Below are 57,671 nucleotides of genomic sequence, written 5' to 3'. Positions count from 1 at the left end.
TCTCAAGAGTGTCCACCGCTTTCTCGTGCATGCTCAGCGCCGAAACCTGCGACGAGCTGGACGAACTGGCGCAGAAGATGAGCCCCATCCTCACGAAGCACGCCAACGACGTGAAGCTCAACAAGCGCCTCTTCGAGCGCATCAAGTACGTATACGAGCATCATCGCGAGCTGACACCGGAGGAGCAGATGCTTCTGGATAACTGCTACGACGGCTTCGTGCGCAGCGGTGCTCTTCTCGACGACGAGGGTAAGGAGAAATTGCGCAAGCTGACGGAGGAGGCAGGTATGCTGTCGCTCCAGTTCTCGCAGAATCTTCTCAAGGAGAACAAGGCTTTCACCCTGCACATCACCGACGAAGCTCAGCTGGACGGACTGCCCGAAACGGCACGCGAGGCGGCTGCGGCAGCTGCGAAGGAAGCCGACAAGACAGGATGGCTGTTCACATTGGACTATCCCTCTTACTCACCGTTCATGACCTACTCCACCCAACGCGAACTGCGCCGCCAGATGTATATGGCACGCAACACGGAGGGCATTCACGACAACAGCGAGAACAATCTCCAGATTTGCAGCCGACTGATAAATCTGCGCCGCGAGATTGCGCAGCTGCTCGGTTATCGCACATACGCCGACTACGTGCTCGTGCATCGCATGGCTACAAACGAACAGAACGTATATAAGCTACTGAACGACCTCATAGACGCTTACAAGCCTACAGCCATTGAGGACGTAAAGGCTGTGGAGGCAGAGGCTAAGGCGAAGGAGGGCGACGACTTTGAGATGGAGCCGTGGGACTTCGGATTTTATTCGCACAAGCTGCAAATGCGCGAGTATAACCTCGACGCAGAGATGCTCCGCCCCTACTTCGAGCTGTCACGCGTAATAGACGGAGTGTTCGGCCTTGCCAACCGTCTGTACGGCATCACCTTCAAGGAGAACAAGGACATCCCCGTGTATCATCCCGACGTAAAGGCGTATGAGGTGTACGACCGCGACGGATCGTATCTCGCCGTGTTCTATGCCGACTTCCATCCGCGCAAGGGCAAGCAGGGAGGAGCATGGATGACAGAATTTCAGGGACAATGGATAGACCGCAAGGGCGTAAACGTACGTCCGCACGTCAGCGTGGTGATGAACTTCACGAAGCCTACACCCGAAAAGCCGGCTCTGCTGACTCTCGGCGAGGTGGAGACATTCCTCCATGAGTTCGGCCATTCGCTGCACGGCATGTTCGCCAACACCCGCTTCGAGAGTCTTTCAGGCACCAACGTATGGTGGGACTTCGTGGAGCTGCCTTCGCAGTTCATGGAGAACTATGCCGTGGAGAAAGAGTTTCTGCGCACCTTCGCCTTCCATTACCAGACGGGCGAGCCGATGCCGGACGAGCTGATAGAGCGCATTGCCAAGAGCCGCAACTTCCTTGCAGCCTACAGTTGCCTCAGACAGGTGAGCTTCGGACTGCTGGACATGGCTTACTATACGAAGGAAGACGCCTTCACAGAGGACATCATCCCCTTCGAGAAGAAGGCTTGGGAGAAGGCTCAGGTGACAAAGCAGCTGACAGATACGTGTATGACCACGCAGTTCTCGCACATCATGGCGGGAGGATACGCTGCCGGATATTACAGCTATAAGTGGGCTGAGGTGCTGGACGCTGACGCATTCAGCGTGTTCAAGAAGAACGGCATCTTCGACCAGAAGACGGCACAGAGTTTCAGAGACAACATCCTGTCAAAGGGAGGTACGGAGCATCCGATGATGCTCTATAAGAGATTCCGCGGACAGGAACCAACCATAGACGCACTACTCGAACGAAATGGAATCAAGCACTAAGAAAGAGGAGAAGCAGCTGTTGCTCGACCTGCGCTACCTGCGCATGGCCCGCATCTGGGCTGAGAACAGCTATTGCCACAGACGCAAGGTGGGCGCACTGGTGGTGAAGGAGAAGATGATAATAAGCGACGGATATAACGGTACGCCGAGCGGATTTGAGAACATCTGCGAGGACGACACCAATACCACGAAGCCCTACGTCCTTCACGCCGAAGCCAACGCCATTACAAAGCTGGCACGAAGCTCTAACAACAGCGACGGCGCCACGCTCTACGTGACGGCGGCGCCCTGCATAGAATGTGCCAAGCTGATTATCCAGGCGGGCATCAAGCGCGTGATTTACGCCGAACAGTACCGACTGATGGACGGCATAGACCTCCTCAAGAGAGCAAACATAGAAGTAACATATCTAAATCCTGACGATTATGAATATGAAGAAGTCTAACCGCTTTATGCCGTTGATAATGGCAGTATGCGTGATTATCGGAATAATGATTGGCTCGTTCTACGCCAACCACTTCTCCGGCAACCGACTCAACATCATCAATTCCGGATCGAACCGACTCAGCAATCTGCTTCACCTTATAGACGACCAGTACGTGGACAAGGTGAACATCGACTCGCTCGTGGACGTAGCCATACCGCAGATTCTCGCCGACCTCGACCCGCACTCCGTATACATCAGCGCAAAGGACGCGCAGGCTGTGGCTGACGACCTGAAGGGATCGTTCTCGGGAGTGGGCATCGAGTTCACCATACGCAAGGACACAATACACGTGCAGAACGTTGTGAAGAACGGTCCGGCTCAGCGTGCTGGCATTCTCGCCGGCGACAAGATTGTAAGCGTGGACGGCAAGCCGTTCGTGGGCAAGATTGTCACTAACGAGGAGGCCATGCGACGCCTGAAAGGTCCGAAGGACACGAAGGTGAAGCTGGGTGTGATGCGCTACGGACAAAAAGCCGTGAAATACTTTACGGTAACGCGTGGCGACATACCGCAGAAGAGCATCACAGCCACGTATATGCTCGACAAGAACACAGGATATATTAAGGTGAAGAGTTTCGGCGAGACCACTTATCCCGAAATGCTCATCGCCCTTGCCAAGCTGTCGCAGGAGGGATTCACCAACCTCGTCATCGACCTTCGTGACAACACGGGAGGCTATATGAACTCTGCCATCCAGATGGCTAACGAGTTTTTGCCCAAGGACAAGCTGATAGTATATACCATCGGACGCAAGTCGCCCAGACAGGACTTCCCGTCGGACGGACACGGATCTTATCAGAAGATTCCGCTCGTGGTGCTCATCAATGAGGGTTCGGCTTCGGCTTCGGAGATTTTCGCCGGCGCCATGCAGGACAACGACCGCGCAACCATCATCGGTCGCCGCTCGTTCGGAAAGGGCCTCGTGCAGCAGCAGCTCTCCTTCCCCGACGGTTCGATGATTCGCCTCACCATCGCCCGCTACTACACACCTTCGGGACGATGCATCCAGAAGCCGTTCACAGCCGGCGACAACAAGGACTATGAGGAAGATCTGCTCACACGTTATCAGCACGGCGAGTTCTTCTCACAGGACAGCATCAAGCATCACGGACCGGCTTACCACACCAGCATCGGACGTACGGTGTATGGAGGTGGCGGCATCACGCCGGACATCTTCGTGGCTGAGGACACGCTCGGCATGACCAGCTACTACAAGCAGGCTGCCATGTCAGGACTGATACTCCAGTATGCGTTCACTTACACGGACAACAACCGTCCGAAGCTCAACACATACAAGGACATGATGAGCCTCTCGAAGTATCTCGTCAGCCAGAACACGGTGGAGCAGTTTGCAGCTTACGCAGACCACAACGGACTGAAACGCCGCAATCTGATGATTCGCAAGTCGCACAAGCTCCTGGAACGCTTCATCAACTCCCGCATCATCTATAATATGCTGGACGACGAGGCATGGACCGAATACATCAATGCCGACGACCCGGCCATAGCAAAGGCGCTGAGCGTGTTCCGCGAAAACGCAGCGTTCCCGAAGAAGCCGACGAAGAAGTGAAATACAGTTGAGAGTTGAGATTAGTTGAAAATTGAGAGTTGGGAGTTGAGAGTTATGATTAGTAATATTATTTGTAATCTGTAATCATAACTCTCAACCCTCAACTCTCAACTTTCAATTCTAAACTCTCAAATAACCATAACTATCAACTAATATATAAGTATGGAAAAACAGGAACTCAGAAAGGAAATAAGAAGCCGTAAACGTCAGTTCACAAGTCAGGAATTGCGCGAACAGTCGTTTCCTGTTGTAATGCGTCTGCTCTCGCATCCGCGCATTAAAACGGCTAAGACCGTGATGCTCTACTATTCTTTGCCGGACGAGGTGGACACGCATACGCTTGTAGACTCGCTCCTTGTAAGCGGCAAGCAGATTCTGCTGCCTCACGTAACGGGCGAAGGAACAATGGAGCTGCGTCGCTATACGGGTCCGGCTGACCTTGCACTGGGAGCCTACAACATCATGGAACCGACAGGCGAACTGTTCGTTGACTATGCGTCCATCGACCTCGCCGTCATCCCAGGTATGGCATTCGACAAGGAAGGCAACCGTATGGGACGCGGCAAGGGCTATTACGACAGACTGCTGCCCAAACTTGGGAGCACATACAAGATTGGCATCTGTCTGCCGTTCCAGCTCGTTGAGCAAATTCCGACGGACGAGCATGACGTTAAGATGGACGAAGTGATAATATAAGAAAGGAGAAAAACAATAATGTTCAGACGCGAAGTGAAATCAATAAACGACTTGCTGAACATGTATCTGCGCCACGAAGGTCTCGAAACGCCATTGCTGCAAAAGCGGGCAATAGACGCATGGGACAATCTAATGGGCGATATGATAACAAGATACACCGGCGAGAAGTTTATAAAGAACCAGACACTATACGTGAAAATCATCAATCCTGCTTTGCGCCAAGATCTTTCGATGATGAAAACACGCATAGTACAGCGCATAAACCAAGCCGTAGGCAGTCAGGTCATAACCGACGTAAAGGTTTATTAAGCATTGTTTCTAACAAAATATTACCCAAAGGTAAGTTACCTTTGGGTAATATTTTGTATATTTGCAAATAAAACCTCTTATATGACAGCTTATCAATCACCCTTCCAATTCGGTACGTTAGCAACAGATGAGAACTTCATCGATCGTGTTGAAGACCGCGCCTTACTCAAACAGCTACTTTCATCGCATATTAATGTGATGCTAATTTCGCCACGCCGTTGGGGTAAGTCGTCGCTTGTGAAAAAGGCAACAACCGAACTTACAAACGAAAATCAAGACATACGTATTTGCTATATAGATGCTTTCAGCATTGGTTCGGAAGCCGAATTCTATCGAACATTTGCAAGCAAAGTCATAGCATGTGCATCATCCAAGTTTGAACGATGGATAACAGATGCCCGCAAATTTCTGTCAGGCGTTGTACCACAGATTGTCGTCAACGATCAAGTGACCGATTTTGTTGCTTTCGACTTGAAGTTTGTCCCGCAAGAGGAAGACAAAATGACAATACTAAACTTGCCGGAGATGCTTGCCAAAGAAAAAAACATAAAGATAATAGTATGCATTGACGAGTTTCAGCAGTTGGCAAACTTGCCGGAATACAAGGAGATGGAAGGTAAGATGCGCTCTGTATGGCAACAGCAGAAATTGTCAACCTACTGTCTTTACGGCAGTAAGCGGAATATGATGCTCAATATCTTCAACAACTCCAATAGTCCGTTCTATCGTTTTGGACAAGTAATCTTTATGGATAAGATATCAAAAGAGCACTGGATACCGTTCATACAATCGTCGTTTGAAAAAACCGACAAAGCCATATCGCATCATTATGCTGAACAAATATGCGACATTGTAGCCTGCCACTCTTGGTATCTTCAGCAGCTCTGCTATTTTGTCTGGAGCTTCACAGAATCTGAAGTTACGGAAGAAACGTTTGCTCTCGGTGTGAAACAGGTGCTGAATATCAACACCCCAATGTTTCAGAACGACACGGAAAACCTAAGCGCTACGCAGATAGAAATGCTTAGGGCAATAGCAAATGGAGAACAACACTTTTCATCACAAGACGTCAAACGCAACTACAATCTGGGCAATCCCAACACGATTGTAAAGAATAAGAAGACATTACAAAATAAAGACATCATAGAATTGCAAAAAGGCAACTTCGATTTTGTTGATCCGATTTACCGTCTTTGGTTCAAGGGGGAGTATTGCTAAACTCCCCTTTCCACCGTTATTCTTTCTCCTTGATATCTCCTCCTTCTACGTCAAACAGCTTGTAGTCGTAACTGACGTTTTGCAGAATCTGGTCGAGATGGTCGCGATTGGTGTCGGTTATGAATATCTGACCGAAACCGTCACCCGACACCAGCTTTACGATACGCTCCACACGGTTGGCGTCCAGCTTGTCGAAGATGTCGTCAAGGAGCAAGAGAGGAGTGGTCTGAGATGACGTTCGTCTGAGAAAATCAAACTGCGCCAGCTTCAATGCCAGCACGAACGTCTTGTTCTGTCCCTGCGATCCCTCACGCTTCATCTGGTAACCTCCAAGCGTCATCTCAAGGTCGTCGCGGTGGATGCCATGCAATGAATAGCCCACGGCACGGTCCTTGAAGCGGTCGCGCTGGATAACGTCAAGCAAAGGTCCACGCTGGGCATGCGACACATAGCTCAATCCGACCGTCTCGCGGTCGTCCGAGATATGGCTGTATATATTCTGGAATACAGGAATAAGCCTCTCCACGAAAGCCGTTCTTGCCTTGAAGATACGCTCGCCGTGAACCGCCATCTCGTTCTCCCAGATATCAAGGAGCATGACGTCAGGCTCTTCCTCCATCTTAAGAAGGGCGTTACGCTGCTGAAGCGCTTTGTTATAACTGTTCAAAGCATCAATGTAAGTATTGTCATACTGCGATATCACCACGTCCATAAGCTTGCGCCTTTCCTCACTTCCGCCGGAGATAAGGTCCTGATCGTAAGGCGACACAAGGATGAGCGGCACCAAACCGATGTGCTGTGACAGACGCTTATATTCCTTCTTGTCGCGCTTGAAGTGCTTCTTCGTGCCGCGTTTCATGCCACAATACACGTTCACGGGCTCGCCGTCTTCGTTCTCATAATTGCCGTCAAGGACAAAGAAACCTTGGTCGTGCGTAATGACCTGTGAGTCGATAGGATTGGAAGAACTGCGACAAAACGACAGATAATATACTGCGTCAAGAAGGTTGGTCTTGCCCTCACCATTGCGTCCGAGGAAGCAATTGAGCTTCGGCGAGAACGAAAGCGACGCCTCACGTATGTTCTTGAAATTGAGTATGGAGATATTCTTGAGTATCATTGATAATATATTCAGTCGTGCAATATAATATAATCAGTCGTGCAAAGTTACCCCATTTATTATTGAAAAAAGAAAAAAAGATAGAATAAATTTCAATATTCAAGATAAAATCAGTAATTTTGCGACGCGTTTGTGTCTATAGGTCACAAGCCACAATAAGTCCTAAGGAAAACAAAAAAACAAACAAATAAATGGCAAACAAAATTGATTTTGGAGCTAACACCCAAGTTGAGCGCTCCAACAGCAGTGAAGCATTCTTCTCAAAGTATCAAAAGCAAATATTAATCGCTGTCGTAGCAGTAGTGCTCGTTATCGCAGGTCTCCTGCTTTACAAGGCTTACGTTCAGGCTCCACGCGAGGATAAGGCAAGCACAGCCATCGCAAAGGGTCAGGACTACTTCAACCAGGAGCAGTTCGACAAGGCGCTTAACGGCGACGGAGCAGGCTACGCAGGTTTCGTGAAGATCGCAAGCGACTACAGCGGCACAGACGCTGCCAACCTCGCTAACCTCTACGCAGGTCTCAGCTATGCCAACCTCGGCAAGTGGAACGATGCTCTCACATACCTCGAGAAGTTCTCTACAAAGAGCGACGCTATGGTAAGCCCCGCTGCTGTTTCAGCTCTCGGCAACGCTTACGCTCAGACTGGCAACGTGGACAAAGCCATCGCCACTCTCAAGAAGGCAGCTGACATGGCAGACAGCAAGGCTGATGACGTTAACAACAGCCTCTCACCCACATTCCTCGTTCAGGCAGGCATCCTGCTCGAAAGCCAGAACAAGAAGGACGAGGCTCTGAAGCTCTATCAGGACATCAAGAAGAAGTATGTCAACTCAACAGTAGTGCAGAGCTCAGAGATTGACAAGTACATCGAGCGTGTTTCTGAGTAAAAACAAAACAGCAAATGGCAACAGCACTTCATAACTTATCTGAATACGACTTCAGTAGCATTCCTGACGCAAGCAACATGTGCTTCGGCATTGTTGTGGCAGAATGGAATCCGGAGATAACCGGAGCTTTGCTTGACGGAGCCGTTAAGACACTGGAGAAGCACGGAGCTTTGCCTGAGAACATCCACGTCAAGACTGTTCCCGGAAGCTTCGAGCTGATTTACGGAGCACACCAGATGGTTCTCCACGGAGGCTATGACGCCGTGATTATCCTCGGTAGCGTGATTCGCGGTGAGACTCCTCACTTCGACTATATCTGCCAGGGTGTTACTTACGGTATCGCTCGTCTCAACACCACAAGCGAGATACCCATCATCTACGGCTTGCTCACCACCAACGACCGCCAGCAGGCTCTCGACCGTTGCGGCGGCAAGTATGGCAACAAGGGCGATGAATGCGCCATTGACGCCATAAAGATGGCGAAGTTCTAAAGCAAAACCAATTAACTCATATAAAAATCCCATAGTTCCAATAAAGGACTATGGGATTTTTTTGTATTTATACATTATATTAAAGGCGTCGTCAGCTATATTAAAGGCGTCATCAGCTAAATGAAAGCAATTATCAAAAGCTATGATCTGCCTTTCTCTATTCGCTCTCTACATTGCTCCATCAGCCATTTCGGGGTGCTGGTGGCTCCGCAAATGCCTACTGTGCGTACGTCTGGCGCAAACCATGACATATCTATTTCTTCCGGACTCTCTATCTGATAGCTGCGAGGATTGACGCTACTGCATTCCTTGAAGAGCACTTTACCGTTGCTCGACTTGCGTCCTGAGACGAAGAGAACGAGGTCGTGACGGGAGGCGAAGGCGGCTATGTTGGGCATACGGTTGGCTACTTGACGGCAGATGGTGTCGAAACTCTTGAATGTAGCGCCCTCATGCATGTGACGCTGGATGTAGTCAATGATCTGATGGAAGCCGTCAAGCGACTTCGTTGTCTGCGAATAAAGATAGATGTCGCGCGAGAAATCGAGTCGTTCTGCGTCCTCCACCTTTTCCACAACGATGGCATGACTGTCCGTCTGACCCACCAAGCCAAGCACTTCTGCATGTCCACGCTTGCCGAAGATTACTATCTGAGCATTAGGATTGTCATCATACTGACGCTTTATCCTACGCTGCAGAGCCAGTACAACGGGGCACGTGGCGTCTATTATTTCTATGCCGTTACGACGAGCCAGCTCATAAGTCTGTGGTGGCTCGCCATGCGCACGGAGCAACACCTTCACATCCTTCAGCTCTTCCATGTCGTCATGATTGATGGTGATGAGTCCTTGGTCGTGCAGGCGCTTCACCTCCATGCCGTTATGTACGATGTCGCCAAGGCAATAGAGGCGCGTGCCCTTGGCAAGCTCCTCCTCCGCCTTACGTATTGCGGTAGTGACTCCGAAGCAGAAGCCACTACCCTCGTCTATCTCAATAGTCAGTTGTCTGTCCATTCTGAACGTCTTATTTAGCGATAACCTTTATTGTAACCTTGGCATTGTTCGGGTCGTTGGTAATCATCAGCACACGTGGTTTAGATCGTGCAGCCTTAATCTGGCGCTTGTCTGCCGTAATCTTCAGCTTAGCCGACTCGCCCGGCTTCAGTTTCTGCTTGTTAAGCGACACCTCCAGTCCCATTGTGAACATCTGGATGTTACGGATATTGAGCACAGACTTGCCGTCATTGCGGATTATCACCTCACCCTTCAGCTTCTTCTTGGTGCCGAATTCGCCAAGATCGAGAGCAGTTGTTGAGAGCGAAAGCTTAGGCGCATTGGCGAGCTGCTTCGTTGTAAGGTTGTCAAACTTGGGCAGCAATACCGCAGAAACGCTTATCTCCTTCTCACGACTCACACGGTCGCCGGGGAAGCCACCAAGGAATACGGACGTCTGTGTCAGTCCCATATCCTTTAGCTGGCGCGAATCGAGCGTGACAGTCACCACTCCACTGTGTCCCGGTTCAATCTTTGACGGCGACACCTCAGCCTGAAGGTAAGCCGGCAGATGCATCACGACGGGCTGCACGGTCTCGCTCGTAGAGTTATGGATGTGAATCTTCTTCTGAGGGCGCTCGCCACGATTCACGTCATCAAACTCGATGTCGTTGCAGTCTGCCTGAATGTTGCCAAGCATAAAGTCGTACTTGCCACCGAAGTCTACAATCTCCGGCACCACATTACCGCGCACTCGCAGCACAAGCGGCTTGTTGCTGTTGTCCGCATAGATGTCGATGAACTTGTCGAAGTGGCCCATTGTCTTAGCGTCATACTTCACGCGAACCGTGAACTTGCCGTCCGAAGGAACGTCACCCGTGGGATATTCCACATCCGTGCATCCGCAGCTTGTACGCACGTCCACAATGCGCGTGGCACGTCCACCCTTGTTGGTAATCTCAAACTCAGCCGTTACGGGCGAACGGAACATCACCTGTCCGCAGTCCACAATCTTATTGGCTGTTGCTATTTTCTGTGCGTTCACCCCCAACGACGACATTGCGAGGAGAACGGCGGGTATATATAATCTTTTCATAAATCGCTTTTATGTATATGTATATATTCCTTTATATATATGTATTTATTCCTTTTGGTATTCCGTTTACTTATTCCACTGTCACGACAAAGGCCTTGGTGCGTGCCATAAACTCGGGCGAATAGGCACATTGCACGCTGCACGTGCCGGTCTGATACTTACCAGTACGGTCCGCATAGTAGGTGGTCTCCACCACATGCTTGCCCTTTGACAGACGGCTGAAGAAATAGTTGGTCTGATAATCCTTCGGCTGGCAGTAATATCCCCATCCGTAACCGGAGGTCTGCTGCAACGGTTCGAGGCAGGCAGCACGCTTGTCTGTAAGCTGAACGAAGTCGTAATCGCGCTCCGCTGTTATGGTAAGACGAACCGTGATGCGGTCACCGAGACTTACATGTATGTCATCTGCCGACACCTTCTTGCCGTCCTTCAGCACCTCACGCACCACTGTCATGCCTGAAGCTGCTGACGCAATCTCCGTTGTTGGCTGCACGAACTGTGCGTAGACAGCACCCCAAGAAGTGTCGGGAGAAGTCTTCTCCACCTCCAGCTTGCGCATATTGTCAGACGTCTTAGCCACTTTCACGTATCCAAGACCAGCCGTTGCCTTAGGCATAGCAAGCTTCTGTCCGTTAAACTTGAACGTTGTGGGCTGCGCCTGGTTGGAGAGCAACTGCGACGAACAGCCATTCATGAAGGCAAACACGGCGTTTACAGAGTTGATGGGAGTGTCCCAAGCCTGCGTACGCTTCTCCTGGAGCAGCCAGCGTTGCATCTCGCTGATGGTCTGACGGTCTGACGGCTGCAATGTCTGCAGAGCCTCAATGGCAGCCACCTGCGACGGAATGCGATAGTCAAACCATGAATAGAGCGCCTTCGGAGTATCGAAATAGCGTCCCATCTCTTCCTTATATACTGTATACTGGCGTATGCTTTCCAGCAAGTCAGCCGCCTTGTCAGCGTATCCGTTCTTAGCCAGAACCAAAGCCGACACAGCCTTGCCGTATATGGTGAACTCCGTATTCTTCTCAGAGAGTCGGTTGACGAGGAAGTCGAAGTTGCGCTTTGCCGAAGCCGACAACTTGCGGTCAGCTATCGAAACGCTATACATATACTGTACAGCCAGTTCGCTTGGACGCATCTTCTCGCCCTTAGCCTCAGCCTTCTTGATGTCCTTCACCTCTTCAGCCATCCGCTTGTCCATGTAGGCAAAGCCAGCCTCCACCATATTGCTTGTGGCTTTCTGCACACCAATGAGCTTGTTCAGACGTACGAGCGTCTCCACCACTGACATGGTCATGCATGGCGAACCGTCCATTCCCTTCCACCATGCGAACGATCCGTCCTCACGCTGCAGTCTTGACAGCTTCGAGAGATTGCTTGCAAGTCGATAGCTGATCTGCGACTCGTCGAAGAACGACGCCAACTGTCGCTTCTGGTCAGCCTCACGGTCTGCGTCCATCAGCCACGGAGTCTCTTCCAGAACCATCAGCTTCAGCTCCTCATTCTTCTGAAGCGCACTCTGCAGGGAGCTGCCCTCAGAAGCGTCCTCTTTGTTCCATAGCGCCACGGTCTGACGGATGGCATCGTTGGAGAGCATGATGTTACGACCTATTGAGTTGGCGTAATATGCCGTTACGAGCGACATGGCGTTGTCGCCGTTGGGTGTAGCCATCGAAGGCAGCGCCTGTATCATCAGCCAAGCCGGCGAATTGGTGTATTCCACGGTCAGCTTCTTGTCGTCAGCCTCAGCAGGGAACAGCTTTGTGAGGTCTATGTCCATCTTGCCAGGCTCGTTCTGCGTGAATGCGAAAGCGTTGGTAACCATCTCCTTATCTGAGAGTACCGGCAGATAATGCTGCTCACCGTCGCTATATCCATGTCCTGTTGCCGTAACACGGCAGATGAGCAGTCCATCGTTCTCCACCTTTGTCATATCGAAAGCGAACTTCGCCAATGTTGTCTCGCCAGCCTTGACCGTGAACTTGGTGTCGCGGCGCAGCACCTCTCGTCCTGTCTCTGGATTGAGAAGCACCATGCGTGCCGTTCCGCTAACCACCTTGTCTGACGTGTTAGATACGCGTGCCGTGATGACGCCGCTGTCCGATGTGCGTACGAAGCGTGGCACGTTGGGCTGAATCATGACGGTCTTGCTTGCCACAGCCGTAGCCGAAATCATGCCGTTGTTCATCTCCTTGTCGTGTGCCAAGCCGTACATCTGCCACGTCGTCACACTTTCAGGCAGCGTAAAGCGCAGCGATACGTTGCCCTTCTCGTCAGTCAGGAGTCCCGGCATGAAGAAGGCTGTCTCGTTGAGGTTCTCACGCACTTGTGACGAAGCCTTGCCGCCTTCCTCTGCACCGGCATCGCCAATAGCGCCATTCGCTGCCGACGATTCAGTAACCGACTCCTCCTCTGCCCTTTCCATCTTCATATTGGCTTTGACAGAAGAAAGCAGTTCTACGGCATCCATTGTCGTTTCATAATTCCTCGAACTCTTTGAATACATCAGCATAGGACGACCGTATGCCAATACCTCACCGTATCTGGCAATAATACTGAAACCGATAAAGCGGCTATAATCCAGACTCGGTTCGCGTAGGAAGCGCATCGGCATCTCGCCGTATGCGAAGAGTTCGTTGTTAGCCACGCCTCTCCATGTTATCCAAGGCACGTTCACGTACGTCGGAAGTGAGAAATGGATGTTATGACTGCGTATCTCGTCAAGCGACTTGTCGTACATCATGGCGAGCAACTGTGCGTGTGCCGGCTTTCCGTCAGGTCGTGTTACGTTGAGCGTCCATGTCTCGCGCTGTCCCGGTGTGAGACGGTCGCGGAATGTGGTCCACTTAAGGTTCAGCCTGGTGTCGGGAAGCGGACGTTCTATGCGAGCCGTATGAACATACGCCTTGCCGTTCTTCACCCACGCCACTGCTATAGCCACGCCGTCGCCCCACTCTTCCTTATAAGTAACGGCACGTGTGCGCATCTCGCTATGCAGGTCGGCTTGTCCCTGCTCTATTATCTTATTGCCGGACACGATGGTGTAAACCACGTGCTGCACGTCGTCGGACGAACCCACCTGTATGTATACGGGCGAACCGTCTGAAGGGAACTGCTCCGAAGAGAGATAGAACCAGTCGTGGGTCGGCATCGGCACCTTGCGGTCGTCGAGCGTAAACACCACGTACGACGTGGTAAGCGTATCTGTTCCGCAGACGGCTGTCAGCCTGTGACTGCCTGAGGCAAGCACAGCCTGACTGAGCTTTGCTGCCTCGTTGGCGGCACATTCATACTTCACGCCGTCAACGGTATAGACCACATTGCCCTTGATTGGCTCGCCGGCGTTGTTGCGATAAGCGAAGGTCACGGTATGCAGACTGTCGCGGAGCGACTTGGCTGGCAAGTCGCAGGTAAGAATCGTAGGATGGTCGCTGAACGGCAACGACATCTCGCCGTAGCGTGTCTCGCCTGTGGCATCGGTCACGTCCGCCGTCACGTCGAAGGTGTAATAGCGTCGCGGATGTTCATCGTAAGTGTAAGGCACGCGTATCGGCACTCTTACCGTGAACATTCCTTCGTTATCGGTCGTGATGGTGTCGCTTACTATCTTCTCTGCGGCGTCAGCCTGACTGGCTGCGAATCGCCAGAACATGGCAGGACGACGGATTACGCTTACAGCCACCTTTGCTCCCTGTACTGGCACTCCGGCAAATGTCTTGGCATAACACTTCACGCTGACCGTGTCGTCAGCGGCATAGCGTGTCTCCGCCTTGCCCATCTCCACCTTGAACGTCGGTCGCTTATATTCCTCCACTGAGAAGCGCACGTAGCTGCCACCCTTGTCAGCCTGCACCGTGTACGTGCCGTTCAGTCCGCCCTGTGGCAGAACGAAGTCGGCTGCTGCCACACCATATTCGTCTGTGGTAAGCGTACGTGTTGCCACTTCCTTATGGTTGGCGTCGCGGAGCGTGAGAGTAAGATTCTGTCCGTCAAGCACGCCACCCGTATAGTTGCGGTTGTCATACTTATACATCATAGCCGCCACGTGCACGGTCTGTCCAGGGCGATATATGCTTCGGTCGGTATAGAGCGACGTGCGTGTCACCTCCGACTTGTTGTTGTAATAATAGAAGCGACCTGCCATAGGCGTACGCGGGAAGGCGCATTCCTTATCTGTATATACGCGGTAAGCCACGGGATTGGTGCGTCCGTATTCGAGGACCGCCTCTCCGTTGGCGTCGCACGTAAGCGTCTTCACTTCATGGTCCTTACCGTTCTTGTCCACCGACATCACCACGTCCACCTTGGCGTTCGCCACGGCTGTTCCTGTCGTGGCGTTGAGCACCACGAAGCGTGTCTTGTCGCCAGGCAGCGGCTGCACCACGGGATAGACGTTGCATACGCGGAGCAGACTTCTCTGCACGGGTATGCTGACGTTGTCCGTCGACATCTCCACAAGATACATGCCCGAACGCAGTCCGCTTATCTCCAGCGTGTCGCGCAATGTGCGGTAAGCCGGCTGTCCGACGTATCTGCGTACGTCCGTATAAGGCTGTTCGTCCGTTACGATATGGCGGCGCAGACGTGCATAGTCGGCGTCCATGTTGGGATTGAGCTTTGTGGTGCCGTCGATGTCCAGTCGGCTTACCGTAAGCTTCAGCTCGCCCACGTTGTTCACTCCCATCACCACCACCTTGCGCGGCACGTCGGGAAGCGCCAGCTCTCCTCCGAGCGAGGCGTGGAAGGAAGGAAGTGTCAGGCGGCGCTGTGCGTTGCGCAGGATGTTCATGCGGGGCCATGCGCCCCACTTCATGAGGGCGTAGTTGATGTAGTTCATCTTGTCGTCCTCCGTGACGTCCTCCGCGCTCTCCATGTAGGAATATCTCTCTATTGCCACCTCGCCACAAACCACGAGGTCGGAATATTCATGTACGAGCGAGTCGAGCGACATGATGAACTTCGACTTCTTCACTCTGCCCTCGTCGCCGTCCTTACGGTTGTCGCAAACAATCTGCAGGGCAGTAAGGCATGCTGCCTCGCGCTTGCCGTGCGAAGCATAATAGTCGTGCATGCCACGATAGTCTTCGGCACGCATTCCGATTACGTGGAGCATGTCGTCATAGAAGTATTTCGAGTCGTCGCCGTCCTTCACGAACGGGTCGTAGCCCGTGCAGTAAGCCTTTGCCAGCTCGTCAGGACAGGTCATCGACTTGGCGTAATATTCCTTCGAGAGGCGCGCGGCATCCTCCACGGCTCTCTCGTTATCGGCATACACCTCTCCGAGAACCGACTGATAAATGGCTGCCAAAACCTTGTCGCCACTTGCCAAAGCCGCCTGTTCGTACTGCCTGATACGATCAATCTCCGTATCAAGCGAGTCATTCGAGACATCAACGGTATACTGCGCCGACAGCACCTGCGCCTTCAGCAACTGTCCGTAGGCGCGTTCGCTCTTCGCCTTTTCGGAAATCTTGCCCAGCACCTCAAGGACAGTCTTGGGATGATCCTTAGCCCTTGCGGCGTCATATTTCTTCCAAAGCGACGTATATGAGTCTGCCATTGCTGCCAGAGGCATCACAACGGCGAATATCATTGAAAGTATTCGTGCATTCTTCATATTCCTTGCTTTTAACGATTTTCTTACATTATATATATGCAAAGATACGACATTTATCTGCTAAATCATCATTTATAACGACATTTATCTGCCAAAACATTGTGGTATCGCATAAAATTCGTAACTTAGCAACGCACAACCTAAGCCTAAGTTTATGAACATACTACACCGTAACATACAATCCTCTCACAGGACGCACGCCGCAATTGCGGCTGTCCTGTTGTTCGTCGCCAGCTTCTTCATGCTGTCATGCGACAACGAAGACGACTCGTTTCCCGTTTATCCCATCAACCGCCCCAACGCCTTGGTGACGGTAAAGCCTGACAATAGCGGCATGAGATTTATGATGCAGCTGGACGACTCCACCACCATAAACGCCGTGAACATCCAGAAGGCACCGTACGATAAGGAAGTGAGGGCTTTCGTCAGCTTCCGTATGCTGACTCCGCCAGACAAGCGCCGCCATTACGATGTCTACGTCAACTGGATGGACAGCATTCTCACCAAGCCGATGAGTGCGTACGTGGAAGCGGGTCAGCCTGCCGCATACGGGGAAGATCCCGTGGAGATTCTGAGGGAATGGACTGTCGTGGAGGACGGTTATCTCACCATTCATTTCCGTACTCAATGGGCGGCCAACAACACGCCGCACATCGTAAGACTCGCCCCTACTGACAACACCACCCCCTACGACCTCACTTTCTATCATGACGCGCAGGGCGTGAAGGGCGGCTATTGGGGTGACGGCATCGTGGCGTTCCGCCTCAACGACCTGCCCGACACCAACGGCAAGACGGTGGAAATGACGCTAAGATGGACTTCGTTCGGAGGAAAGAAGTCCACAACTTTCAAGTATACTACAAGAAAAGGCTCGACGCAAATAGAAGGATTGTGCTATGCGGCGAGCGGTCAGTTCGAGAAAGCCATTCGATAAGCCAGAACCATCTGCACTCCCCCTCTCATTGCGAGGAACACTAAGAAAGCCAGCCATAGGGCGTGGTTTTGCAGCGTCGTGTGCAGCAGAGCGTAGACGAGGAAGAAGCTGATGGCGGCTATGGCTGAGGAAAGCAGCATGCCGCGGGTTGCCGTAACGCCGATGAACACGCCGTCCCATACGAAGGCTGCCATGCCGCAGAAGGGAATGGCGGCAGCCCAAAGCAGGTAAGACGATGACGCGCCCACCACCTTTGCGTCGTCAGTAAGCAACGACAGAAAGCCCTCGCCACCGAAGGCGTAAACGGCAGTATAGACAGCGGAAAGAGCTATGCCCCATCGGAAAAGCCTGCCGATGGTACGACTGAATTCAGCCTTATTGCCCGCTCCGTAAAGCCTTCCGCACAACGCTTCGCCAGCATAAGCGAAGCCGTCCATCACGTAAGAGAACAGCGTGAAGAGCTGCATAAGAAGCGTGTTGACAGCAAGCACAACGGCTCCATAGGAGGCTCCTGCGGAGAGAAAGAAGAAGTTTACGGCTACGAGAAACAGCGTGCGGAGGAAGATGTCGCGGTTGACGGCAAAGAACCGCTTCAGCGCGTCCGCCTCCATTATCTCCCTCCAGCATATCCTATGGAAAAGGCGTGCGCCATAGGTGCGTGTCCATAGCCATGCCGACACGATTATGCCGGCATACTGCGCCACCACCGTTCCCATAGCCACACCTTCCACCTTCATTCCGAACACATAAACGAACGTGAAGCTGGCGATGATGTTCACGACGTTCTGCATTATGGAAATCATCATCGGCAGCCTCGTGTTCTGCATTCCTACGTACCATCCCGTCAGAGCGTAGAGGCTCAGCATGGCGGGAGCTCCCCAAACGCATATACAGAAATAGCGCCATGCCATGTGGCTGACGCTGTCCTCAGCCCCCACCATCCAGATGGCAAGGCGTCCTATGGGCAGCTGCATAACGAGGATGGCGGAGGCGATGGCGAGTGCCACGGACATGCCGCGTGCCATAATCATAGCCACTCCTTTAAGGTCGCGGCGTCCGAGCGCCTGCGACGTCATACCACTCGTGCCCATGCGAAGAAATCCGCAGAGCCAATAGATGACGTTGAAAATCATGCTGCCCACTGCCACGGCAGCTATATATACGGCATCGCCCATGTGACCGGCTATTGCCATGTCCACAATGCCAAGAAGCGGTACCGTCACATTAGAGATAATGGACGGTACCGCTATGCGCAGTATTTTACTGTCTGTATTGTTCACAAATTATTTACTTTAAAGGCTCGAAGCCCTCACCGAATACGCCGTGGCAGAACGTCTGCGAAACCACAGCGTTGGGGTCGATGGCCTTGATTACACGCAACACCTCCTGCGACTCGTACTTACGTGTCAGCACCACGAGCATGTCCACTTCGGCTTTGCTATACCATCCCTTGCCTTCCACGAGCGTTACGCCGCGGCGCACGTCCGTATTGATGCTGTCGGCAATCTCCTGATACTTCTTTGAGATGATGAGGAACTGCACGGTCTGGCGTGCACCGTTGATGACGTAGTCGCAGCAGATGGTGGCTACGAGCGTAAACGCCACACCATAGACTATCTTCTCCGTGCTGTTGAAGAGAAGGTAAGAAGAGCAGATGATGGTGCAGTCAACGAACTGCATGGCGCGTCCGAAGCTCATATTGAAGTACTTATTGAGCAGAACGGTGAGGATGTCCGTACCTCCCGTCGATCCGTTATGCGAGAAAACCAAGCCGAGACCGGCACCACACATTGCACCGCCGATCAGCACGTGCATGAACGTGTCCTTGCCAGCCGTGATAATCGGGTTGGCTGCGAAGAACGGCTGCAGGATGCCGACGAAGAAGAGCAGGATGCCCACGCCGGTAACCGTACGGACAACGAACTGCAGGTTCAGCGCCTTAAGGGCGATAAGAAGAAAGGTGCAGTTGAGTATGAGAAGCGAAATCCATGTCTGGATATTCGTTGCGTAATAGATAAGCGCCGCTATACCTGACGCACCACCCATAACCACTCTCTCCGGAAGGATGAAAGCCGTGTAACCGACCGAATAGGAAAGAATGCCTAAAACTATAAAGAAAATGTCTTTATAGCGGTCAAAAAGGCTTCGACGAGTCGACAATGTTTTTTCTCCCATGATTTGTTTAATGAATAATAGTTGCTGTGACTTTATTAGTTCTACATAGTATCCAAAAAGGATTGTCCACAAAGGCGTGTCTTCAATGGATGTGCAAATTTATATAATTCTTTTCAATTCCACAACAAATAACGACCTTCTTTATTTCATAACGCCAAATATCCTTCCCAAAGCCCCGCTATTGCCGACACTAATCAGTCGGTGCGTATCTTTCTTGACCCTCAATTGGATATTTGCCGTAAAAATTTTACGGATAAGATAATTTCATGTATCTTTGTAGACAAAGTAAATAAACGAAGGGCATGGCAAAGAAAGGCATCAATCGCATCAATATTCCAAAACAAGGCTACATAGACTTCGATGAATACATCCGCCAAGGCGAGCCGAGCAAGAAGGAGAAAGCCTGTATATGGCAGACAGCAATCGGGTTGCAGGCAGTGGATGGGTTGCAGACTTCTGATTATCTGAAGGCTACGGCTTGCAAGCACATTGAGGGCGAAATAGACATTGATGAAGCACGTGAACTGATAAAAAGCTATTATCAGTCGAAAACCCAGCGCGAGCCGGATGACGAAGAAAAGCAAGAGGCGGATAAAGTCTCTGCCAACATCACCAAGATACTTTCGTCTCAGACATTGGATTTCAGCACTGGAGGTTATATCTCTGTCCATCGTAGGATTTTTGACGGTGTGTTTAAGCATGCTGGCAAACTGCGTGATTATGATATTACAAAGCGTGAATGGGTGCTTGACAGTGATACCGTAAACTACCTGAACTGGGAGGATTTGAGAAGAGCCATTGACTATGATATCAGTCATGAAAAGGAGTTTAGCTATAAAGGAATATCACCTGACGCCATGGTGGAACACATCACCCAATTTGTTTCTGGTCTGTGGCAGATTCACGCTTTCTGTGAAGGAAATACTCGCACAACGGCTGTATTCACAATTCTCTACCTCCGTTCTATAGGTTTCAAGGTGGACAATAGCCTTTTTGCCCAACACTCGTGGTATTTCCGCAATGCCTTGGTTCGTGCAAATTACAAGAATGCCATAAAAGGAATTGATTACACTTCTGTGTATTTGGAGCGTTTCTTCCGAAATCTGTTGTTGGGCGAAAAATGGGACTTGCGTAACCGCTATCTACATATCCATGCAACGGACGAATGGAATGTGCAGCCCAAACTGAACATACCCACAAGAACCCCACAAGTTCAGACCGAACATCCCATAAGTACCCCACAAGTAAAAGACAAGCTGCATACAAGTAATCCTTATATATTGGAGCTGATACAAGTCATAGGGGTCCAGGAAATGTCGGTAAAGGAAATGTTGACCGCAATTGGACTTAAAGAACGGAAAAACTTCCTTAATCTTTATCTGAATCCTGCTGTCAGTGATGGATACGTACGTTTGCTTTATCCTAACTCTCCAAGACATCCTCGTCAGAAATATTTGCTGACCGTGAAAGGGTTAGCGGTGTATGATGAATGTGTCAAATCAAAGTAAAAATTTTCTAACACGTCCTGGTGTTCATCATGCAAATATCGTACAAAGAGTAAAAACATGTTACAAAATAAAAATCAATTATAGAGAATCAAAACGCTGCTTTTATGGTGTTATGCTGTGCAAACAGCACCAATGTTTAACAATAGCGCCGCTTTTACAGTCCAATAGTGCCACTATTAGAGTGTAAAAGTGGCGCTATTGCATGATAAAAGTGGCACTATTGGAGTGTAAAAGTGGCACTATTGCGCTTGTTTGGTTACCTTATTCATTGCACGCTTCTCTTCTCAATCGCATAATTAACTGTGCATCAATGCACTATGACTGCACACTCAAAACTCAAGAATTTCGCACCAAAGATTTTGTTGTGCGCCGAGCTCGCACTCCTGGCGATTAGAAATGCAAATATTGTAACGGACAGCATGCCCATAATCACGCCCTACAAACTATACTTGTGGCTCCTTTCATATCTTTTTACAAAAATATAGGGGGGGGGGGAAAGCTTGCATGGTATTACAAAAATATGTAAATTTGCGACATTTAAACACCAAACAGTCGAATATTAACGATAAACTTTTGCTTATGAATATCATTGTAAGACGCACTCTGCTTTCAGCCAGTATCCTTTCCATAATGCCGATAATGGCAAATGCCCAAACAGACAAAGATTCGATTAATTATGACTTGAAACTTGACACGGTGCATGTTACTGCCCGCCGCCCTATCATAAAAACGGAAGGCAGCAAGGACATCGTGCATGTGAAAGGCTCTTACCTTGGTAAGCTGGGCAACCTCGGCAACATGCTCGTTGCCACACCGGGCATCTCTACTGTGGGACAGAACATGTATGAGGTGGTGGGAAAAGGTGCGCCTAAATATTATGTAGACGGACGCGAGGTGACATCACAGGACATTTTCAAGACCATAAAAAGCAGCAACATCGACCGTATTGAGATAGAGCGTGAGCCGGGAGGAAAATATCCTGCCGGCACGAATGCCGTCATCAACATCATCACCATCCGTCCTCTTACAGACCGCATTTCGCTCGACTTATACAATACGGCAACCTTCAAGCGCAAGGTGTCGGACAATCCCTCGTTCGAATTCAAGGCTAACAAAGGAGTATGGACATCCAGCCTGACATACGACTATGGGACATACGGCAACCTGAACAAGGAAACTTATTTTACAGAAATCGCTCATCCCGACTACACTTTCCGCTCGGACGAGAGCAATAACAACTATATGAGGTCGTTCTCTCATACGGTGACATTTGCCAACGACATAAACTTCAGCCCCAACCATAGGCTCAGTCTGGTATACAACTATGCCCACGAAAAGGAACACACAAACGACACCGAGACGCTGACATACAAAGACAGGACCAAGACCACATTAATGGATGTGATAAGGAAGGAAAACACCCTCTCCAACCAGAACACCTTCTCTATGTCTTATGCCGGAAAGACGGGAAAAAACTCGTACCTGTTTTTATCAGCCGACTATTCCATCATTGACAATGACACAAAATACACAAGCGACGAGACAAACAGGCAGACACTATACAACAACTACTCACTTACCAATAACGATGGCAAATATAATCTTGCTACCATAAACTTGGCGTATAATTTCGCTTTACCATACAAAATAGGTGCTGAGACTGGAGGAAGATACTATAACACACACCATTCTCTCCACTACGCCACGTCCAACAAGATGGCGACAAACGACCAACAATCCAACCATCAGGTTCTGGACGACAATGTTTCTGCCGCATACCTGACCTTACAACGATCATGGAAGAACGTATGGGCAAGCATCGGCGGACGCTATGAATATTCTGACACCAAAATAAACATTGACACGAAAAGCAACAGCTATAAAGCCGCTCGACACACATCAGACTTTCTGCCTTCAGCATCGGTAATATGGACACCAAAGCAAGGTCTGCGTTTCCAAGCTCATTATAACCGCAGCATACAACGCCAAGGATATATGGGACTGGTGCCATTCTCCGTATACAAGGATTCACTGTCATACACAAGTGGCAACACACAGCTGTTACCTGGCTATACGGACACCTATTCGTTTTACACAACATGGAAGAGCCTGACACTCGGGTTTATATATAGTCACACCACCAACGAGATAAGCAACGTGACATACAACCCGGACCAGAACACGGACATCGTATGCGAGATGCCACTGAACATGAACAATTCTGACTCATATCAGATATTCGCTTCATACAGAAAATCATTCGGCAAGCTGTTTTTCAGCGGAACGGCAAGCATGCGTATTCCACGATTCAGCTATGAATATCTCGGACAGAAGTGCAAGGCAAGTAAAGTAAGCTGCTCAGGCAACGCCAATCTGAGCTATTTCATCAGTTCTCATTTCACGGCATTCACAAACTTCAGCTTTCAAAGCTATAACGAACGACTGAACCGCGTACAGAAAGCCGCCAACAACTGGATGGCAGGATTGCAGGCAAATCTCCTCGATGACTGTCTTTCCATATCATTGACGTTTACGGACATCCTGCACAAAGCCAACTATAACAACTTGGACTATCGCTATATGAACACACGCGAGGGCACATACGGCAGCAACGACATGCGCGGAATAAGCCTGTCGCTCTCATACAGCCTGTTCAATCAGAATCTGAAAGTGAAAGGTTCACGTAACGACCAAGAGGTAATAAACAGAACAATGTAAGAGCTGTTGTAGGATTATTCTCAGACTTCCTTCACGCCGGCACTTCCCTTCAGATACATATAGTCGTTAAGGACGGTGCGGAGGAAGTCTGCGCTGTCGGCGGGCTGGCTGTCTTTCGGCAGAGCGAGCACCCGGCAGACCTTTGCGGCAAGCACGTCAAGACGCTTGTCGCTAATCTTCGAGTCGGGAGCTACGGCACGGCGGATGATGTCTGCCTGACGCGGCTTCAGCTTTGTGGCTGTGGCGTAGGTGGGACGGAAGTCGCGGCGGGCATAGTCGAACTCGCTGAGAGAGATGCGCATGCGCGACATATTCTCCTGCCGAATAACCATCGTACCGGCGGCAAGGTCGCCGAGACGCTGACGGCGCTTCGTACACATTATCACCACAAGACCCATACAGCCCATGTATATGTCGACGATTTCGCAGACAAAACGTAACAGCAGGGCACCTGACGTAGGCGACGATCCGTCAGCCATCACCACACGCGTCTTCATCACATACTTGCCTAACGTCTGACCGTCAAACAGCAGTTCGGAGAGAAACGTGTAGGTGAAGATGGGCATCAAGAGGATGATTACGCAAAGCACCTCGAAGAACGTGTCGTCACCAATGCCTGATTTGTCCAGGAAGAATAAGGCAAAGTAAGTGTAAGCCACCAAAACAACGGCGTCGATGATGCGTGCAAAGATGCGATCGCCGATGGTGGCTGGTGTCTGTTCTATGCAAACAAAGTTTCCAGTAGTTATATCTGACATTTTTCTTTACTTTTTGTTTGCAAATTTAATATTTTTATTTAAATTTGTCCACTCATTAACCACAAATTATCATCACATTGCAATGAACGAACTGGCCTTCATTCAGAAAAACATAGAAAAGTGGGAACATGTGGAGATAATGGCGCAGGACCTGTCGGAGGAAACACCCGACGACATCGCCGACGCTTACACCGAAATAACCTCTGACCTCGCCTTCGCCTACACTCACTTTCCCTCGGCACGCATCACGCTCTACCTAAACAATCTGGCGGCTGTCCTACACAACGCCATCTATAGGAACAAGCGAGAGAAGCGGTCGCGCATGCTGACGTTCTGGACGCGCGAGGTGCCGAAGACGATGTTTGAGGAGCGGCGCCTGCTGCTCGCCTCGTTCATAATCTTCATCGTCAGCGTGCTCATCGGCATAGCATCGCAGGCAGCCGAGCCCGACTTCTGCCGCATAATCCTCGGCGACTGGTATGTGGAGCGCACGCTTGACAACATCAGCAACGGCACGCCGATGGCAGTGTATGACGGCGGTTCGGAAAGCTCTATGTTCATGGGCATAACGCTTAACAACATCGGAGTGGCGTTCCGCATCTTCGTCTTCGGACTGCTGACGAGCGTCATGTCAGCCATAATGCTCTTCTATAACGGCATAATGTTGGGATGCTTCGAGGCGTTCTTTGCACAGCACGGACTGTTGGGCGAGTCGCTCGTGGCTGTCTTTCAGCACGGCACGCTCGAGATTTCAGCCATCATAGTGGCTGGCGCCGCCGGACTTGCCATCGGCAACGGCTGGCTGTTCCCCGGCACATACAAGCGCCTCTACGCCTTCCGCCGCGGAGCAAAGCGCGGACTGAAGATTGTGGTGGGCACGGTGCCAGTCTTCATTGTGGCTGGATTCATCGAAGGCTACATCACGCGCCACACCGAAATGGCGCTCAGCATCAGGCTCGGCATCATAGCCCTCTCACTCGCTTTCATAGTGGGATATTACATTGTGCTGCCACATTATCTATATAGTAACAAACAATAAAAAACATAAAGACCATGGGATTCATCAAACACCAGATTTCTCCGTTCTTCCGTCGCAGAAAGTTCAGCGACAAGTTCAGCGACACCACCGACTTCATCACAGCCAACTGGCGTCCGCTGCTGAAGATGCTCACCATCGCCATTCTGCCCGTCTGCGCAATACAGGCGCTTAGCCTCAACAACCTGACATCCATGATGTACGGCGAACTCGCTTCCGACAGCGACGACACGATGGGCATACTCGCCGGATTCGGACTCAATTACGGCGCAACGATGATATTGGGTATGATAGCCTCGCTGTTCCTTATCAGCATCGTCTATGCATTAATGAAGCTCTATCATGCCACCAACGAGGACGGCACGCCCGTAAATGAGGACCTCACGAAAATGACGTTCAAGGAATTTCTGCCTTACGCAAGACGACAGATGGGAGCGGCATGGAAGAGCGTCTTGGCATTCATGCTGTTCTTCGTCGTAAACATATTACTGGTGGTAGCAATCATAGCTGTGCTTCAGGCTGCCAACATCGGAGTCTTCATGATACTCTTCGCATGGTTCATCGCCTTGATTCCGCCTGCCATGCTGCTGATTCCCGTCTATTCGTTTGAGCCAATCGGTTTCTGGGCAGGAATGCGCAAAGCCTTTGTCTACGGATTCAAGACATGGGGCGGCATCGTTGCCATCACTTTCGTCGTCGGCTTAATCACAAACGTCATTTGCGGCTTTCTCTCTGTTCCTTATATGCTGACGGCTATGGCAAAAGCTTTTTTGGCGATAGAAAACTCAGACGGGTTTTCTTTCGTAAACACCACATGGTTCAGCCTCATCTCTTATCTGTCAGCCCTTCTCTATATTTACGTCTGTTATGTAGGCTATTCTGCATTGCTCATTGCCATAGCTTATCAGTACGGACATGCATGCAGCGCTCTCGACATCGACAACTTTGACCACGAAGATAAAGACTTCGACGACTTCGATAAAGACGCCACCAACGAAGACAATTTTTAAACAATGACCGACACACTCATAGTTGACTCACTCCGCCTGGCACAATGGCGCACCCAACCCGAATACGGCTACGACTCGGAGTTTAAGGGTTCTGACTTCTCGCTGATGGATTGGTTGGCGAGCCAGATAGATACGCTCTTGCAGGAACTGTTCGGCAGTCTGTATGTGGGCGGAATGGGCAAGGCTGTGATTTACGTGCTCGGCTTCTTTGCCATCGCCACCGTCATCGGCGTCACGTTCTATCGCCACCCCGAACTGCTGCGTCTGCGCCGCAAGGAAAAGCAGGACACAGACTATACCGTCGAGGAAGACACCATCTACGGCATCCGCTTTGACGAAGCCATCGCCGAAGCACGCTCACGAAAGGACTATCGCGAGGTGGTGCGTCTGACTTACCTCAAGACGCTGCGTGCGCTGAGCGACGCCGACCTCATACACTGGATTCCGTCGAAGACTCCGTTGCAGTACGTGGCAGAATATGAAGACCATCATCTGCGACACGCCACAATGGTGTTCGTACGCATAAGATACGGAGGCTTTGAGGCAACTGAGGAGATGGCGGACGAGATGACGGAGGACAACCGTGTCATAGAGGCGGACATCGTAGCCAAAGCCAAGGCTGAGAAAGACGAAGCTAAGACTGAGAACAACGAAGCCACTACGACGTCGGCTGACGAGAAAGGAGGCAAGGCATGAAGAGTTCGCGCTTATATATAATAGGTATAGTGGTGATGATAATCGTCTGCTTCGTCTTAGGGCAGCGCATGCCTCGCAACTTCACATGGAGAGCCACCTTCCATCCGAACGACCGCCAACCTCTCGGATGCTATGTCTTTGACAGCGTAATGGCACAGACCATGCCACGTGGCTACGAGGCAAAGCGAAAGACACTAAGTCAGATAGCTGCTGACACAGCGGACCGACATAAGAACGTGCTCATCGCAACCGAAAATCTCTCTTTCAACGAGATGGACATTCGTGCACTGAGAAATCTGCTGAAAGGCGGCTGTCATGTGATGATGGCATATTGCGACACGCAAGACGGCTGTTATTCAGACTCCATCCTCGCCTACGACTACGGACTTTACGCCTATAACTTCACGTACCTCAACATACGCTACCTGAAGATGAGACTGCGAAACAAGGAAGAGAACGCTTACGCCACGGTGAGTTGGGATGCGGACAGCCTTTACCCGCAAGGAGATTATCGTATGTATACAGACATGATGTCAGGAACGGTTATCACGGACGACAGCCGTAAGGACAAAGTAAGTTACGACGTACTTGCCCAGAGAACCATCCAAACAAATCTACGCTACGACAACAGTCCGTTCTTCCCTGCAACGCTGGACTCTATAAAGAAGAGACTGCTTGAGGAAAACAAGGACATAAAAGAGGTGACAGCAGTCGACTGCTATGACGGATTCCGCCTTACGGAGAAAGACAGTGCGGACGTATGCCTGAATCTTGCCGTCACAAGGAAAGTGGGGAAAGGAAGGCTCACCATCGTAACCATGCCTTATCTCTTTACCAATTACGGCGTATTGGCAAAGGAGTCGTCGCCGCTGACGATGCGACTGATGACGCAGATAAGCGACCGACCCGTCATCCGCACCACAAGCTATTCGCCAGACTATGACGGTTACGACGCTAAGATGTCGCCCATGAGGTATGTGTTGAGCCGGAAACCGTTGCGCGAGGCATGGTATCTGACGGCTTTCACGCTCCTCCTCTTCTTCATATTCAAGGCTCGTCGCCGCCAACGCGTCATACCCGTAATGACGCCGCCAAAGAATCATTCGCTGGAGTTTGCGCAGCTTATAGGCACCCTCTACTATCAGCGTGCCGACAATGCCGACCTTGTACGCAAGAAGACACGCTTCTTTGCAGAGCGCATCCGCTCAACGATGGCTGTGGACATCCTCGAGAGTGTGCTTAGCGACGACACCGTATCGACCGTCGCTCGTAGGACGGGAATGAAAGAGAAGGAGGTGGAGGACATACTCAAAAGACTCCGAATGGACTACTGTACGGAGGGCAACATTGACGACAAGGAAATGAAGTGGGCCATTGACACCATCAATGACCTGACGGAAAGGATTTGAAAAACATTCAGAAACAACTAAAAAGACAATGGAAACAAGAACTGACCTTACTGCCTTTGCCGCCAAAATCGGCGAGGTAAGAAAACGCATAGCCGACGTCGTTGTCGGACAGACAGAAGCCGTGGACATGCTTCTCACGTGTATAATAGCTGACGGACACGTACTGCTGGAGGGCGTACCGGGAGTGGCGAAGACGCTCCTCGCCCGTCTGATGTCGCGCCTCATCGACGCTCGCTTCTCACGCATACAGTTTACGCCAGACCTTATGCCGAGTGACGTTCTCGGTACGTCGGTGTTTAATATGAAGACGCAGGAGTTCAGCTTCCATCCCGGTCCTGCCTTCGCAGACATAATCCTCGCCGACGAGATAAACCGTGCACCGGCCAAGACGCAGGCGGCGCTCTTCGAGGTGATGGAGGAACGACAGGCCACCATTGACGGCACGTCATACAAGATGGGCGACGTATACACCATCATCGCCACCCAGAACCCGATAGAGCAGGAAGGCACTTACCGCCTGCCAGAAGCACAGCTCGACCGTTTCCTGATGAAGATAACAATGGGCTATCCTTCCTTGGACGACGAGGTGGAGATATTGCGCCGACACAACGAGCATACGTCCTTCGCACGACTGGAGGACGTGGAGCCTATCATCACGAAGGAAGAACTTACGGAGTTGAGAAAGATGATGGACAGCGTGGTGGTGGACCCATCGCTGCTGCGTTACATAGCGCAGATAGTGGGCGAAAGCCGCGAGTCGGCAGCCGTGTACGTGGGCTGTTCGCCGCGTGCTTCGGTGGCTATGCTAAATTGCGCCAAGGCGTACGCCCTCATCGGAGGTCGCGACTTCGTGGTGCCCGACGACATCAAGACCGTGGCACCTTACATCATGCAGCACCGCCTGCAGCTTACAGCAGAGAGCGAGATGGAGGGCTTCACGCCCATAGCCGTGGCACATAAGCTTATAGATAAGGTGGAGGTGCCGAAATAAAGAAAACGTATAAGGAATGTTTCTGACCAACCAATTTTATGCCATCGCCGTGGCAACAATCATCCTGCTTGCCTCAGGCAATTATTTCCCGCCGCTCTATGCGGTGGGCAGAATGCTCATGTGGCTGCTCTTCATAGCCACGGCGGCAGACATCGTACTGCTATATTATCGCCGGCACATCTCAGCCTACCGTCAGATAGCCGACCGCCTCTCCAACGGCGACGACAATCAGATAAGGCTGCGCGTGGAGAGCAACTGTCCGTTCGGCTTACGGCTTAACATCATCGACGAGATACCGTTCGTATTCCAGCGCCGCGACATCAGTTTCCGTCTGCGCCTTGCAGCACGCGAAGCCAAGACCGTAGTCTACAGCCTCCGCCCCACCCGACGCGGCGTTTACGGTTTCGGACACATCCGCGTGTTCGCCTCGTCACCGCTCTGCCTCGTGGAGCGCCGCTTCACGTGCGGCAAACCTACGGACACGAAGGTCTATCCTTCTTATCTCATGCTCCATAAGTATGAGGTTCTCGCCATAAACAACCGCCTTACGGAAATGGGCATAAAGCGCATACGTCGCGCCGGCAACAACACGGAGTTTGAGCATATAAAGGAATACGTGGAGGGCGACAGCTACCGGTCGCTCAACTGGAAAGCCTCAGCACGCCGCCATCAGCTCATGGTCAACGTCTACGAGGACGAGCGATCGCAACAGATAGTGTCTGTCATCGACAAAGGACGCTCCATGCAGCAGTCTTTCAACGGCATGACGCTCCTCGACTATGCCATCAACGCCTCACTCATGCTCGCCTACGTAGCCATACGCAAGGCAGACAAGGCAGGTCTGATATGCTTCTCCGACCATACCGACACCTTCATCGCTCCGTCACGCCGCCACGGTCAGATGGAAAGGGTGCTCGACGCGCTCTATTCTCAAGAGACACGTTTCGGCGAGAGCGACTTCAGCGACATGCTGTCCGTAGTCAGCCAGCGCCTCTCCAAGCGTTCGCTGCTCGTGGTCTATACCAACCTCACGTCTCTTCAGGCTATGGAGAGACAGCTGCCTTACCTCCTCCAGCTGAATATGCGCCACCGCCTCCTCCTTGTCTTCTTCGTGGACAATGAGAAGACCGACTTCCTGCGCCGCAAGCCCAAGACCACGGAGCAGTATTATCAGCATGTCATAACGGAGAAGATGGTGAACGAACAGCGCCTCATCGTCTCCAAACTAAGACAACGCGGCATCATCAGCCTGCTAACCACGCCCGAACGACTCTCCATCAACGTGCTCAACAAGTATCTGGAGCTGAAGGAGCAGCAGGCTATTTGAGAGTTGAGAGTTAGGAGTTGAGGGTTGAGAGTTGTTCTTAGGGATTGAAATTTGTGAGTTTAGGGTTGGGAGTTATGACGATTTTGAATTGTTTGCCGTAACAGTATATCGGATTATATTTTACGTACGCACACGGAAAATATATTTAGCAATTTGTTTGTTATTTAGGTTTAATTTCGCTAAATTTGCCACCGATATTTATTAAAAATAATCAAAATCACGTAGCTTATGAAGAGATTTTTGCTTTTTATCACAGCGATGGTTCTCGGAATGTTACATCCCCTAACCACAAGTGCCGCCCGGTCGGCGGCAAATCCTCAAAAAGCGGAAGCGCAGGCTCCCTCTTTTTATGCTGTTACTGCTGCCCCTACGGTAGGCATCAGTAAGTTCACAGCCGACTCAGACCCGCTGTCCTTGACAGAGGTGTTCTCCGACAACGAGATCGGCTACATCACCGAAAGAGTGGTGGCGGCATACGGCAACGGCAAGTTGTTCTTCTATCAGCCGCGCATCAACAACTATAATGAGGTTTGGAAGCTGCGCTTTGTAAGCTACAAACTCGACGGCGACACTTGGTCTTTTGACAATGCAGTGGAACTGGCACCAAGTTATTATTTTCCACATTTCCTTAATTATGACCCACAGACATCTACGCTCTATGGTCTGAAGAACACCATGAACGGTTGTGAGGTGTATGTCGTAGACCAGCAGACCGGCGACCAGACACTCGTACGCACACTTCCTTCATTATATAATATGGTGGTGACAGACGCTTACGGCGTGACTTATGCCACTGACTATGACGGCATGCTCTACAACATCAACCTCGCTACCGGCGAGACAAAGCAGATCGGAGCCACCGGCATTTACAGCGACGACATCATGGTGGGTATCGTCGATCCCGTAACCGGACGCCTCTATCAGAACCTCTCAAAGAGCGGCAACTATACTCTATATGAACTCTCGAAGACCACGGGCGAAGCCACAAAGGTGGGCGCTTTCCCCGCTGGCACCAACGTCAGAGGATTGGCTCCAGTAGCAGCCACCACTCCTGGCGTGACACAGCAGGCTCCCGACGCTTGCACAGACATCAACGTGGAGTATGACGTGCCAGGCGCAACATCAGCCATCATCAGAGCCACTGCTCCGACTATGTCGTTCGATAAGGTTACGCCGCTTACTGGCAAGGTAAGCGTCAAGTTCTATGTGGACGAGGAAGAAGCTCCGTTCAGAACCGTCGACAACGTAAGCGCAGGACAGACTGTCAACGTAGGTTATGAATTCAACACATCAGGCATACATAAGATTAAGGTGGTGGCAGCCAACAGCGTGGGCGAAGGTCCCGCACGTACCATCTCAACATACGCCGGCTATGACACACCGAAGGCACCGAACAACATCTCTCTCAGCATTGCAGCTGACGGCAACTACAACCTCACATGGGAAGCTCCCACAGAGGGTATCAACGGTGGCGCCGTAAACAAGAACCAGCTCACATACGTCATCACACAGTATCCCGAGGGTAAGGAAGTGGGACAGACCAAGAAGCTCGCCTTCAACGGCACCGTCACCAGCCATTCGTTCTCTGACTATTACTTCGGCGTGAAGGCTGTGGTGAACGGCAAGACCGGCGAGGAAGGCCTCTCTAACCATGCTACACACGGCGACTTCGCCGACATCCCTTACTACGACGACTTCAGCAATACTGACACTCACGGCACATACACCATCGTCAACACTCGCGACGACGCCACATGGGAGTTTAAGAATTCTAACATTGGCGGCATGGCTGCCATTTACGACGGTTCGCAGTGCAACAACGTAGCCGACGACTATCTCATCCTGCCTCCGATGAACATCTCGAAGGGCACAGAATATACCATCACATTCAAGGTGGCAAGTGCTTTCAATCAGGACTACGGCAACAACCTCGACCTGCTCCTCGTAAAGAGCAACACCGATCCTGCCAACGGTAAGACCAAGATCGGTTCGTTCGACAACATCCCCGACTACACAGAGGGACTTTCAGAGAAGACATTCACTTACACAGCCACAGAGGACGGCACAGCATTCTTCGCATTCTTCTGCCGCAGCGCTGCCAAGCGTAAGGTAACTCTCTATGACATCCAGATTCTCGGATCGAACTTCGAGAACGCTCCTGCCGACGTGGAAAACCTCGAGGCAGTAGCTGGCGAGATGGGTGAGCACACCGTAGCCATCAGCTTCGTAGCTCCTACCAAGGACGCCAAGGGCAACGCCCTTACCGACAACCTCACCATCAAGGTGTTCCGCGACAATGAGAAGACTCCTGTCAAGACATTCACCAGCATCCAGCCCGGCGAGTCATGCAACTTCACAGACAACACTGTAGGCGCAGGTCGTCATACTTACACAGTCATAACTGTTAACAAGAAGGGAGCCAGCGAGGGAGCATACACCACCGCATTTGTAGGTCAGGGCGTGCCTTCAGCACCCACAAACTTCAAGATCACCGAGGACGACGACGCCTTCATCCTCTCATGGACCGAACCGACAACGTCAAGCGACGGACATTACATCGACTTCAGCAAGCTGACATACGCCATCTATTACCAGTACGGTCTGATGGAGAACCCGCAGCTGCTCGACGGCGAGGTTTCAGGCAGCGAGCTTCGCGTGCCCAAGGCAATGTTTGACGACTACGCCAGCGCACACCAGATTCTCATCACCTTCATCATCATGGCACAGACAGAGGGCGGCATCAGCCCCATACAGATGAATGACGTTCTCTACGGTAAGGCATACACTCTCCCGTTCAACGAGTCGTTCGAAGGCGGATTCACCTCTACAGAGCCTTGGGGCATCGTTGAGGTTAGCGAGAAGTACGTAAGCTGCTGGACAATGATTACCGGTACAAGCTCGAAGAAGCCTATGGACGTATATCCGCAGGACGATGACAACGGCATGGCAATGTTCTATCAGAACAGCGAGGACGCCTACGAGGCACGCCTCATCTCGCCGCAGGTGGACATCACTGGAGTTAACAATCCTTACCTCTCATTCTACGTCTACCACTACAACAGCGCTTCCGCTACTGACAACACCATCCAGATTGAGTTGCAGTACGACAAGACATACGACTATGTAGCCATCGGCGAGCCTATTAATGTATTCGGAGAAAGCGGTTGGGAGGAGCACAGAATTGACTTCAGCAACGCCAAGGACAAGAAGTTCCGCGTAGCCTTCCACGCCACAGCCGACAAGCAGGCGCCCATCTTCATTGACAACATGACAGTGGACGGAGGCACAGAAACAGCCATCAGCTCGCTCTCTGACAGCGACAGCAGCGTTAAGACACTTGACGGCGCCATCCTTATCAACGCCGACAACGCCAAGTACAGCGTATGCAACGCAGCAGGAGCAACCGTAGCAGCCGGCACCGTAACCGGTCAGAAGGCTGTACGCCTCGCACCTGGTCTCTACATCGTACACGTAGCAGGCAAGACTGTAAAGTGCACAGTGAAGTAAATAGCATAATACATATTTAAGAAGCGCTCTGAAAGGGAAACAAGCAAAGCCTTTTCAGAGCGCTTTTTTTATTGATACGCACTCACATCTCAATTGGCGTAAGCTCTCGTATCAAAAGTTAAGCGCTCTCGTACCAATTGGCATAAGCGCCGAACATAACACTTTGACAACATTTAAGCATTGCTATTAGCAGACCACACCAGCCCCACATTACACCAACGACGCAAAAGCATAGTTTTCTGACAAAATGTATTTCTCGTTACCATTAAGCACGTTTCAGCCAAATCATTTTGACGTAAAAATATCAGAGTTTTAGTTATAAAGAGAAGAAAAGCGCTTATTTATGAATAACAGTGGTAGTAACATGCTTGCAAACCGAATCTTTTATTTACTACCGCCCTGTTTTTCTTATTATTTACATACCCACGTAGGCTTATTCAATTTATTTTTTATAAGTGTATTTTTTATATTTCCTTATAAAAAATTTTTAAGTTTAAGAATAATTTTTTACTTTTGCGTTACAACAAGAAATAAATCGTAATTTCCAAGCCCCGATTACGAATAATTTAAAACCAATAAAAAGCCAGAAGTTATGAAACAGTATTTACTCTTGCTTCCAATGATGTGCCTTACAGCAACCACAAGCATGGCACAAAACTCCTACGATACAGCCATTGAGGCAAAGATAGGAGAAAACACTTACAACGTGGATGGCGACGATATGCAAACCATCATCTGGAAATACACTGCGGAGAAGAACAGCGTCATCGGCGTGGGTCCATTGCCCAACACCTACACCTATCCGACAGTATGCGGCGTGCAGGGAAAGGATACCGTCAATATGAAGTCTTCCAACCTCAAGTATGGCATTAACGGCTATCCGATGGAAGCCGGAAACACCTACTTCTTCCTTGTACAGGGACGCGGAGAAACAGGATTCGTTATAGACAGCGTGGAAGACGTAGCTGACATTAACGGCGGACTGAAGAAGGACAATCCCGTGAACATCGTGCCGGGAACAATGACTTTCGTAGGTGACGCATACAACACATCCTATGCTTCATACAAGGCTTACGCCACATACACTGCCACGGAAGACGCACAGCTGGTGATCACCACCGGAGCATATCTGGCTGAATCGACAACGGTAAACGGCAATAGAGTGGAGTCTGAATACAACAATAACATGTACGTGACGAAGCTGGGCGTAGAGAAAGGCAAGACTTACGACTTCGAATTCAACACCACACAGCCTATCACGTTCACTTCAGAACTGGCACATCCTCAGCCCGGTTCGCTGGATATGCCGTTCGCAATGGTGGAAGGCGACAACACCGTACCTGCTGACTACGGACAGTACTATTATACGTACACTCCCGAAAAGGCTGGTTTCTTCACCATCACAAGCGACAACGATCTGCCCGGTGGAGTGGTCAAGATATACAACAACAAGTATAGCATCTCGTACGACGGCACATTAGCCAAGTCAGAGCAGGGTTCATACAATGTTCGCGTAGAGATTGAATATCCCGGCACACAGCTCTATGTACTCGTCGACAAGATTGACGGCACAAGCGATCCAGAGACATTCCGCATGGCAATGGAGGACTATAAGGACGGCGAAAAGGAGAGCAAGCCAATCATGATTGAGTCGCTCCCGGCACAGCAGACATTGCCCGAGGCTACAGGTACTATATATTATGGTATAGACGTTCCTGAGAACACCAACAAGTTGCTCGTCGTAAACGCTGACAGAACCGTAGCTAACGGCACAGCACTGTCCGTATATCCTGAGGGCAACCAGTGGAACGGAGCCAACGGCACATCAAGCGCAGAATATAATGTCAACACCACAAACGGCGCACAGCGTATCATCATCCGCTGGTCTGCAGTGGAGAAGACACCGCTCAGCTTCTCTGTAAGCATGAAGGACATCGAGAAGGGCGACCTTATCACTAATCCTATCGAGGCTGTTCTCGGCGAAAACAGCATCACAGCCGAAGGCACACGCTACTATAAATACACTGCTACACGCACCGGCAAGCTCTCCATCGAGCCTAACAATCCTGCCGTAACAGTAGACTTCCCGCGTGGCACCGAGTCATGGAGCGGCACATACGACGCTGTCGTAAACGGTATCAGCTACTCTGTGGAGGCAACCAACGGAACAGAATATCTCATCAAGCTGCAGAACTGCAAGGCTGGTGACGCATTCACACTCACTGAAGGCGACTTCGCAAATGGCGAAATCCGCTCATTGCCTATCGACATAGAGAGCAACGAATACGCATTCCCGAACAATCAGAACAGCGTTTGGTTGCGCTATAAAGCAACAAGAGACTGCATGGTAACCGTTGATTACGACGGTGACTTCAATGCCTCTAACACAGTAGAGTACGGTAAGGACGGCAAGGATCAGTACGGTAATGACAACTATATGTCACCGATGATCACCAGCACACTCGTAGGCGAGACATCCACCAACATCTATCGTGGCACAATGGTGCTCAACGAGGGCGATGCTTTGCTCGTACACCTTAAGATTGTAGGCAACGCAGAGGGCACAAAGGTTACGTTCGCTGAAAGCGACATACCCGCAGGTTACGCAGCCAACAATCCTTACATCCTCTACGCAGGTAAGTCTGTTGAGGTGAAGAGAGGATCTGAGTTCTGGGTATTGGCTTACATGACAGAGGGCGACAACGTCTTCATGACCAACACTTACAGCCGCGTTTACACATACAGCAACGAAGAGGACGCCAAGAACCTCACCAATGAGGACAATCCTAACTTCGAATACAAGTATGAGAACGATCAGGAGTCATACTGGCTCACAAAGACAGTGGACGCTGAACAGCCCATCTACTTCCGCTTCATGCCTGACAACGACTTCACATTCACTTATGTAACAGGTGGCAAGGAAGACCCCGGAACAGGCATTGTTTCAGCAGAGACTAACGTAGACAACAACGTAGAGGTGTTCACCATCGGTGGCGTTAAGGTTGCTGACAGCACAAAGGCTCTCAAGAAGGGCATCTACGTAATCCGCCAGAACGGCAAGACCTTCAAGAAGGTCGTTAAGTAAAAAAAGAAGACGACAGTCGTAAACACAGTACGACACCGGCCATCAAAGAATAATGTGAAATTAAAACGCACGTAAACGAACGGTGCAGGCCTACGGGCACAATTTTCCGTGTCCTGCATCGTTCTTTTTCGTTTTTTCACCGTAAATAGAAATACTAAAAGAATAACACAACATTTTAAAAGATACATTTATGAAGAGTTTCAAAAGACTGCTGCTGGCTTCTGCCATCGCAATGGGCAGTGTGCATGGCGCTAACGCCATCGGAGCATACCCAAGGCCCATAGTGATGAAACAGCCCGACGGCACTACCTTGCTCGTACGAATACAAGGCGACGAGAACTATCATTTTGTAACCACATCCGACGGATTCATGTTGAAGAAAGACCGCGAAGGATTCTTCTGCTATGTCGACTACGACATGAAGACCGGAAAGCGCATTGCCACAAAGCAACGCGCACACAACATCAACGAACGTAACGGAGCGGAACGTCAGGTCGTGGCTAACCTTGTGGCAGCGCAGACCATGAACGCCGACTTCCTTAAACGCACCAACATCATGCGCAAGGCGCCTGCCAAGACGCTCGACCGTAAGATTGTGGCTCCACGCAGAGTCATGGGTCAGAACGCCAAGGTGAAGGAGTCGCAGTATCTCGTGATACTCGTCAACTTCGCAGACAGCACCATGCGTCACTCCAACGACGACTTTACACGTTGGCTGAACGAGCCTGGATATAACACCAACGGTGGTACGGGTAGCGTGAAGGATTATTACCGCGACAACTCAATGGGACAGTTCATCCCGAACTTCCAGGTAGTCGGACCATACACATTGTCTAAGCCTACAGCTTATTATGGCGGCAACTACAGCGACACACAAGGCACTGACGCCAATCCGCGCGACATGGTGCGTGAGGCGCTTGAGCTGGCTCGCAAGAACAATCCACAACTCGACTTCTCACAGTTCGACAACGACGGTGACGGCGAAATGGACAACTGCTACATTATATACGCCGGATACAGCGAGGCAAGTACTGCCAACGACGACGACATCTGGCCGCACTCATGGAACATGGGCGACGACAAGCCTGAATATGACGGCATAAAGGTGAACAACTATTCTTGTTCGGCTGAGCTTGTCGGCATGCCAGGCGCTCCTGCAGTTCCTTCTATGGACGGCATCGGAACATTCACACACGAGTTCGGACACGTTCTGGGTCTGAAGGATATGTACGATACGGACAGCTACGACAATGGCGTGGGTCTTGACCCCGGCGACTACAGCCTCTACGCTTCAGGTAGCTACAACAATGATAGCCGCACACCGCCCTGCCTCATGGCATTCGAGCGTATGCAGATGGGATGGATGAGCGAGGGCACCGACATCAAGGAATTGCTCAATCCGGAGGACGTGACGCTTGAGAGCATCGCCAACAACAAGGCACGTTTCATCAACGCACAGCCCGGACGCGAAGCAGGAACCGGCATGGAATGGTTTATCCTTGAGAACCGTCAGAAGACTGGATGGGACAAATACATACCTGCACACGGTCTGGTGATTACACACTACGACTACACCAAGGAGATGCAGGAGAAATGGTGGAGCATCAACGGTCCTAACAACTCGGCACAGCACCGATGCATGTACATCGTTCCGGCGGACAACATCGACGACGCCAACTCGCGCAACGGAGACACTTATCCGGGAACAACGGGCAATACGGAATTCACCGACACCTCAAAGCCGGCAGCTATCAACTGGAACAACGAGCCGCTCGGAGTGCCCGTGACCAACATCACCGAGGGCGACGGACTTATCAGATTCCAGGTAAAGGGCGGAACAAGCAAATGGCAGACCGTAAAGACTCTCACTCCTGTGGATGTATGGGACACACGCGCTACGTTTAAGGCTGAATACGGAAACGTTACGGCTGCCGACATCAAGGAGGCTGGTTTCTGCTGGGCACTAAGCAGAGACACCTACGAGCCGAGTCTGGACGACAAGCAGTACACCAGCTACGCCAAGGTGGAGAACATCACCACATCGCCCTCTCTCACCGTGACTGACCTTCAGCCCGGCGTGGAATACGGCGTAAGAGCATACATGAAGCTCGGCAACGGTCAGACCGTATACGGCGCCACCCTGCCCTTCTCTACGGAATGTCAGACAGCGGAGATAACCGTTGACAATCCTTTCCACGACGACTTCCTCTCATGGACAAACGGACAGCCTGACTGCTGGCGCATCATCGACAACAACGGCGACGGCACCACATGGGTGGCAGACGAATCGTCAGGATCGATTGTCTATTCATTCAACTACTGGAACGACGCCGACGACTATCTTATCTGCAAGCGACGCTTCCACGTTCCAGAGAACGGAACGCTGTTCTTCACCAGAGGTGTGTCGGAACAGACATCCATTGAGAATCTTGAGGTGCTCGTGTCCACAAAGTCGAGCGACCTTAAGGACTTCAATCTCGTGGAGCGCTTCTCATTCGCTGACTACTTCGCACAGCAGCACATGGAAGAGGTAGACCTCAGCAAGTATGCCGGTCAGGACATCTACGTAGCATTCAGATGCTGCTCGGACAAGATGCAGGGCTATCTGTGGTTGTGGGACGTAATGGTGACAGACAAGCTGAAGACTCCGGTAATCACCAAGTTTGAGCGCAACGGCACTGCTCTCCACGCAGAATGGACACCGGTGGAAGGTGCCACGGGATATTATCTCTACTTCGGTAAGGAGACAGACCAGGTGAATCAGGAGGCTGCATTTGCACCGATGTCGTTCTATAAGGAAGTAACTGGAGACGTGGATCTCAGCACTGGTCAGCTGTTCTTCAAGAGCACGGGAAGCGTAACGCTGAAGGAATTTGAGGACGGCATCGAGGACTGCAAGTTCATCGTAACCACAAGCGGCCCGCTCGGAACGTCAGAGCTTACCGTTGAAGGCACAAAGGACTTGCGCACATGGCAGACCGTCGGACCTAAGACCGTACTCAGCCAGTACGACTCGGAAGGTCAGGAAGTGGATCTCTCTTCTTATCTCGAAGGAAAGAACTACAAGAAGCTGCGCTTCAACTTCAAGCACGGAGGACGCAACGGTCGCGTCAAGTATCTCACACTCTTCTACAATAATGGAAAGGTTTGGGAAGACTTGGCAGCAGGTGGCGTAGGTGTTACAAGCATCGACATTCCAGAAAAGACAGAAGGCGAGTTCGACAAGGGACGCTACAAGATTTGGGTGGCATCAGGATGGCAGAACATCTTCTATGACGAGTCGGCTCCTGCTTACTACGAGAAGACCACAACAGCCATCAGCGACGTAATAGAGGGCACAGCAGTGACGCTGACCAACAGCATGAACGACCTCCGTCTGGAAGGTCTGAAGCCCGGCAGCAACGTCACTCTCACCTCTTCAACCGGCGCCACTCTCTACACTGGCACAGCCTCAGGCACTTCGCTCACCATACCTACATCAGGAATGAAGGGCGTAGCCATCGTAAGCGTAGCAAGCGAGAACGGCACATTCCGTACAAAGACAATCATCAGATAAGTGAAACCTTAACCAGCAATATTGAATATGAAACCAAATAAAATCACATCATTGTTACTGGCAGCGACAGCAGTCTCGCTGGCTTGGGCTTCCGTGGGAAGCTTCAAGAGCGGGATCGGTGCTAAGAACGATGAAAGCGAGAAAGTCAGACCATCGCAGAAACTGATGGAGAAAGCGCTGCACGTCAAGTCTGCCACACCGATGCAGGCTCTTGCGCAGGACGCTAACGGAGCACCATGCAATCTCCGTCTCACTGGCGTAAACGAACATACAGTAAGCTTGGCATGGACTTCACCGGAGCCTGTGGACGGCTTCTTAGAGGACTTCGAGGGACATAACGACTTCGCCATCAACTCTCCTGGAAGCATCGGATGGACATACATCGACGCCGACAACAAGCCTACCTATACATGGCAGGCCTGTACGTTCCCCACACAGGGACAGAAGATGGCTTACGTCGTGATGAACCCGTGGCAGACAGTTCCTGCCGTAAACGACAATCCTAACTACAAGCCCCACTCTGGACAGAAGATGCTCGTCGATTTCTGTGCTGTAGACGCGCAGAACAACGACTACATCATCTCACCACGACTCAACTTTGACGCTGATTTCCAGATCAGCTTCTGGGCTCGCAGCTACAAGACAGGCGAGAACTATAATGCTGAGCGAATCCGTGTGGGCTACTCCACAACCGGTACACAGCCGTCAGACTTCACCTTCGTCAACGAATCGCCCTACGTAGAGTTGCCTGACGAATGGACTCTCGTGGCTTACGACATCCCCAAGGATGCACGTTACGTGACCATCAACTGCGTTTCGGACGACGCCTTCATGCTGCTTATTGACGACATCTTCGTAGGCACAAACAAGGTAAGACCCGAGTCTGCCAACATGGCACGCGCCGCAGCAAAGAACCCCGTAGTGGGATTCAATGTCTATCGCAACGGCGAGAAGCTCAACTCACAGCCCGTGGAAAGCGTCAGCTACACTGACGAGGTGCCTGACTACGGCGACTATCAGTACACTGTAGCGGCTGTCAAGAAGGACGGTTCGGTGTCAGAGCAGAGCGTGGCTCTCAACGTCAACGTGCCTGACACACGTATGTTGCCTTTCTTCGACGACTTCGACGACTGGACCCTCCATGAGGAAAAGTGGTCGAAGACGCAGCAGGACGGAAGCACTGAGTCAAAATGGTCTATCGACTATTATGAGTACGGACTCATCGACCCGTCTGCTACATACAGCTGGTCCACACTCCAGAACTATGACCAGGCGCTCATGACACGTGAGCTCCACACAGCAGACCGTTCCAACACATGGCTGCGCTTCAACCTGAAGCTGCGCAACAGCGAGCAGACCAACGTCGACTATCTCTCTGCAGAGGTATCGTCGGACGGTGGCAATACTTGGAAGGAGATTAAGACATTCGACAATGAGAACGGCGGTTTCGAGTGGACAACATTCCAGTATCCGCTCGCCAACCTTCTTTCTTCTGACCTCTTCCGCGTCAGATTCCGCGCTCACGGTAAGTACGCCAAGTGGATTAACTACTGGTATGTGGACGACGTGAAGATCTGGACACCGGTATGGACATCGGCACAGCTTGACGTCAAGTCAGCTTCTACAGGCAACATTGCAGATTGCGACGTTACGCTCACAGCTGATCACGGCGCTGTCATCAACACCATGACTGACGCTGCCGGACACATTGCCTTCGACAAGATAGAGGAAGGCGAGTACGAGGTAGTGGCTAAGAAGGACGGATATAATATATATAAAGGTAAGTTCCAGATTAAGAACGGTGCCAGCAACCGCATCAACGTCACTATGACCAAGCCGGTAGCCGACCTTTCAGCTAAGGAAGTAGTCGCTGACATCAACGCAGAATCGAGCCTTGTCAAGACATTGCGCATGACCAATAACGGTGACGGCGAACTCATCTGGCACTTGGCAGCCAAGCCCGCCAAGCAGTCTGGCGACGACACCAACCGTTGGGAGAAGCAGCCATCGTTCACAGCATCCGGCGACTTGCAGCAGTCTATCGGTTTCGACGGCGAGTTCTATTACTCTACATCATCCATCGAGCTTGGCAAGTTCTGGAAGTACGACAAGGACGGTCGCTTCATCGAGCAGTTCAGCATCCCCGAGATGTACTACAAGCTCTACGACATCACTTACGACGGACGCTACTTCTACGGCAGCGACTGGTCGAACCGTCTCTTCCAGCTCGACTTCGACAACCGTCGCATCGTGCGAATCATAACCGTCAAGGATCAGCCTGACCTCAAAATCACACACTGTAGCTACGACCCTGACCGCAAGGGATTCTGGGTAGGAAGCTTCACCACCATCGGATTCATCGACATGAACGGTAAGGTTCTCTCACGTTTCAGCAACATCAGCACTGACGTGAGCGTATCTATCTACGGCTCGGCTTACGACAACGTATCGCCCGGCGGTCCTTACCTCTGGTTGTCAGACATGACGGCAGAATCGTCAGAGCAGATTGACAAGGTGCTCATCCGCCAGTTCAGTACTGCCAAGCGTGCCCTTACAGACGTCAAGCACTCGCTTACCGACGCTCCGGGATACGTGCTCGGCAGCCAGAACACCGGTCAGAACTATGTCTGCGGCATCTTCGCCTCTACAGACATCACACCTGGCAAGCTCACCCTTTTGGGATCGCTCAACCAGATGCCTAACCTCTTCTTCCGCTACACTCTTTGCGAGACAGACAAGTGGCTCGACTTCTCGCCGCGTCACGGCAAGCTCGCTCCAGGTGCTTCGCAGGACATCAACGTAAGCTTCAACGCCCTTGAGGATGTAGCTGGCAGCAACCACTCTACTGAGGCTGTTCTCATGGCTAATCCCGAGATCGGCGACCAGACCGTTAGCTTCAAGCTCAACGTCACCGGCGAGGCTGCTTGCCCGAGACCGCAGAGCGTAAAGGCAGAGGCTGGCGACGCTTGCGCCATCATCTCATGGCAGAAAGGCAATGGTTCTGCCAAGGCAGACAGCTACAACGTATATCGCAACGACCGCAAGGTGAACGCTTCTCCCGTTAACGGCATGACATTCACTGACCAGTCTCTCGTCTACGGTGAATACACTTATAAGGTGACAGCCGTGTACGGCGGCAAGGAGTCGGCAAAGAGCGATTCTGTTAAGGTGCTCGTCAAGAACGGCGCACAGTATTATCCGCCGGTAGGCGTGGCAGCAAGCATCAACGGCAACAAGAACGTGAGCCTTACATGGGAGTCGCCGCTCTTCGGAGCTAACCAGCCCGCCACAATGACTTGGGCTAACGGCAAGCATGCTGACGACATCGGCATGACAGACGGCGGCATCTTCTACGCAGGTGTGAAGTGGGACGCTTACGACATCGCCGCTTACCGCGGTAAGCGCATCTCTTCTGTCTCTGTTCAGCTCGTCAATCCGGTGCAGTACATCGCACTCTTCATCCAGAAGGACGGCGAGCAAATCTACAAGAAGCAGTATAAGGGCGACTTCAAGTTTGACGGATCTCTGACCGCTATCCCAGTGGAAGAGGACATCCGCATCCTGCCGGGTCACGAATATATGTTCGGATTCGAGATCAAGAGCGACGCTGGAGTTCAGCCGCTTGGCATCGACGACAGCAAGGCAGTGTTCAACAAGGGTGACCTCCTCTCCACCGACGGCGAGAAGTGGTTCTCAGCAGCCATCTCAGGCATTGAAGGCAACTTCAACATCAACGTAGACCTCACTCCTACCGACATCACGGAAGAGAAGCCGATGGGCTATAACGTATATCGCAACGGCGTGAAGGTAAACAGCAGCCTCATCACATCACAGAGCTACAACGACGTGCTCTCCGCAACTGGCACATTCGCTTACACCGTCACATCCGTCTACAAGAACAACGGCGAGTCGGCAGAGAGCAAGCCCGTAAACGTAGAGGCATACGAGATTAAGGACAAGACAGCTCCTAACGCTGTTTATGCTGACGTAGAGCGCAACCGCAACATCTCACTCCGTTGGGACAATCCGACCAAGGAGCCGCAGGTGATAAAGGCTGACATCACAAAGCGTCCCGTTACCACAGAAGAGGGATGCCCAGAGTATGTACGCTCGTTCTTCGGTCCGAAGTCGGGCATGGCTGTCGTTACTGACGGAACATACGTCTACACCTCTGTATACAACGAGGACGGACGCATCGAGAAGTACGACTTCGACGGCAACAAGCTCGGCACATACAAGGTGGACGGCCTCAAGGGAATACGTAACATGGCATACGACGGCAAGTGGCTGTACGTAGCTGACAACACCACCAACATCCACCGTGTGGATCCCGCTACGATGGAGAACATGGAGGACATCGCCATCTCAGAATACTCTCGTCACATGGCTTACATACCATCATTGGACGACGGTAAGGGTGGCTTCGAGGTCGGCGACTGGCAGACTTCAATCTACGTAACGAAGAACGGTAGCAAGATTGGCACCGGTCCGATTCTGAAGGGAGCTTCAGGTACAGCCTACTACAACGGCAAGCTGTATGCTTTCGAGCAGGGCAACGACGCCAACAAGTACACCGTAGGCATCTATGACGAGGAGAACAATCGCGTCGGATCTATCGACCTCGGCAAGTATGTCGAGATAGACAACATCGCAGCAGTATCGGCTGGCGGTATGTCTTCATTCACGGGCAAGGACGGCATCACCTACATGCTCCTTTCATTGCAGCGTCAGGGCGAACCGGTACAGTTCGTAATCCTCGACCTCGGTGGCTTGACCACAGTGGCTGGTTACAACGTTTACCGCAACGGAGAGAAGCGCAACGCTGAACTGCTCACACGCCGCTACTTTGAAGAGACAGAGACTAAGGAAGGCGAGTATGACTATGCTGTACAGACCGTCTACATCAATGGCGAGACATCTGACATGTCTGCTGTATCAACAGTTGACATCATCAGCACCGGCACAGCCAAGACTCCTGTCAACACCAACGCCAAGCAATCGTCTTACGGCTACAACGTGCTCCTCACCTTCGCTGACCCTGACATGTATCAGAACGCAGCAAGCAAGGAGAACTTCGAGGCCAACAACATCGGCGAAGAGGTTTATGGTGTGAACGGCGAGAGCTATAAGTCAGGATGGACCGTAGGCAACGACGAAGCATTCGACGGCAGCAAGTCAATAACCGTTGACGCTCAGAACAGCGCATTCGGCGTTATCCCTGCAGAGGGTATGCGTTACATGCGCCTCGCAGCCCGCAACGCTGACGACCACGACGGCGAGGGCACAATCAGTGTCTACTATTCAACTGGTGGCACACACCGCGCCAACTTCATCTTCCTCCAGTCATATAAGACCTCTGAGTCTTGGCAGGACATCCTCTGCGAGCTTCCTGAGGGAACAGAATATGTGGCTCTGGCAAAGGACGCATCACAGCCTAAGCAGTACGTTGACGGCGTGGCTCTTTACACCGCCAAGCCGAAGAGCAATCTTTACGGATTCAACATCTATCGCAACGGCGAGAAGATTAACGCAAATCCCGTAAACGACATCTCTTACGTTGACCGCAACTTGCTCGCAGGCAAGTATAGCTACGAGTTCGAGCTTGTTACCAAGACATCCGCAGTCAGCGAGAAGTCGGCACCGGTAAGCATCGACCTCTATTACGACAACGGTTCGCTTGCTCCTACCAACCTCCGCGTTGCACAGCAGGCTGAAGGCAACCGCCTCTCATGGCAGTTCCCGGCTCTTGGCGAACCCATCTATCTGCGTTGGCACGACGGCTACAACTATAAGGCAGGTGGTCTGACCAATGGTGGCGCGTTCTTTGCAGGCGCATGCTGGTTTGCTTCTGACCTGAAGGGATATGGCAATCTCGCTCTGAGCGATGTAGAGGTATACATCAATCAGATTCCTGAGGCCCTCTTCCTCCTCGTCTATGAGAACAACACCCTCGTGCGCCAGCAGTTCGTTCCGAATCTGAAGCAGTACTCATTCAACACCATCCACCTTGAGGAGCCGCTTAAGATTGACGAAGGCAAGAACCTCCGCGTGGCAGTATACATCGAGCAGAACGAAATCACTGTTCCTCTCGGATACGACCGTGGTCCGGCACGCAGCGGACGTGGCGACCTCTACTCTTCTGACGGTATCACATGGCAGACAATGGAGGATTCGGGTTCTGAGGTAGACGCCAACTGGAACATCTCTATCGGACTCAGCCCCTACTCTAATGTCCTTCCCGGCACAGAGAAGAAGGCAGCCAAGAAGCTTCCGGCATTCCAGCCCAAGCGCATGGCTGACGCTGACATGACATTCAAGGCTGTGGACACCAAGGGCGAGGCTTCGTCTGACAAGAACGTCTTTGAGGGATACAACGTATATCGCAACGGCGAGTGTCTGAACGACGAGCTGACCACCGACACTGTCTTCACAGACACGAAGGCTTTCTCTGACAAGTATCTCACTTATCAGGTATCGGCTGTCTACTCGGTAGCTGGTGAGAAGTTCTCTGACAAGGTTACCATCATTGCCACTGGCATCGACGGCGTTAACGGTCAGAACGGCGTAACTCTTAAGGTGGAGGACGGACAGCTTATCGTCCTCGGCGCTCACAACGGCGACCGCATCACAGTGGCTTCTGCTGACGGCAAGCTCATCGCAAGCGCCATCGCCACTGACGACTATCGCCAGACTGTAAGCCTTGCTGCGGCAACCACCGGCACCTACATCGTGAAGGTAGGCAACGCCACATTCAAGCTTAACATCAAGCGCAAGTAAACGTATCGCGTAAAGCCGGCACAGGCTTTACCTAAATAGCAAGAGGGTGGGACAACGCTGCTTTAATAGCAGTAGTTGCCCCACCCTCTTTTATTATGTCAATACCTAATATTTCTGAAAATCACACTCCGTTTTGTCTTTGTCTCTAAAAAAAAATGTGTAATTTCGCACACGATTTACAACATCACAGTTTTTTCATACATACTTAAATATACACAAAAGATGCATAGCATGCTGCAAAGACTCAAGTATATTGTGTCTTGTTTCCTCATCATGTGGACATACTTCCTTGTCCAGAAACCATTATTCATCCTCTGCAACGCCCAACGGACCTACTCCGTTTCGGACTACATCGACGTGATGTGGCACGGCGCTTCGCTGGACGCCACCACCACGGGCTATCTGACCATCGTGCCGTTCCTGCTGACGTTGGTGTCGGTATGGTGGCGCGGGCTGCCGTTGAGGAAGGTCACGACGCCTTATTATGCCGTGATGATGCTGTTGGTGTCGCTGATATTCATTGCTGACGCCTCGCTCTTCTCGTTCTGGGACAGCAAGTTAGACAAGGCGGTGTTTGTGTATATCGACTCGCCGAAGAACGCTGCGGCAAGCGTGTCGACGGGATACATCCTGCTGCGCGTACTGATAATCCTGCTGCTTACTGCCGGCACGACCTGGACGCTGCGCCGCATCACGCCCCGACGCCTGGACGCCATAGAGGGAATGACGCGCCGCGGACTTGCCACGGTCGGATCATTGTTGGTGGGCGGTCTGCTGTTTCTCGTCATCCGTGGCGGCATCAGAGTGTCTACAGCCAATGTGGGCAGCGTTTACTACAGCAACGACCAGTTTCTGAATCTCTCTGCCATCAATCCGGCGTTCAATCTGCTGGCAAGCATGGAGTTCGGCGAGAAGTATGAGGACGAGTTCGATTTCTTCCCCGAGGAGCAGCGTGCCAGCCTCATGAAGGGAATGTACGCCACGGCAGACACAGCCACGGTGAGCGTGCTCAACACCAAGCGCCCCAACATTCTCTTCATCTTCATGGAGAGTTTCGGCTCCACGATGATAGAACGTCAGGGCGGCGTGAAGGGAGTGGCGCCGTCGTTGGACCGTCTTGCCAGCGAGGGCGTGTTCTTCTCCAACCTCTACGCCAACAGTTTCCGTACGGACCGCGGCACGGTATGCACGTACAGCGCTTATCCGGGTCTGCCCACGCTCTCAATAATGAAGGTGCCGAACATTGCGCGTAAGCTGCCAAACATTGCGCAGTCGCTCGGCAAGGCGGGTTATCAGACCGACTTCCTCTACGGCGGCGACATCAACTTCACCAATATGCGCGGCTATCTCATGGCTGGCGGTTTCCAGAAGCTGACATCACAGGACGACTTCTCCATGCACGACCGCAACTACAGCAAGTGGGGCGTGCCAGACAATATCACCTTCAAGCGTCTGCTGGCGATGCTCAAGGAGCGTGAGGGACAGAAACAGCCGTGGTTCACGGCATTCCTGACGCTGAGCAGTCACGAGCCATTCGAAGTGCCGTTCAAGAAGTTCGAGGACAAGCATCTCAACGCTTTCGCCTTCACGGACGACTGCATAGGAAAGTTCATAAACGAGTTCAGGAAGTCTCCGCAGTGGGACAATACGCTCATCGTGCTCCTCCCCGACCACGGCATCCCATACCCGAAGAAGGGTGAGCGCTTCGCCCCGCACTTCTTCCGCATCCCGATGATATGGACGGGTGGAGCCGTGAAGGGACCGATGGAGGTGGACCGCATCGCCAATCAGACCGACCTCGCCGCAACGCTGCTGGCACAGTTGGGACTGCCGCACGGAGAGTTCGGCTTCAGTCGCAACGTGCTGGACAAGAGTTACACGAACGAGTTCGCCTTCTACTCCTTCGTAAACGGCTTCTGCTATCTTGACCACACGGGCGTAAGCGTCTACGACAACGCCGCCAACCACGTGTTCTACAAGGAAGGAGCGGCTGGCGACGACGCCCGCGTAAAGAAGGGCAAAGCCATTCTGCAGACGCTGTATGATAAGGTAGGGGAATTGGAAATCAAGAATTAGGAAATATCGGTGATTAGGATTTGGGGTTATTCAATGCCGCAAGCAGATTCTCCAAGCTGTTCTCATCTTGAATTTTCACTTCTCGCGGCTTGCTTCCCTGTGCCTCGCCCACGATTCCAGCCTTTTCCAACTGGTCCATAATTCTGACCGCACGGCCGTAGCCGATAGACAAGCGCCGTTGAATCAACGAGGCAAAGCCCGACCGCATTGTTACGATTATGCGTGCAGCTTCCTCGAACAGAGGGTCGAGCGAACTGCTGTCTATGACATTTTCTGAGTCAGGACCCATTTCTACATGCATATCCATCATTTGATTTTTCTCCATTGTTTTGTTATTTTTATTATAGAATATTCTTGTAATTATAGCATAAAAGCAATGCTCATGTCGTCCTTGCTGACTGTCCTGCTGTAATGAGAGGCTTCTGCTCTTCAAGCCACATCTTATAGAAGGTGATGGATGTGAGCTTCTCCAGAATAATGCATTCCTTTTCGGCATACTCGTGACCCTTTTCTTCGATAAGCTTACGCGAGGTAGAGGTGCTGGGCGCCTCCATCTTGCCATAAACTTCGGCATAAGTGTCCGAGTAGCGTGAAGCAAATTGTGAATTGCTCCACCGCTTGGTACCGACAAAGTCTTTTATCTTGTTCTGGAGAATGTCATTGAATGTTATCTTCTTTGGCATATCATTTGTCAAACATGCTCTTATTCATACCAATATTCTTTTAATGGTCGCTTTGGATTGCCAGCGATGTATTCTTCAATCTTATCAGTTATTGCTATACTAATAATTTGTTTAAGTTAATACTTACGGGCGCAAAGGTAAATAGTTTTTAGCCTTTGCACCCTATATCGCTATTCGGAAGAGCCGGAATGAGATGTCGAAAAATCAGGAATGATTAGATGTAGTCAATAATCGCCTTGGTTATCTGTACTTCTGTACCATTCAGCTCTTTTAATGCAACTCGCATCGGTGCATTCTGCTCTTTGAGATTATAATAAAGATAACGCTTTTTTTCTTCATCTTCACCGTCAATAATGACTTCTCCTAATATGCCATAGTATGTATTCTTATTTTTAATCTTAATGATTTTTTTATATGTAGATGAGTTGCTCTTCTTTCCGTTGTATTTGGTGTGCATAAGTCTAAGTACTCCATCTTCTCTTATAAGATTGAGTTCATTAGTAAGAGCATCAATATCAACATTTAACCCGTCAAGCGATGCGTTTTCTGCATTACTATCAGAATTCTGGGATTTTTTTATCATTTCCTGGTATGCATCTGAAACCTTCTTTAGGTTTTCAATCTTTCCTGCATTATTCAAATCTCTAAGGGTTTGATCAATAGGTTTCACATGGTCAATGGCAATATCTGATATATCTGTTACAGTCATAGGTACTTTGGTATTGCCTTCTCCAGTTGGAGTGTATGCTTCGTATTTCTTGTTCTCCCTTGACAATGCAACATACACATTGTATGTGCCTTTACATTTAGAGTTCTTCTTAAAGACGAGGTACACTTGCTGTGTTTTAAACTGTACGCTTTTTATTTCATTTTTATCATCCTTGTAGTGAACAAAGATTTCTTCTGCCATATTATTCAGCCAGTCAGAGAACTCTTTAGCCTTACCATTCTTCTTGTAGAGCTTTGAGATATATCTTAAGGGCAACCATACCTTATTGCCTGAAATGCGGTCTTGACTGCGTAGTCTGGCCGTAAACTTTTTCATCAGTTGTTCGTGTGAGTATACCTTATACCCTTGAAAGGCTTCTTTAAGCCAATGCTCTTCTGTGCCGGTAAGCGCAGGAGTTGTGCATTTAGAAGTAATGTCTTTCTTTATTCCTGTGCTTTTTTTTGATGTAGAGTTGAGCAACTTTTCCAAGAAGTCGATAAACTTGTTGCAGTATGTGCTGTAGCTTTTTTGCTTTTTAGGCCATTTGTAGACATATACCGAATGTCTTACCAAGTCAATCATTTTTTTACAATCATCTATGCGGCCGCTTGCAATAAGTTTGACAAGCAGAGGCAGAAAATTCTTCTCGGCATCGGTATTGAATTCTATTTTTTTTTCTAATATATTGCGAACTTGGCGATATTGCTCTTTTGATTTTTTGTCTAAGTTGTCTATAAATGCATTCAATAGGTTTTCTATAGCTTTATCCTCGTTTTGGGGACAGTTTGCTATAAAACTGTTGTTCATCATATTTTTAAATGTTTTAGTTGTTTTTTCTTCACTTACTTCCCTCAGCTTCTCCCACAGCTTCACCATGGCCAGTGTGTCGAGGCAGCAGTAGTCGAGCAGTGCTCGGCGAGCCTTCTTTTGCTTTTCCGGCTCCATAAACTGTATCTGAGGATAAATGCTCATCGCCTCTCCTCCGTTCTGCACGCCACCACTGAGGTTGTGGTAGTCGAGTTCGGGATCATCGGGGAACAATGCCGGGAGCACCTTCTTGATGGAGAACGAACCATTCATGGCTGGCAGGTAATAATAGCCGGCACGGAACGGGTCGAGAAGATCCACGATGTGCGATTCGATGTTGAGAAGATGTGGCGCCAGGTCGGGGAATGCCTCTGCCAGTTCCTTCAGACGGGTACATTCGAAAGCCTTGTTGTAGGCTGTGGTGCATACGTTGAGCGGGATGTCCTTGCAGAGTTGTTCGGCAAGGGCACGGCGAGGGTCTTCGCCCGATATGCCGAGAAACTCACGATGCTTCAGTTCGCCGCCTTCATGCTCTATGTAATGAAGCGAATACTGGAACGTGACCTGCTGGTATGGATGCGTGCCCTGATACTTCGGTATCACGGTCTGCTCAGTCTCGAAGTCGAGGAAATAAAGCGGATAGGAGAGCTTCTTCAGGAACTCACCGATAGCCTTCCTGTTGATATAGGAAGTATTGCCTAATGTGCATTCCAACTGCAACTGCTGTAGGTCGGTGAGCTTCTCCTGTCTCATATCTTCAAGCGACAGACGGCCTTCGTTCATGTGTTCCAATGCCTTCTTGAAAGACATGCGGTACAGGTTGAAGACTGATGGCGAAGGTATGACATTGCGACTGCAATAGTTCCAAAACGAACAGGCGTATGGCTTTTTGCAGTATTCTGCCAAATCCTGCTTGGGTTCTCCACCTTCGAGCACCTTCTTCGCAGCCTTTACCTGGGCTGGCACCTTGACATATTCGTTGGCAACCGCCTCACTGATATCGTTTATGCGGAAGAATCCCTTTACGTCGAGTTTGCCGTCAAGCACATATTCGTTATCGATGTTCACAAGATAAGTGCCCGTTATGGTAAGCCCGCAGTTGGTGAGCACATATTTCTGATATGCCACATCCTGTGCATACACTTCCAGCTCCTTCAGGTCGGTGCTGCTTTTCACCTCATAGATGGCATAGCCTTGGGGTGTCTTGTGCAGCAGGTCGACGGCGCAATAGTATCCGTCGTATATAAACGCTGCCTCGGCAATGTTCTCCGCACCTTCGGCAAGGGCTTTCTGTGTGGCTGCAGCCATCGCTCCGAGGTCGAGGCGCTGTGTTTTGTCGGCAGCCGTCTTATAAACGGTAACTTCCACGAAATCACCGAACAGACGCTTAGCCAGTTCGCCCACTTCGGAACCTGCGTCGAAACGTGCCTGCGTCAACGGGTCGATAACCATTTCTTCTGACTTGTACTGCTTCAGCCACAATGCCTTGGGACATTGGCAACAAGTGATGTATTTTGACTTTGATAAATTTGCCATAGGCTTTTATATATTTATCTTAGTTATTTTTTGCGTATAATATGAAAATACGCTCAAAGTTACAGAATCTTGATTAAAAGACAAAATAAATGCTCGTTTTTTATATAAAAGACAAAAAGCGGTATAGGTATCTTGTTATTGATATGATACTGTTTATGTCGCAAGTTTCAACATCATTTCCTTCGCTTGGTCGAAACTCATCGGCTCATACTCGAAAATCTCGCCAGTCTCCTTAATCATGCGGTAGCGCAGATGGGTGCGGATATGTGAAATCCCTTCTGAACGATTCAAGTCGTTAATAGTAGGCTGAATGGTGCTCACTTGATGATATTCCACCTGACGATTGTCCTTATCGCTGCTTTCTTCCAACACAATATCTTCGTAAGTGGTGAGATTCTGCTTTGCCTCTTCCAGCAAATATTTCAAGGTGTCTGCCCAATTCTCGTTGCCCTCTATGCTGTCGTATATTCTGTCCATATATCCCTTGCCTTTGATGGCTTGGAACAGTTCGATGAGGTAAGCGAAACGCTTTTCCATATCATCGGCTATGAATATGTGCGCACGTTGGTGCCAGGAGTTGAAGGTAGATACGGCGAACGACTTCAACACCACTCGTCCATTTGGCAGCGTTGGAATATGAATAGGGTCAAGGCATAGCAGCACGACGTGCTTTCCCGACTCCTGGGCCAGTATTTCGGCAATGAGTACATGGGTGTTATAGTCTCTTGCCATAGTACATCTTATCACGACTACCTTCTGCGGCATTTTGGCGAGCGACATCACGCCAAGCTCAAAACGCATCAGTTCTATGGGGTTGAGACTTATCCTTCTCACCATGCCTTTGCCATATATCTCCTCGCCCTTTTTGCATACAAAATGGGGGAGGTTGCGACTGCGTACACCACAGTAGAACACTACGAGCGGCTTTTTGCGTGGCATCAGAAGATATTCTTCCACCACATCCATTGTTTGGCTTGGCAATATTGTATGTAGTTTATCTTCTGGCAAGAGTAGCGAGATGCTGTTTTCTGGCAAAGGCAGCCACTGAAGGAAACTTTGCCTTTACCTCCTTCAGAATCTCTTGTCCTATATGATATTTCTCCATAGAATTGTATTATTATGTATGTTATAGTTGTACAATGGTCGCAGACTGTCACCGGCTATCTCGAAAGCCACAATGTCGTGAGCGTACTCGTTGCTTCCCACTTTGGCTGAGAGGAAGAACACATAGGAGCGATTGCCGTATTCATCGTCAAGACTTACAATCTTCTGCACTTCATGGTGGCTGTAATCATCATTAGGATGGGCAAGTCGAAGCAGAGGTCTATGCTCCTCGTGCAATTTGCCATCTTCTGATTTGAATTTCACCACACAGTCGATATCGGGTGCGGTTCCGCCTTCGCCTGTATTATGCCAGACAGCTGTCACGAGACTGTCGTCAGAGACTATTGTATGGTAAGTCTCGGTAGAGTCAGACTTACCATAGCTCTTATCGAGACTTGTATCGGAAGACTTGTTCAAACATGAAGAGCATATAGACAATGCCAACAGGGCTATGCTACAAAGCTGGAGTATCCTTTTCACATTCCTCATAGTTTCCATTAGACATATATTCCCGTTTTAATTTTTCGTCTTCAAAATCACTCGTAAACATACATTCTGCCAAAACCTCACCATCCTCTGCGTATTCGGGGTCGAATACAAGTCCAGGGAGAGCAAGCGGTTCTTCCTGTCCATATATGTACGAACCGATATAGACGTATTCCTTGGAAGGTTCTACCTTATCTTTATCTAAAAATACATCTCTTTCGCGTGCAAAATCAGAGTACTCATCATCGTATCCTTCGAAATCGTTTAATTCCCACACAAAGCAAAGCTCGTACATCAAACATTCGAAGAAGAAACGTTCGTTGTTTGCTTCAACAAAGTGGCTATGCGTATCCTCTTGATAAAACATAGGATATAACTTCGGCTCAAACATCCAATTCTGACTTACTTCTTTGACAGTTTCCAGAATTTGCTCTTTGATGTGCTTGCTCCAAAGGCTGGTAACCTGATAGGCATTGTCTTTCTTTACTTTCAGATATATTTTCATTTTCTTTTCGTTTAGACCTTTTATTCTGATGGAGGAAAAATTTGATTGATGACAACTTCATTGCTGTCATCAAAATATATTCCATCCATATCACGAGAAAAAGAGACAAAACCATCTCCGTCGCATGTGTCGCAGCACAATCTTTCAGCTAAGTCTTCATAGAAGGCTTTCATTATCTTCTCGTATAGGTCGGGAGCCTTCTCCTGCAACCAAGGGTCGAACTTCTCCCAATAGTCCTCTTCCTCCACATCATGAAGAATGGTGTCTTGGGCTTCTTTCCATAATGCAAGCAAATTCTCAGCTTCCTCGTCAGAGAGTTTGACAGTAACTCCGTCATTATCCCAATTTATATATATTTCTGCGTTAATTTCTTTCATTGTCAGTCGTATTGTTTAGTTACTTTATGATTGATGACTTGCCAGCCACTCCTTGGCAAGAGTGGTGGCAAATGTATAGAAGTCTTTCACGTGAGCATCTGACCATAGCTCTTCGTTGTTTTGAAGAAACTCCAGCAGTTGTTCTCTCAACTCTTGGTCCTCAGTCCTTTCAAGAACCACTCTGATGAGTGTAAGTGCACCGTCGTCACCCCAATTTTTGCGTATCATATTCTTTGTCGTTTAGTTGTTTTCTTTTTTACGAATCTCTTGCAGAATAGCTTCGCGCATCCACCATACGGCATACGAGGCAAACTTGAAGCCACGCGACTTGTCGAACTTATGGCTGGCACGTAACATTCCGTAACGACTGGCTGCAATGAGTTCTTCCTTTGAGAGCCCTTGCCCACATACTGCCTTGCCACAGCCTTGACAAAGACAAAACCGAGTTCTGCCAACTCGTTCTCCGCATTGGAGTCGCCCTGCTGGATGAGGTCGATAAGACGCAAAGCCTCATCGTTGTCGATGATAGGCTTCTTTTCACAGTTTGTTGTAGAATTGTTGTTCATCATATCTTTAATGTTTTTAGTTGTCGCGCGAAATTTACCCTGTTTTTCTGAAATAAAAAAATCAGACCTTGCAAAATCTGCTTAAAACTGGTTTTTATTGATTTCCTACTCGAAAAAACTGAATATGGCTTGGATAATCCAGCCAATAATCATAAAGACGAGTTGTATGACACTTATCAGTATGTAGCCGCCAAACACAACTATCAAGATACCACATAGAAAGAGAAACATGTCTCATGTCTTTTAAAAGTTTTGCCTACTCCCTTTGCAGCGTTTCGGCAGTCTCTGTTGTCACTTGTTATTCTGTTACTTGTTTGCCTGTTTTGTCAATGGTAATCCATTCACCATTCAGTTTAACCTCTGCAGTTTCTGCTCCGAACCAAAAATAATCAGCATCTTCGTATTTGCAAGAGATTATTTCTTCACCATCTTTATTCACGAAGCCCCAACCTTCTTTAGAGTGCACTCGTGCTAATCCGTCAAAAAATCATCAGCATCTATATATTTGCAAGGGATTATTTCTTCACCATTTTCATTGACGAAGCCCCAACCCCAACCTTCGTTAGATTGCACGAGTGCTAATCCGTCAAAAAAAACATCAACATCTTCGTATTTGCAAGGGATTATTTCTTCTCCATTTTCATTGGCGAGGCCCCAACCTTCTTTAGACTTTACTTTTGCCATTCCTTTACGAACACTTTCAACTTCTTCATATTTGCAAGGGATTATTTCTTCACCGTCTTTATTGATGGTGCCCCAACCTTCCGCAGACTTTACTTTTGTTAATCCTAACCAAAAATAATGGGCCTCTTCATATTTACAAGAGATTATTTCTTCTCCATTTTCATTGACGAAGCCCCAACCGTCTGCAGACTTTACTCCTGCCAATCCTTCAGAAAAGCCACAGGCCTCTTCATATTTACAAGCGATAATCTCTTCGCCATCTTCATTGACGAAGCCCCAACCTTCTGCAGATTTTACTCGTGCTAATCCGCCAGAAAAAAGCATCAG

39 protein-coding genes and 1 pseudogene (1 of these 40 running past the window's edge) are annotated in these 57,671 nt (G+C 50.3%); 22 read left to right on the top strand and 18 right to left on the bottom strand.

Features of this window, described 5'->3' with window-relative positions; all coding sequences use genetic code 11:
- From CHL74_RS05465 to CHL74_RS05440, 6 genes are all read left to right on the top strand, one after another.
- On the top strand, window positions 1–1,835 hold the 3' portion of the coding sequence (locus CHL74_RS05465) for a M3 family metallopeptidase (RefSeq protein ID WP_094880159.1). Its footprint begins 244 nt before the window's first position; only the last 1,835 of its 2,079 coding nucleotides appear in the window; its start codon lies off the left edge, out of view; its stop codon occupies window positions 1,833–1,835.
- Complete coding sequence (locus CHL74_RS05460) at window positions 1,819–2,280, top strand: dCMP deaminase family protein (protein ID WP_094880158.1); 462 nt, start codon at window positions 1,819–1,821, stop codon at window positions 2,278–2,280. The genes CHL74_RS05465 and CHL74_RS05460 overlap by 17 nt, the downstream gene beginning before the upstream one ends.
- On the top strand, window positions 2,261–3,892 hold the full coding sequence (locus CHL74_RS05455; protein ID WP_094880157.1) for a S41 family peptidase: 1,632 nt from the start codon (window positions 2,261–2,263) through the stop codon (window positions 3,890–3,892). Before CHL74_RS05460 ends, CHL74_RS05455 begins: the two co-directional genes overlap by 20 nt.
- A 162-nt stretch (window positions 3,893–4,054) precedes the next feature.
- Window positions 4,055–4,588 (top strand): 5-formyltetrahydrofolate cyclo-ligase, encoded by a 534-nt coding sequence (locus CHL74_RS05450; protein ID WP_094880156.1) that lies wholly within the window; start codon window positions 4,055–4,057, stop codon window positions 4,586–4,588.
- An 18-nt stretch (window positions 4,589–4,606) separates the two neighbouring features.
- Entirely contained in the window at window positions 4,607–4,897 is a 291-nt protein-coding gene (locus tag CHL74_RS05445; RefSeq protein ID WP_094880155.1) for a DUF721 domain-containing protein, read from the top strand.
- 81 nt (window positions 4,898–4,978) lie between these two features.
- Complete coding sequence (locus CHL74_RS05440; RefSeq protein WP_094880154.1) at window positions 4,979–6,115, top strand: AAA family ATPase; 1,137 nt, start codon at window positions 4,979–4,981, stop codon at window positions 6,113–6,115.
- Between the two features lie 16 nt (window positions 6,116–6,131).
- On the opposite strand, the gene recF is transcribed toward CHL74_RS05440, so the two are convergent.
- Complete coding sequence (gene recF, locus CHL74_RS05435; RefSeq protein WP_094880153.1) at window positions 6,132–7,235, bottom strand: DNA replication/repair protein RecF; 1,104 nt, start codon at window positions 7,233–7,235, stop codon at window positions 6,132–6,134.
- A 191-nt stretch (window positions 7,236–7,426) separates the two neighbouring features.
- Between recF and CHL74_RS05430 the strand changes: the two genes are divergently transcribed.
- Both CHL74_RS05430 and ribH read left to right on the top strand, forming a co-directional pair.
- Window positions 7,427–8,125: a tetratricopeptide repeat protein gene (locus CHL74_RS05430; protein WP_094880152.1), complete on the top strand. Its 699-nt coding sequence runs from the start codon at window positions 7,427–7,429 to the stop codon at window positions 8,123–8,125.
- Between the two features lie 14 nt (window positions 8,126–8,139).
- On the top strand, window positions 8,140–8,616 hold the full coding sequence (ribH, locus tag CHL74_RS05425) for a 6,7-dimethyl-8-ribityllumazine synthase (RefSeq protein WP_094880151.1): 477 nt from the start codon (window positions 8,140–8,142) through the stop codon (window positions 8,614–8,616).
- Window positions 8,617–8,756: 140 nt separating this feature from the next.
- Here the strand turns inward: ribH and CHL74_RS05420 are convergent, their stop codons facing one another.
- From CHL74_RS05420 to CHL74_RS05410, 3 genes are all read right to left on the bottom strand, one after another.
- On the bottom strand, window positions 8,757–9,629 hold the full coding sequence (locus tag CHL74_RS05420; RefSeq protein ID WP_094880150.1) for a 4-hydroxy-3-methylbut-2-enyl diphosphate reductase: 873 nt from the start codon (window positions 9,627–9,629) through the stop codon (window positions 8,757–8,759).
- Window positions 9,630–9,639: 10 nt separating this feature from the next.
- Window positions 9,640–10,704, bottom strand: a complete 1,065-nt coding sequence (locus tag CHL74_RS05415; RefSeq protein ID WP_094880149.1) for a DUF1573 domain-containing protein — start codon at window positions 10,702–10,704, stop codon at window positions 9,640–9,642.
- Window positions 10,705–10,774: 70 nt separating this feature from the next.
- The gene (locus CHL74_RS05410) at window positions 10,775–16,324 is read right to left on the bottom strand and encodes an MG2 domain-containing protein (protein ID WP_094880148.1); all 5,550 of its coding nucleotides are present in this window, start codon (window positions 16,322–16,324) and stop codon (window positions 10,775–10,777) included.
- Window positions 16,325–16,478: 154 nt separating this feature from the next.
- Here CHL74_RS05410 and CHL74_RS05405 point away from each other — a divergent pair, with 154 nt between their 5' ends.
- A complete protein-coding gene (locus CHL74_RS05405) occupies window positions 16,479–17,258 on the top strand; it encodes a NigD1/NigD2 family lipoprotein (RefSeq protein WP_094880147.1) in 780 nt (259 codons plus the stop codon).
- Here CHL74_RS05405 and CHL74_RS05400 read toward each other — a convergent pair.
- Both CHL74_RS05400 and CHL74_RS05395 read right to left on the bottom strand, forming a co-directional pair.
- Complete coding sequence (locus tag CHL74_RS05400; protein ID WP_094880146.1) at window positions 17,234–18,538, bottom strand: MATE family efflux transporter; 1,305 nt, start codon at window positions 18,536–18,538, stop codon at window positions 17,234–17,236. The two genes, CHL74_RS05405 and CHL74_RS05400, sit on opposite strands and share 25 nt — an antisense overlap.
- A gap of 7 nt (window positions 18,539–18,545) precedes the next feature.
- The gene (locus CHL74_RS05395) at window positions 18,546–19,433 is read right to left on the bottom strand and encodes a YitT family protein (protein WP_094880145.1); all 888 of its coding nucleotides are present in this window, start codon (window positions 19,431–19,433) and stop codon (window positions 18,546–18,548) included.
- A gap of 302 nt (window positions 19,434–19,735) precedes the next feature.
- Here CHL74_RS05395 and CHL74_RS05390 point away from each other — a divergent pair, with 302 nt between their 5' ends.
- Window positions 19,736–20,941, top strand: coding sequence for a Fic family protein (locus CHL74_RS05390; protein WP_094880144.1), 1,206 nt, complete (start codon window positions 19,736–19,738; stop codon window positions 20,939–20,941).
- Between the two features lie 579 nt (window positions 20,942–21,520).
- Window positions 21,521–23,659, top strand: a complete 2,139-nt coding sequence (locus CHL74_RS05385; RefSeq protein WP_176452176.1) for a TonB-dependent receptor domain-containing protein — start codon at window positions 21,521–21,523, stop codon at window positions 23,657–23,659.
- A 20-nt stretch (window positions 23,660–23,679) separates the two neighbouring features.
- Here CHL74_RS05385 and CHL74_RS05380 read toward each other — a convergent pair whose 3' ends face one another.
- Window positions 23,680–24,417 carry an RDD family protein gene (locus CHL74_RS05380; RefSeq protein ID WP_094880142.1) on the bottom strand — a complete coding sequence of 246 codons (738 nt, stop codon included), beginning with the start codon at window positions 24,415–24,417 and terminating at the stop codon, window positions 23,680–23,682.
- 82 nt (window positions 24,418–24,499) lie between these two features.
- Here CHL74_RS05380 and CHL74_RS05375 point away from each other — a divergent pair, with 82 nt between their 5' ends.
- The 11 genes from CHL74_RS05375 (at window position 24,500) to CHL74_RS05325 (ending at window position 49,887) form a co-directional block, all read left to right on the top strand.
- Entirely contained in the window at window positions 24,500–25,456 is a 957-nt protein-coding gene (locus tag CHL74_RS05375; protein WP_094880141.1) for a stage II sporulation protein M, read from the top strand.
- Between the two features lie 14 nt (window positions 25,457–25,470).
- A complete protein-coding gene (locus CHL74_RS05370) occupies window positions 25,471–26,463 on the top strand; it encodes a hypothetical protein (protein WP_094880140.1) in 993 nt (330 codons plus the stop codon).
- 3 nt (window positions 26,464–26,466) lie between these two features.
- Window positions 26,467–27,159 (top strand): DUF4129 domain-containing protein, encoded by a 693-nt coding sequence (locus CHL74_RS05365; RefSeq protein ID WP_094880139.1) that lies wholly within the window; start codon window positions 26,467–26,469, stop codon window positions 27,157–27,159.
- Entirely contained in the window at window positions 27,156–28,568 is a 1,413-nt protein-coding gene (locus tag CHL74_RS05360; protein ID WP_141241242.1) for a DUF4350 domain-containing protein, read from the top strand. The genes CHL74_RS05365 and CHL74_RS05360 overlap by 4 nt, the downstream gene beginning before the upstream one ends.
- A 28-nt stretch (window positions 28,569–28,596) precedes the next feature.
- Window positions 28,597–29,559, top strand: a complete 963-nt coding sequence (locus tag CHL74_RS05355; protein ID WP_094880137.1) for an AAA family ATPase — start codon at window positions 28,597–28,599, stop codon at window positions 29,557–29,559.
- Window positions 29,560–29,575: 16 nt separating this feature from the next.
- Window positions 29,576–30,886 carry a DUF58 domain-containing protein gene (locus tag CHL74_RS05350; protein WP_094880136.1) on the top strand — a complete coding sequence of 437 codons (1,311 nt, stop codon included), beginning with the start codon at window positions 29,576–29,578 and terminating at the stop codon, window positions 30,884–30,886.
- 228 nt (window positions 30,887–31,114) lie between these two features.
- Window positions 31,115–34,393, top strand: coding sequence for a choice-of-anchor J domain-containing protein (locus tag CHL74_RS05345; RefSeq protein WP_094880135.1), 3,279 nt, complete (start codon window positions 31,115–31,117; stop codon window positions 34,391–34,393).
- Window positions 34,394–34,985: 592 nt separating this feature from the next.
- Window positions 34,986–37,478, top strand: a complete 2,493-nt coding sequence (locus CHL74_RS05340; RefSeq protein WP_141241241.1) for a hypothetical protein — start codon at window positions 34,986–34,988, stop codon at window positions 37,476–37,478.
- A gap of 190 nt (window positions 37,479–37,668) precedes the next feature.
- The gene (locus tag CHL74_RS05335) at window positions 37,669–41,034 is read left to right on the top strand and encodes a M6 family metalloprotease domain-containing protein (protein ID WP_094880133.1); all 3,366 of its coding nucleotides are present in this window, start codon (window positions 37,669–37,671) and stop codon (window positions 41,032–41,034) included.
- A 27-nt stretch (window positions 41,035–41,061) separates the two neighbouring features.
- Window positions 41,062–47,811 carry a choice-of-anchor J domain-containing protein gene (locus CHL74_RS05330; RefSeq protein ID WP_094880132.1) on the top strand — a complete coding sequence of 2,250 codons (6,750 nt, stop codon included), beginning with the start codon at window positions 41,062–41,064 and terminating at the stop codon, window positions 47,809–47,811.
- A 231-nt stretch (window positions 47,812–48,042) separates the two neighbouring features.
- A complete protein-coding gene (locus CHL74_RS05325) occupies window positions 48,043–49,887 on the top strand; it encodes an LTA synthase family protein (protein WP_094880175.1) in 1,845 nt (614 codons plus the stop codon).
- A 13-nt stretch (window positions 49,888–49,900) separates the two neighbouring features.
- Here CHL74_RS05325 and CHL74_RS16150 read toward each other — a convergent pair.
- From CHL74_RS16150 to CHL74_RS05275, 11 genes and pseudogenes are all read right to left on the bottom strand, one after another.
- Window positions 49,901–50,152, bottom strand: a pseudogene (locus tag CHL74_RS16150) (DNA translocase FtsK); the annotation flags it as partial.
- A gap of 115 nt (window positions 50,153–50,267) precedes the next feature.
- Window positions 50,268–50,570 carry a hypothetical protein gene (locus tag CHL74_RS16145; protein ID WP_254923227.1) on the bottom strand — a complete coding sequence of 101 codons (303 nt, stop codon included), beginning with the start codon at window positions 50,568–50,570 and terminating at the stop codon, window positions 50,268–50,270.
- 214 nt (window positions 50,571–50,784) lie between these two features.
- Window positions 50,785–53,622: a DUF2779 domain-containing protein gene (locus CHL74_RS05315; protein ID WP_094880130.1), complete on the bottom strand. Its 2,838-nt coding sequence runs from the start codon at window positions 53,620–53,622 to the stop codon at window positions 50,785–50,787.
- 153 nt (window positions 53,623–53,775) lie between these two features.
- Window positions 53,776–54,561, bottom strand: a complete 786-nt coding sequence (locus CHL74_RS05310; RefSeq protein ID WP_141241240.1) for a hypothetical protein — start codon at window positions 54,559–54,561, stop codon at window positions 53,776–53,778.
- A gap of 147 nt (window positions 54,562–54,708) precedes the next feature.
- Complete coding sequence (locus CHL74_RS05305) at window positions 54,709–55,143, bottom strand: hypothetical protein (protein WP_094880128.1); 435 nt, start codon at window positions 55,141–55,143, stop codon at window positions 54,709–54,711.
- A 37-nt stretch (window positions 55,144–55,180) separates the two neighbouring features.
- Window positions 55,181–55,717, bottom strand: a complete 537-nt coding sequence (locus CHL74_RS05300; protein WP_094880127.1) for a hypothetical protein — start codon at window positions 55,715–55,717, stop codon at window positions 55,181–55,183.
- 20 nt (window positions 55,718–55,737) lie between these two features.
- A complete protein-coding gene (locus CHL74_RS05295) occupies window positions 55,738–56,094 on the bottom strand; it encodes a hypothetical protein (protein WP_094880126.1) in 357 nt (118 codons plus the stop codon).
- A 24-nt stretch (window positions 56,095–56,118) separates the two neighbouring features.
- Complete coding sequence (locus CHL74_RS05290; RefSeq protein ID WP_094880125.1) at window positions 56,119–56,322, bottom strand: hypothetical protein; 204 nt, start codon at window positions 56,320–56,322, stop codon at window positions 56,119–56,121.
- Window positions 56,319–56,663 carry a hypothetical protein gene (locus CHL74_RS16600; protein ID WP_254923226.1) on the bottom strand — a complete coding sequence of 115 codons (345 nt, stop codon included), beginning with the start codon at window positions 56,661–56,663 and terminating at the stop codon, window positions 56,319–56,321. The genes CHL74_RS05290 and CHL74_RS16600 overlap by 4 nt, the downstream gene beginning before the upstream one ends.
- A 295-nt stretch (window positions 56,664–56,958) precedes the next feature.
- Window positions 56,959–57,099 carry a WG repeat-containing protein gene (locus CHL74_RS05280; RefSeq protein WP_176452175.1) on the bottom strand — a complete coding sequence of 47 codons (141 nt, stop codon included), beginning with the start codon at window positions 57,097–57,099 and terminating at the stop codon, window positions 56,959–56,961.
- Window positions 57,100–57,131: 32 nt separating this feature from the next.
- On the bottom strand, window positions 57,132–57,671 hold a 540-nt coding region (locus CHL74_RS05275; RefSeq protein ID WP_141241239.1), incomplete at its 5' end, for a WG repeat-containing protein.

The organism is Prevotella sp. 885, assembly GCF_002265625.1.
GTDB lineage: Bacteria > Bacteroidota > Bacteroidia > Bacteroidales > Bacteroidaceae > Prevotella.
This window is presented reverse-complemented; position numbering and strand designations above follow the sequence as displayed.

Bases quoted from the DNA above. Each gene is read 5' to 3' on its own strand.
- CHL74_RS05410 (WP_094880148.1), bottom strand. From the start codon at position 16,324: ATGAAGAATGCACGAATACTTTCAATGATATTCGCCGTTGTGATGCCT.
- CHL74_RS05315 (WP_094880130.1), bottom strand. From the start codon at position 53,622: ATGGCAAATTTATCAAAGTCAAAATACATCACTTGTTGCCAATGTCCC.
- CHL74_RS16145 (WP_254923227.1), bottom strand. From the start codon at position 50,570: ATGCCAAAGAAGATAACATTCAATGACATTCTCCAGAACAAGATAAAA.
- CHL74_RS05395 (WP_094880145.1), bottom strand. From the start codon at position 19,433: ATGGGAGAAAAAACATTGTCGACTCGTCGAAGCCTTTTTGACCGCTAT.
- CHL74_RS05350 (WP_094880136.1), top strand. From the start codon at position 29,576: ATGTTTCTGACCAACCAATTTTATGCCATCGCCGTGGCAACAATCATC.
- CHL74_RS05300 (WP_094880127.1), bottom strand. From the start codon at position 55,717: ATGAAAATATATCTGAAAGTAAAGAAAGACAATGCCTATCAGGTTACC.
- CHL74_RS05330 (WP_094880132.1), top strand. From the start codon at position 41,062: ATGAAACCAAATAAAATCACATCATTGTTACTGGCAGCGACAGCAGTC.
- CHL74_RS05455 (WP_094880157.1), top strand. From the start codon at position 2,261: ATGAATATGAAGAAGTCTAACCGCTTTATGCCGTTGATAATGGCAGTA.
- CHL74_RS05430 (WP_094880152.1), top strand. From the start codon at position 7,427: ATGGCAAACAAAATTGATTTTGGAGCTAACACCCAAGTTGAGCGCTCC.
- CHL74_RS05390 (WP_094880144.1), top strand. From the start codon at position 19,736: ATGGCAAAGAAAGGCATCAATCGCATCAATATTCCAAAACAAGGCTAC.
- CHL74_RS05365 (WP_094880139.1), top strand. From the start codon at position 26,467: ATGACCGACACACTCATAGTTGACTCACTCCGCCTGGCACAATGGCGC.
- recF (WP_094880153.1), bottom strand. From the start codon at position 7,235: ATGATACTCAAGAATATCTCCATACTCAATTTCAAGAACATACGTGAG.
- CHL74_RS05460 (WP_094880158.1), top strand. From the start codon at position 1,819: ATGGAATCAAGCACTAAGAAAGAGGAGAAGCAGCTGTTGCTCGACCTG.
- CHL74_RS05450 (WP_094880156.1), top strand. From the start codon at position 4,055: ATGGAAAAACAGGAACTCAGAAAGGAAATAAGAAGCCGTAAACGTCAG.
- CHL74_RS05370 (WP_094880140.1), top strand. From the start codon at position 25,471: ATGGGATTCATCAAACACCAGATTTCTCCGTTCTTCCGTCGCAGAAAG.
- CHL74_RS05325 (WP_094880175.1), top strand. From the start codon at position 48,043: ATGCTGCAAAGACTCAAGTATATTGTGTCTTGTTTCCTCATCATGTGG.
- CHL74_RS05440 (WP_094880154.1), top strand. From the start codon at position 4,979: ATGACAGCTTATCAATCACCCTTCCAATTCGGTACGTTAGCAACAGAT.
- CHL74_RS05415 (WP_094880149.1), bottom strand. From the start codon at position 10,704: ATGAAAAGATTATATATACCCGCCGTTCTCCTCGCAATGTCGTCGTTG.
- CHL74_RS05405 (WP_094880147.1), top strand. From the start codon at position 16,479: ATGAACATACTACACCGTAACATACAATCCTCTCACAGGACGCACGCC.
- CHL74_RS16600 (WP_254923226.1), bottom strand. From the start codon at position 56,663: ATGATGAACAACAATTCTACAACAAACTGTGAAAAGAAGCCTATCATC.
- CHL74_RS05420 (WP_094880150.1), bottom strand. From the start codon at position 9,629: ATGGACAGACAACTGACTATTGAGATAGACGAGGGTAGTGGCTTCTGC.
- CHL74_RS05375 (WP_094880141.1), top strand. From the start codon at position 24,500: ATGAACGAACTGGCCTTCATTCAGAAAAACATAGAAAAGTGGGAACAT.
- CHL74_RS05380 (WP_094880142.1), bottom strand. From the start codon at position 24,417: ATGTCAGATATAACTACTGGAAACTTTGTTTGCATAGAACAGACACCA.
- CHL74_RS05295 (WP_094880126.1), bottom strand. From the start codon at position 56,094: ATGAAAGAAATTAACGCAGAAATATATATAAATTGGGATAATGACGGA.
- CHL74_RS05355 (WP_094880137.1), top strand. From the start codon at position 28,597: ATGGAAACAAGAACTGACCTTACTGCCTTTGCCGCCAAAATCGGCGAG.
- ribH (WP_094880151.1), top strand. From the start codon at position 8,140: ATGGCAACAGCACTTCATAACTTATCTGAATACGACTTCAGTAGCATT.
- CHL74_RS05360 (WP_141241242.1), top strand. From the start codon at position 27,156: ATGAAGAGTTCGCGCTTATATATAATAGGTATAGTGGTGATGATAATC.
- CHL74_RS05340 (WP_141241241.1), top strand. From the start codon at position 34,986: ATGAAACAGTATTTACTCTTGCTTCCAATGATGTGCCTTACAGCAACC.
- CHL74_RS05445 (WP_094880155.1), top strand. From the start codon at position 4,607: ATGTTCAGACGCGAAGTGAAATCAATAAACGACTTGCTGAACATGTAT.
- CHL74_RS05345 (WP_094880135.1), top strand. From the start codon at position 31,115: ATGAAGAGATTTTTGCTTTTTATCACAGCGATGGTTCTCGGAATGTTA.
- CHL74_RS05335 (WP_094880133.1), top strand. From the start codon at position 37,669: ATGAAGAGTTTCAAAAGACTGCTGCTGGCTTCTGCCATCGCAATGGGC.
- CHL74_RS05385 (WP_176452176.1), top strand. From the start codon at position 21,521: ATGAATATCATTGTAAGACGCACTCTGCTTTCAGCCAGTATCCTTTCC.
- CHL74_RS05310 (WP_141241240.1), bottom strand. From the start codon at position 54,561: ATGCCACGCAAAAAGCCGCTCGTAGTGTTCTACTGTGGTGTACGCAGT.
- CHL74_RS05290 (WP_094880125.1), bottom strand. From the start codon at position 56,322: ATGATACGCAAAAATTGGGGTGACGACGGTGCACTTACACTCATCAGA.